Below are 55,779 nucleotides of genomic sequence, written 5' to 3' on the forward strand. Positions count from 1 at the left end.
GATGGTCGCGAAGGCGACGCTGCCGTGATCCCTCAGCAGCTCGGCGACCCGCCCCCCGGCCGCGTCCCACGCCGCCTCGCGCCGCCCCCGGTCGCTGCGCTCGTTCAGCGCGAACACGACCCGGACGACCTTCTCCTCGGGCACGTAGTGCAACACGGTCGCCTCGGCCCGACCGCGCTCCAGGGTGTCCATCACGGGCACGACGACCACGTCCGCCTCCCGCAGGGCGTTCACGCCCTTGACGGTCACCAGCTCCGGATCACCGGGGCCCACCCCGACTCCGACCAGCCTGCTGCTCATGACGTCCGGCACCTCTCCACGAACCGACGGGCGACACCGGGCTCGGACGCCCAGTGCGTGTGCAGATAGCTCGCGTGCACACCGCGCTGTACGAAACCTTCGACCCGCGGCCGGGGGCCGCGGACCCCCCAGGCGGGCTCCGTCCCCGAGCCGGGCTCCACCACGGTCCGGTGGAACTCGTGCCCCCGCATCCGGGTCCCGGCCGCCGCGAGCACACTGTCACCCACGGCCACGGCGTCCCGGTAGCCCAGGGTGAGCCGCTCGGTCATCCGCGCCTCGGCGTCCAGCACCCCGCACATCGGCAGCCCGTCCAGCTCCCGGCACAGGTACAGCAGCCCCGCGCACTCGGCGGCGACGGGAGCGCCGCTTCCCGCCAGCTCGCCTACGGCCTTGCGCAGGGGTTCGTTGGCGGACAGCTCCGAGGCGTACACCTCGGGGAACCCGCCCCCGATCACCAACCCTGCGGTCCCCTCGGGCAGTTCCTCGTCCCGCAGCGGATCGAAGACGACGACCTCCGCCCCGGCGGCGGTGAGCAGCTCGGTGTGCTCGGCGTAGGAGAAGGTGAACGCCGGACCGCCGGCAACGGCGACGACGGGCGCGCTCTGCTCGTCCGAGTGTGTCGGGCCGGCGTGGGCCGCTCGCCTTTCGTCCTCCCGCGTCGGGCCGGCGGGGGTCTCCGGCCTCACGTCCGACCGTGTCGGGTGGTGGGCGGGCGAGGCGGGCGAGGCGGGCGAGGCGGGGGTCCAGGGGGCGAAGCCCCCTGGTACGGCTCCGGCCGCACGTGCCAGGGCTTCCAACGCCCCCAGGTCACAACCGTCCACGACCTGCGCGGCCATCGCAGCAACGGCCTCGGCCGCCGCACCCTGCCGTTCGGCTACAGGGACCAGACCGAGATGCCGAGAAGGCGTGGACACCTGCGCAGCCCGCCGCAAGGCGCCCAGCACCGGCACCCCGGCCTGCTCCAGCGCCTCCCGCAGCAACTCCTCGTGCCGGTCCGAGGCGACCTTGTTCAGGATCACGCCCCCGACCCGCACCTCCGGGTCCCAGGACGCGAACCCGTGCACCAGCGCCGCCACCGACCGCGACTGCGACGACGCGTCGACGACCAGCACCACCGGCGCCCGCAACAGCTTGGCGACATGAGCCGTCGAGGCGAGCTCACCCTCTCCGGCGGCCCCGTCGTACAGCCCCATCACGCCCTCGACGACCGCGATGTCACACCCCCGCGCACCGTGCAGGAACAGCGGCCCGACCAGCTCGGGCCCGCACAGGTACGCGTCGAGGTTCCGTCCCACCCGCCCGGTCGCGAGCGCGTGGTACCCGGGGTCGATGTAGTCCGGCCCGACCTTGTGCGGGGACACGACGAGCCCCCGCGCGGCGAACGCGGCCATCAACCCCGTGGCGACGGTGGTCTTGCCGCTGCCCGAGGAGGGCGCGGCGATGACCAGCCGAGGGACGGAAGCACTCACCACTCGATGCCCCTCTGGCCCTTCTGGCCCGCGTCCATCGGATGCTTGACCTTGGACATGTCGGTCACGAGATCGGCGAAGTCCACGAGCTTGCCCGGCGCGTTCCGCCCGGTGATGACGACATGCTGCGTCCCCGGCCGGTCCCGCAGCACGGAGATCACCTCGTCCGTGTCCACCCAGCCCCAGTGCATCGGGTAGGCGAACTCGTCCAGCACGTACAGCCGGTACGTCTCGGCGGCCAGGTCACGCTTGACCTGCTCCCAGCCCTCCCGGGCCTTGTCCTCGTTGTCCATCTGGGCATCGCGCTGCACCCAGGACCAGCCCTCGCCCATCTTGTGCCAGTCGACGGACCCGCCCTCGCCGGAGGCGCCGAGCACCCGCAGCGCGTTCTCCTCGCCGACCTTCCACTTCGCCGACTTGACGAACTGGAACACCCCGATCGGCCACCCCTGGTTCCAGGCCCGCAGCGCGAGCCCGAAGGCGGCGGTGGACTTGCCCTTGCCGACGCCCGTATGCACGACGACCAGCGGACGGTTCCGGCGCTGCCGTGTCGTCAGCCCGTCGTCCGGCACCACACTCGGCTGTCCCTGCGGCATTACGCGGCCCTCCTCTGTACGTCCTTCACGAGCCCGGCGATGCTGTCCGCCCGCAGCTCGTCCAAGGTCACGGCCGTACCGCCCAGTTCACCCGCGAGCTGCCCGGCGAGTCCCAGCCGCACCGGCCCCGACTCGCAGTCCACGACCACCGAGGCGACCCCGTCGGCCGCGAACAGCCGGGCCGCGCGCCCGGCCAGGGCGACGGGCTCCGGGCCACCGGTGGCCCGCCCGTCCGTCACGACCACGACCAGCGGCCGCCGCGCGGGATCGCGCAGCCGCTCCACGCGCAGCACGTCGTGGGCGCGCAGCAGCCCGGCGGCGAGCGGTGTGCGCCCGCCGGTCGGCAGCGTCTCCAGGCGGGCCGCCGCGGCGTCCACCGACGAGGTCGGCGGCAGCGCGACGTCCGCGACCGAGCCGCGGAAGGTCACCAGGCCCACCTTGTCGCGCCGCTGGTAGGCGTCCAGCAGCAGCGACAGCACGGCGCCCTTCACCGCGCTCATCCGCTGGCGTGCCGCCATCGAACCGGAGGCGTCCACGACGAACAGCACGAGATTGCCCTCGCGCCCTTCGCGGGCGGCCTGCCGCAGATCGTCCCGGCGCACGACCAGGCCCGGTCCGGAGCGTCCGCGTGCCCGCTGGTGGGGTGCCGCGGCCTGCACGGTCGCCGCCAGGTGCAGCTTGGTGAGCGCGCCCCGCGGTCGCCGGGCACCCGTCGTCCGCCCCTGCTCGGTCCGCGCCCGCGAACGCCGCCCGGCGGCCCCCTCGCCGATCCCGGGCACGCTCAGCACCTTCGTCCGGAACGGTTCGGAAGCCCGTACGGCCGACTGCTCACCGCCCCCCGAGGGCTGCGGCTGCCCGTTCTCCCCGGCCTCGGGCCGGGCCCCGGTGTCGCCGTCGCCCTGCGGAGCGTCGTCGGGTTCCGGCTGTCCACCGCCCCCGCCCGGTCCGTCCGGCCCCGGGTCCGGGTCCGGGTCCGGATCGTCCTCGTCCGAGCCGCCGAACTCCTCCAGCGTCTCGTCCAGCTTGTCCTCGTCGAGCCCCGGCGCGTCGAAGGGGTTGCGCCGCCGCCGGTGCGGCAGTGCGAGCAGCGCCGCCTGCCGGACGTCCTCGGCGAGCACCTCCGTGCGCCCGGCCCAGGCCGCCAGCGCGGTGGCGGTGCGCGCCATCACGATGTCCGCGCGCATGCCGTCCACCTCGAAGGCCGCGCAGGTCGCCGCGATCTGCCGCAGCGCACCGTCGCCCAGCCGCACGGACGGCAGCAGCTCCCGCGCCGCGATGATCCGCGCCCGTACGGCGGCCTCCTCCTCGGCCCAGCGCGCGGCGAATCCGCCGGGGTCGTCGTCGTAGGCCAGGCGCCGCCGCACGACCTGCACCCGCTGGTCCGGCTCCCGCGAGGCCGCGACCTCCACGGTCAGCCCGAACCGGTCGAGCAACTGCGGCCGCAGCTCGCCCTCTTCGGGGTTCATGGTGCCCACGAGCAGGAAGCGGGCGGCGTGCCGCACGGAGACGCCCTCGCGCTCCACGTAGGAGGCGCCCATCGCGGCGGCGTCCAGCAGCAGGTCGACCAGGTGGTCGTGGAGGAGGTTGACCTCGTCGACGTAGAGGATCCCGCGGTGCGCGTCGGCGAGCAGGCCCGGCTCGAAGGCCTTCACACCCTCGGACAGGGCCCGCTCGATGTCCAGCGCGCCGACCAGCCGGTCCTCGGAGGCGCCGACGGGCAGCTCGACCATCCGGGCGGGCCGCTCGACGCCGGTGCCGGCCTCGTGCGGCCCGTCCGGGCACGCCGGGTCGGGGGAGGCGGGATCGCACGAGAAACGGCATCCCGGGACGACCGGGACCGCCGGCAGCAGCGCCGCCAGCGCCCGCACCGCGGTCGACTTGGCCGTGCCCTTCTCACCGCGCACCAGCACACCGCCGACCGCCGGTGAGACCGCGTTCAGCAGCAGCGCGAGCCGCAGGTCGTCCTGGCCCACGACGGCCGTGAACGGAAAGGGGGTGCTCACTTGTCGTCGCCCTCCAAGTCGCCTTCGAGTTCCAGGTAGGTGGCCCGCAGCCGCTCCAGCGTCTCCGCGTCCGGCTCGGCCCACAGTCCGCGCTCGGCCGCCTCCAGCAACCGCTCGGTGATGCCGCGCAGCGCCCACGGGTTGGACTTCTTCATGAAGTCCCGGTTCTCCGGGTCGAAGACGTACTCGGCGCTGAGCTTCTCGTACATCCAGTCGTCCACGACCCCGGCCGTGGCGTCGTACCCGAACAGGTAGTCCACGGTGGCCGCCATCTCGAAGGCGCCCTTGTAGCCGTGCCGCCGCATCGCCGCCATCCAGCGCGGGTTGACCACCCGGGCGCGGAAGACGCGGTGCGTCTCCTCACCGAGCGTGCGGGTCTTCACCTGGTCCGGGGTGGCCGAGTCACCGACGTACGCCTCGGGGCTCGTCCCCGTCAGGTGCCGCACCATGGCGACCATGCCGCCGTGGTACTGGAAGTAGTCGTCGGCGTCGACCAGGTCGTGCTCGCGGGTGTCGACGTTCTTCGCTGCCACGGCGATCCGCTTGAACGCCGTCTCCATGTCCCCGCGCGCGGCCCGGCCGTCGAGCCCTCGCCCGTAGGCGTAACCGCCCCACACCGCGTACACCTCGGCGAGGTCCGCGTCGGAGCGCCAGTTGCGGGCGTCGATCAGCGGCAGCAGACCGGCCCCGTACGCCCCCGGCTTGGAGCCGAAGATACGGGCGGTGGCCCGCCGGCGGTCCCCGTGCTCGGCGGTGTCCTGGTCGGCGTGCGCCCGGACGTGGTTGGACTCGGCCGGTTCGTCCAGGTCGGCGACCGTGCGCACGGCGTCGTCGATCAGCCCCACCACGTGCGGGAACGCATCCCGGAAGAAGCCCGAGATGCGGACCGTGACGTCGATGCGCGGCCGGCCGAGCTCGGCCAGGGGGATCACCTCGAACCCGGTCACGCGCCGCGAGGCGTCGTCCCACACCGGCCGGCAGCCCAGCAGCGCCAGGATCTCGGCGATGTCGTCGCCCTGGGTGCGCATGGCCGAGGTGCCCCACACCGTCAGACCGACGGACGTCGGGTACTCGCCGGTGTCCTGCAGATACCGCTGCACCAGCGAGTCCGCGAGCGACTGCCCGACCTCCCAGCTCAGCCGGGACGGAATGGCCTTGGGGTCGACGGAGTAGAAGTTCCGGCCCGTCGGCAGGACGTTGACGAGCCCGCGGGTCGGCGAACCGGACGGTCCGGCCGGCACGTAGCCGCCCTCCAGGGCCCGCAGGATGTGCCCGATCTCGTCGGTGGTCTTCTCCAGCCGCGGCACGACCTCGGCGCAGGCGAACTCCAGCACGGCGACGGCCTCGGGCAGTTCGGCGCCGAGGACCTCCCGGATCAGCGGCGCGCTCTCGGCGACGGCCCAGCCGCGCTCCTCCATGCCCTCCGCGATCCGCCGGCACAGCTGCTCCAGCAGGTCGATCGCGTCGGCGGCGCTGCGGGCCGGGCCGTCCACCAGGTCCGTCAGCTCCACGGGCGCCTTCACCGCAGCGCCCGGCTCGGCCAGCAGTTCCTTCTCCACCAGACCGAAGTGCCGCGCCAGCGAGGCCCTGAGCCCCGGCAGCGCGTTGGCCTGCCCACCCCACACCTGCGAGGCGCGCAGCACGGCCAGCACGAGGTTGACGCGCGGCTCACCGACCGGCCCGCCGCCCAGGATGTGCAGGCCGTCGCGGATCTGCACGTCCTTGATCTCGCACAGATAGCCGTCGATGTGCATGACGAACTCGTCGAACGCCTCGTCGTCCGGCTGCTCGTCGACGTGCAGGTCGTGGTGGAGTTCGGCCGCCTTGACCAGCGTCCAGATCTGGGCGCGTACGGTCGGGGCCTTCGTCGGGTCCAGGTCCGACACGAGCGCGTACTCGTCGAGGAGCTGCTCCAGCTTGGCCAGGTCGCCGTAGGTGTCGGCGCGGGCCATCGGCGGCACGAGGTGGTCCACGACCGTGGCGTGCCCGCGCCGCTTGGCCTGGGTGCCCTCGCCCGGGTCGTTGACGATGAACGGGTAGATCAGCGGCAGGTCTCCGAGGACCGCGTCCGGGGCACAGCCCCCGCCGAGCCCGAGGCCCTTGCCGGGCAGCCACTCCATGGTGCCGTGCTTGCCCATGTGGACGATGGCGTCGGCACCGAAACTGTTCTCCAGCCACCGGTAGGCCGCCAGGTAGTGGTGGGACGGCGGCATGTCCGGGTCGTGGTAGATCGCGATCGGGTTCTCGCCGAAACCGCGCGGCGGCTGGATCATCACGACGACGTTCCCGAACTGCAGGGACGCCAGCACGATGTCGTCCCCGTCGACGTAGAGACTGCCCGGCGGCTCACCCCAGGCCTCGGTCATGGCGTCCTTCAGCTCCGGGTCGAGCTTCTCGAACCACGTCCGGTAGTCGGCCAGCGGCACCCGCGCGGGCGCGGCGGCCAGCTGCTCCTCCGTCAGCCACTCCACGTCGTGGCCGCCGGCGTTGATGAGCCGGTGGATCAGCTCGTCACCCTCCGCCGGGTGCCCCTCGACGAGATACCCGGCGTCACGCAGCGCGTCCAGCACCCGCACCGCCGAGGCCGGGGTGTCGAGTCCGACCGCGTTGCCGACCCGGGAGTGCTTGGTCGGGTACGCGGTGAAGACCAGCGCCAGCTTCTTCTCGGCGTTCTCCCTGTGCCGCAGTCGCGCGTGCCGTACGGCGATGCCGGCGACGCGCGCGGCCCGCTCCGGGTCGGCGACGTACACGGGCACGTCGTCCGGGCCCTGCTCCTTGAAGGAGAACGGCACGGTGATCAGCCGCCCGTCGAACTCCGGGATCGCCACCTGCATCGCGGCGTCCATGGGGGAGAGGGCGGCGTCCGACTCCGCCCAGGCCTGCCGCGAGGACGTCAGACAGAGGCCCTGCAGCACGGGGATGTTCAGCTCGGCGAGGGCGCCGATGTCCCAGGCCTCCTCGTCACCGCCGGCCGAGGCCTGCGAGGCATGGGTGCCGCCGGCGGCGAGCACGGTCGCGACCAGGGTGTCCGCCCGCCCGAGGATCTCGTACAGCCCCGGGTCCGCGCCGCGCAGCGAACCGCAGTACACGGGCAGCGCGTTGGCGCCCCGCGCCTCGATCGCGTCGCACAGGGTGTCGACGAAGGCGGTGTTGCCGCTCAGGTGGTGCGCCCGGTAGAAGAGCACGCCGACGGTCGGCCGGCCCTCCACCCGGGAGCGCTCGCCGTGCACGCCGTACTCCGGCATCTTGCGCGGCTCGACGAACCCCTCGCCCGTCAGCAGCACGGTGTCCGAGAGGAACCGGGCGAGTTCGGTGAGGTTGTCCGGCCCGCCCTCCACGAGGTACTTCAGCGCCTCGGCCACGACACCGGCCGGGACGGACGACTCGGCCATCAACTCCGCGTCCGGCACGGCCTCCCCGCCCAGCAGCACGGTGGGGATGCCGGAGGCCTTCAGGGCGGCGAGCCCGTCCTCCCAGGCCCGCTTGCCGCCGAGCAGCCGGACGACGGCGATGCCGGCGCCGTCCAGCAGGGCCGGAAGCTCCTCCCGGACGTCCACGCGGGTGGGGTTGCCGATCCGGTAGTCGGCACCGGAGGCGGCCCGGGCCGCCAGCAGGTCCGTGTCGGCGGTCGACAACAACAACACTGTGCTCATGCGGGCGCTCCCGGTGGAATGAAGGGCAGTCCTTGTGGCGCGCCGGACTCGATGAGCCGCCACAGCGCGTCCGTGTCCGCGTGCTGTTCGATCAGGTCGCCGAGCCGGTCGAGCTGCTCCTCGCGCAGCGCGGCGAACGAGGTGTCCGGCGCGGGCACGAAGCGGCGGCCCGCGGCGGCCGCCACCTCCCGCAGAAAGGCCCGCCGGAAACCGTCCGACTCCAGTGAGCCGTGCCAGTGGGTGCCCCAGGTCTGGCCGACCCGGCAGCCGTCCAGGAAGGGGATTCCTCCGGTGACGTCGGCGACGCCGTGATGGATCTCGTAGCCCTCCACCCGCTCGCCGAGGGCCTCGCCCGCCGGCCGGGTGAGGGTCTTCTCGCGGGCGAACCGCACCCGCACGGGCAGGATCCCGAGCCCGTCGACATGCCCCCGTCGGCTCTCGACGTCGTCCTCGATGTGCTCGCCGAGGATCTGGAAACCGCCGCAGACGCCGAGGACGGGCCGCTGTTCGGCGGCCCTGCGGGCCAGCGCGTCGGCGAGGCCGCGCTCGCGCAGCCACTCCAGCGCGCGGACCGTCCCGCGGGTGCCGGGCACGATGACGAGGTCGGCGTCGGACAGTTCCTCCGGCCGGTCCACGAACCGCACCACGACGCCCGGTTCGGCCGCCAGCGCGTCCACGTCGGTGAAGTTGGACATGAGCGGCACGGCGCAGACCGCGACGCGCAGCACGTCCTCGCCGACCGGCGGGGCGACGACGGACTCCCGCACCGCTCCCCGCAGGGAGACGCGCAGCCCGTCCTCCTCGTCGATCCCGAGCCCGTGCCGGAACGGCAGCACGCCGTACGTACGCCGTCCGGTGAGGTCGCGCAGCATGTCCAGACCCGGCTCCAGCAGGGAGACGTCCCCGCGGAACTTGTTGACGAGGAACCCGGCGACACATGCCTGGTCCTCGGGCGACAGCAGCGCCACCGTCCCGAAGAACGAGGCGAACACCCCACCCCGGTCGATGTCGCCGACCACGAGCACGGGCAGCCCGGCGTTCCGGGCGATCCCCATGTTCACGATGTCCGTCCGCCGCAGGTTGATCTCGGCGGGAGAACCGGCACCCTCACAGATCACCGCGTCATACGTGCCCCGCAACTGCTCCAGGCAGTCCAGCACCGTCCCGAGCAGTCTCTGCTGCCGCCCGCCGTGGTACCCGCGCGCACTCATCTCCCCGACCGGCTTGCCCAGCAGCACGACCTGACTGCTCTGCTCACCCCCGGGCTTGAGCAGCACGGGATTCATCAGCGCGGTCGGCTCGACGCGGCAGGCCTGCGCCTGCATGGCCTGCGCCCGCCCGATCTCGGCCCCCTCCTTCGTCACGAAGGAGTTCAGGGACATGTTCTGCGCCTTGAAGGGCGCGACCTTGACGCCCTGCCGCACCAGCCACCGGCAGATCCCGGCGGTCACGACGCTCTTGCCCGCGTCGGAGGTGGTACCGGCGACGAGAAGACCACCGCTCACGTCATTTCCCCCTCTTGAGCAACCGCGCGCCGGCGCACACCCCGAGCGCGAGCCAGGTGACGCGCCGCGACAGCCGCACGGCCCGTTCGACATCGCGCGTGCCGACGGCACGCCCTTGCGTGTTCAGCACGGGCCGGTGCTCCACCCGCCCGCCGTACGAGAGCCTCCCGCCCAGCCGCACCCCGAGAGCCCCCGCGAAAGAGGCCTCCACGGGACCGGCGTTGGGGCTCGGATGCTTCGCCGCGTCGGCCCGCCAGGCCCGCACGGCGCCCCGGGGATCCGGCCCGGCCAGGGCCGCGAGGACCGCGGTCAGCCGCGCTCCCGGCCAGCCCGCGACATCGTCCAGCCGCGCGGAGGCCCACCCGTACCGCCGGTAGCGGGCCGACTTGTGTCCGACCATCGCGTCCAGGGTGTTGACGGCCCGGAACCCGAGCAGCCCCGGCACCCCGCCGACGGCTCCCCACACCAGGGCGCCCACCACCGCGTCGGAGGTGTTCTCGGCGACCGACTCGACCACGGCCCGGGCGATCCCGTCGGCATCGAGGGCCTGAGGGTCCCGCCCGCACAGATGCGGCAGCCGGGCCCGGGCCGTCTCGACGTCACCGGCCTCCAGGGCACGCCCGACGGCACGCGCCTCCCGGGCGAGCGAAGTCCCCCCGACGACGGCCCAGGTGGTGGCACCCGTCAGCGCGACGGAGGCGATGGAGGACGTCCGCACGGCACGCGCGGCGACGGAACCGAGCGCGACGGCCCCCGAGGTGCACACGGCGGTGTGCAGCGCGCCCCACCCGCGGTGGTCCCGCCACAACACCCGTTCCACGGCGCCCGCGGCCCGTCCGAACGCGGCGACCGGATGCCCCCGGCGAGGATCACCGAGCAGCAGGTCACCGATCAGACCGGCGGCGGCGCCGTACGCGAAGACGCGACCGGCACCCATGGGCTCAGCCGGCCGGAAGGGCGGGCGGAGGTGGCGTGTTGGAACGGGATCGGCAGCCGCGCATGGCGATACGTGTCCTCACTCAGGGTGTCCACGCCCTGGTTCGACGAGACCGGCGGCGAGAGTTCCTGGCTCCCGGGGATCGTCACCCCGGTGACAGTGGCGGGACCGCGCCGGAATCTCACCGGCTTCCTCTCCTGCCGCCGTACTGGCCCCGGCAGTCCACCACGGCCGGCAATCGCCGTCAACTTGCCGTTGACCTGCGAGGGGAGAGTGTGGAGAACCCCACACCGGCCCCTTCCCGCACACGACGACCGGGCGGCGCGGGACCGAAGTCCCGCACCGCCCGGCGGACACGATGTGCGGTCGGGCCGTCAGGCCACGATCAGGTAGATCCCGTAGCCCACGGCCGCCGCGCACGCCGCGAAGCACGTGTACGCTCCCGTGACCGCGAGCCCGGCGGACCCGCCCTGCGCCACCGCGCGCTCGCGGCGCGACAGGCCGGTGATGCCGAGGGTGAACAGGCCGACGAGGGCCACGGTGGCCACGAGGCTGACACCGAAGACGGAGCCGAGGGCCGCCCAGTCGATCTTCATATCGGAGACTCTTCCTTGTAACCGGTGGGCGGGGTCAGACCGTGGTGGTCGTGGTCGGCGTCCGTTCGGCGGTGGCCTGGGCCGGGAACGGGTGGACCGGCTCCTCGGCGACCGTGCCGCCCGCGGGCGGCGGCGTGACCGCGGCCATCGCCGCGGTCACCACACCGGCCGGCTCCGCCGCGTCGGTGTCGTTGACGTTCGTGTGGTCGACGACCTCACGCCGCGACAGCTTCCAGATCGCCGCGCTGGAGGCGATGAGGAAGACGGCCACCGCGGCGGTGCCCCAGCTGCCGAAGCCGGTGACGTACTCGGCGAGGGCGGCCACCAGGGCGGCCGCCGGCAGTGTCAGGCCCCAGGCGACGAACATCCGCGTCGCGGTGGACCAGCGGACCACTCCGCCCTTGCGGCCCAGCCCCGCGCCCATGACCGAACCGGACACGGAGTGCGTCGTGGAGAGGGAGAAGCCGAGGTGCGAGGAGGCCAGGATGACCGTGGCCGCGGAGGTCTGGGCGGCGAAGCCCTGCTGCGGCTGGAGGTCGGTCAGTCCCTTGCCCATGGTGCGGATGATGCGCCAGCCACCCAGGTACGTGCCGAGCGCGATGGCGAGACCCGCCGAGAGGATGACCCACATGGGCGGGTCGGAGTCGGGGGCGACGGCGCCGCCGGCGACCAGGGCGAGGGTGATGACACCCATCGTCTTCTGGGCGTCGTTGGTGCCGTGGGCCAGGGAGACCAGGCCCGCGGAGGCGATCTGGCCGGATCGGTAGCCCTTCTTGGACGCCTCGCCGTCGGCCTTGCGGCCGAGGGAGTAGGTCAGCCGTGTGGCGAGCATCGCCGCGACGCCCGCGACCAGCGGGGCGGCGATCGCCGGGATGAGCACCTTGGTGACCAGCACGTCGCCGTGCACCGCGCCGACGCCCGCCGAGGCGATCGTGGCGCCGATCAGACCGCCCATGAGTGCGTGGGAGGAGCTGGACGGCAGACCGACCAGCCAGGTCAGCAGGTTCCAGAGGATCGCGCCGACCAAGGCGGCGAAGATGACCTCGGGACGGATGCCGGCCTCGTCGACGAGGCCCTTGGAGATCGTGTTGGCGACTTCGACGGACAGGAAGGCGCCGACCAGGTTGAGAACCGCGGACATGGCCACCGCCGGCTTGGGCTTCATGGCGCCCGTGGAGATGGTCGTGGCCATGGCGTTCGCGGTGTCGTGGAAACCGTTCGTGAAATCGAACGCGAGTGCGGTTACGACCACAATCGCGAGGATCAGCGAGAAGCTTTCCATTTACCCAGGCAATCGTTCGAGGTCATTGACCGGATGAACGTAGGCAACCTGGATGAACGGAAGATGAACTGGGAAGGTCGTGGGGGTGACCGCAGAAGAGGGTCGCGACTCCGCCCCGGAACGGCGGCCCCGGCGCCCGTTGGTCACGAGCCTCGTGCGAACCGCTTCAGCCGATCGAGCGACCCGCTGAAGAGATTTCGGTCACCCGGCAGGGAGTGGCTGCCGCTGCCGGGGCGTGACCGGCCGCGGAGGGGCCGCTGTCGCCGGTGCCGGTGATCCACCCTCGGGCGGTCGCGCACATCACCGGTCGGCGGCCGGTCGGCCGCTCGGTCTCGTCACCGAACGACTTGGTCCGGCCGACCGTCCCCGCCCTGCCCGGGCAGGCCGCAGCAGCCGTGCCGGCTGTCCTGCGGGTTGTATGCGATGTCGCGCGCGGGCGGCGGTGGGTTCTGTCCGGTCCGGGACGGCGACGTGCACGGCGGAATCCCCCGGAGCGCACCGGAAGATCGGTGAATGTCCGTAGATCTCCCGCCGCGTAACATGCCCCGCCCGGCGGCGCGTTGAGCCTCCGCCTGGCAGGATCGCGGCATGGCTGAGCAGCGAGGCGACGAGCGGGGCACGGGAGACGCACGGCAGGCCGGACCGGGCGCGGGGGAGCGGCGCGGGAGTGTGCGCCCCGAGGAGGCGCGGGCCTGGGAGGACCTCGTCGCGACGGCCCGCCGGACGGTCGCGGACGGACTCGTCGTCGGCACGTCCGGCAACGTGTCGGTGCGCGTCGGCGACACGGTCCTGGTCACGCCGTCGGGTGTGCCCTACGACCGACTGGCGCCGGACGACGTGACCGGCGTCGACCTCGACGGCCGGCAGGTCCTCGGCACGCTCGTCCCGACCAGTGAGCTGCCCATGCACCTCGCCGTCTACCGCACGACCGGCGCCCTGGCCGTCGTCCACACCCACGCCGTGCACGCGACGGCCGTCTCGACGCTCGTGCGCGAGCTCCCGCTGATCCACTACATGGCCGCGGCGCTCGGCGGCCCCGTCCGGGTCGCCCCGTACGCCACGTACGGCACCGACGAGTTGGCCGAGAACATGCTCCGCGCCCTCGCCGGCCGCTCCGGCTGCCTCCTCCAGAACCACGGCACCGTCACCTACGGCGGCACCCTCGCCCAGGCCTACGACCGCACCGCCCAGCTGGAGTGGATGTGCCGCCTGTGGCTGACCGCCTCCTCTGTGCCGGGCCTGACCCCCGGCCTGCTGTCCCGGGAACAGCTCACCGAGGTGGAGGAGCGCCTGCGCGGCTACGGCCAGCGAGGCTGAGCCGTCCGGGCGGCCGCCGCGGACGTCACCCCGCCGTCGCCCCCCCACTGGTCGCCCACGGCATCCGCCAGGACACTGGAGCCGTGCGCACTGTCAGAGCGACGGCCGCTGCCGTCACCGCCGTGATCGGAGCCGGTGCCGCCGCGGTGGCCGCCGGCCGGCTCGCCAGCGACGCCGCGCTCAAGGCGCCCCCCGGCAGGCCCCTGCCCACCGAACCCCGGCTCACCGTGCACGGCACCGCCGCCGGGCGCATCAGCCTCACCCGGGACCTCGCCGCCCTGCGCCCCGGCCGTTACGGCCTGTCCGGGGACGGCTCCCACGCGGTCGTCGGCCCCGTCCTGGCCGGCGCCTCGCACTCCGCCGACACCGTCGTGCGCCGGCTGGAGAGCGTCACGCACGGCACACTGGCGTCCGGCGACAAGGTGTGGCTCACCCCGAACGTGTACGTCGGCAACCCGGGCGCCCTCGGGCTCGAACACGCCGACGTCGACATCCCCGGCGAACTCGGCGCCCTGCCCGCGTGGTTCGTGCCGGGCAAGCGGGACACCTGGGTGATCGCCGTGCACGGCCTGGGCACCACCCGGGAACTCGCCCTGAACGTCATGGGATTCCTGCACCGCAGCCAGTTCCCGGTGCTCGCCCTCGCCTACCGCGGCGACCTGGGCGCGCCCCGCCCGCCCGACGGCCTGAACCACCTCGGCGAGACCGAGTGGCGCGACCTCGACGCGGCCATCCGCCACGCCGTGCGCCACGGAGCCCGCCAGGTCGTCCTGCACGGCTGGTCCACCGGCGCCACCATGGCCCTGCGCGCCGCCGCGCGGTCCGGCATGCGCGAGCGGATCTCCGGGCTCGTCCTGGACTCCCCGGTGCTCAGCTGGGAGACCACCCTGCGCGCCCTCGCCTCGGCCCGCCGTACCCCGGGCGCGCTGCTGCCCCTCGCGGTCCGCGCCGCCCAGGGCCGCACCGGCCTGTCCGCCGACCGCGTCGCGGGCACCCTCCCGGCCGACGAGCTCCGGGTCCCGGTGCTCGTCCTCCACGGGCCGGACGACGCCGTCGCCCCCTGGCAGCTCTCGCGCCGTCTGGCCGACGCCCGCCCCGACATGGTCGCCTTCCACACCGTCCGCGGCGCCCCCCACGGAGCCATGTGGAACGCCGATCCCAAGGCCTACGAGGAAGCCCTCAGGCGCTTCCTGACCCCCCTCATGTGACCTCGTTCATATCCGCCGCTGGAGTGCGGCCCCTGTCGCGGCTTCTGGCGCACCCCCCCCGTTCACGCCCTCTTCGCCCCGTCGCAACCACGCCTCTTCCCCCTCCCCGCCGACCGGTCGCGACGATTCCGTTTAGCGTCGTACCACTGGCCGGTTCCCGGCCCTCGACCACTTCCGGCAACCGGTGCGTTGGCCATCCCCGTCGCCCGCCGTGACATTCCGTTTGGGTTTTCGGACCGTCAACCGGAAGACTGCACCCGTGACGTCCCGTATCCCGCGCGACTCCAGGCTTCGACTCGTCCGCCCGCGACCCCTGGCCGCCGCCCCTCCAGCGATGAACCAGCGGCGCTCGCGCCGACCCGCACCACGCCCCCCGGAGGGCACTCCGGCACCGGCGGAACTGGCCAGAATGGCACGCTCAGGTCTCGCCGACGCGGCCCGCGTCGCCCGCTGGGCCGACGCCGCGCTCGGCCCCGGCCGGGACAGCGCCACCGACGACGGCAAGGCCACCCTCTCCGACGCGACCGCGGAACGGGCCGCCCGTGAGCTGGGTCTGACCCCGGCTCAGGTCAGAGCCGACTGGGACACCGCCCGCCTCGCCGGTCTCGTCGAGGTGCACGGCGACAGCGCCCGCCCCGGCTGGCGGCTGCGCGCCTGGGACCGCGACGACAGTGCCGTGCTGCGCGGCTGGGTCGCACTCTTCGACGCCTGGTCGCTCGCCCATCCGGAGCCCGCGGAGCACGAGCCCGCCGCCGTCGCCGAGGTCGTCTCGGCCATGCCACAGGTGCTCTCCTTCCTCCAGCTGTCCGCCGGGCCCGTCCCCGTCGAGCAGCTCCTCGACCTCCTGGAGCAGCGCGTCACCGAGCTGCGCACCGCCCGCTGCGAGATCCCCTACGGCCCCCAGCCCGAGCCGCCGGCCGAACCGGAGCCCACCGACGCCCCCCTCGCCCCCCTGCTCGACTGGGCCCTGCGCGCCCTCGCCTCCGTCGGCGCCCTCACCTACGGCGACGGCCAGGCCACGCTCACCCCGCTCGGCAGCTGGGCCGTCTGGGTCAAGCTGGAGCAGATCTGCGTCGCCGCGCAGAGCCCCGCCGGGAACATCGAGCAGGCCGCCGAGGACATGCTCCGCGGCTGTGCCCAGCTACGCCCCAACGCGGCCCGTGCCGAGTACCGCGCCTGGCTCGCCGCCCGCCCCGTCGGCAGCGCCGTCACCGAGCTCCTCGGCGCCGCCCGCGGCGAGGACGCCCTGCTGCGCGGCCTCGCCTTCGAGGCCCTGCGCGTGGTCGGCGCCCCCGCCGAGCCGGACGTCCGCGCCGTGCTGACCGAGCCGACGCTCAGGCCGTACGCGCTGCTGTGGCTGGCCGAACACGACGGGACCGACCCGGAGGACGCCCACGAGGTCCTCACCCGCCAGGAGGCGACCTGGCTGTGGGTGGACACCGCCGCAGCCGTCGCCGACCACGGTGAGGCGCCGCTGCTCGTGCGCCACCTGGAGTCCGCGGTGCAGCCGACCGTCCCGATGCTCCTGGACGAGGTACGCGCCGTCGGCCACCCGCGCACCGTGCAGGTCCTGGTGGCCCTCGCCGCCGCGCACCCCGACCCGGCGCTGGCCAAGGCGGTGCGCCGGGCCGCCTTCCAGGTGCACACCGGCGGCAGCTGAGCCCCGCGGGGCGCCCCCGCGGCCCGCCCCGCGGCCGTCAGCCCGCTATCTCGGGCGCGTACGTCCCGAAGCTCCACACGTTGCCCTCGAGGTCCCGGGCCATGTAGTCCCGCGATCCGTAGTCCTGGTCCGTCGGGGGCATCAGGACCTCCACGCCGTGGTCCACGGCGTGCCGGTGGTGGCCGTCGACGTCGTCCACCACCACGTACACCCCCGTGGTGCCCGCGTTCTTCATGGCCGCGTCGAACACGCCGCCGTGGCCCTTGGTGCCGACCATCACCGCGCCGTTGCCCTGCGCCAGCTCGGCGTGTGTCACCGAGCCGTCCTCGCCCTCGTACACCGACAGCTCCGTGAAGCCGAAGGCCTCCGTGAGCTGCCGGATCGCCGCCTTCGCGTCGGCGTACAGCAGCGTGGGGTAGATGCTCGGGCGCCCGCCGGACGTGCCTGCCATGGCGATCACTTCCTCGTGTCTCGCTGCGTGTCCCCCCGCCGGGAGGAGCCGGAGTCCGGCCCACCGCTCAGTCTTCCACCGGGTACTGACAGCGGCCCCGCGTCCGGCCGCCGATGATCGAACACCCGCACACAGAAAAAGTGGTTGCACGTCCCCGTTAGACTGTCCTCATGGCCATTCTCCTCGCGCATTAGACGGCGGGAACGTCCTCAGCCGTCCATCCCGCCCCCGTATCCGCCCTGGAGTCTGTCCGTGATCTCCGCCTCCGGTATCGAGCTGCGCGCCGGTGCCCGCGTCCTCATCGAAAACGCCTCGTTCCGCATCGCCAAGGGCGACCGCATCGGCCTGGTCGGCCGCAACGGCGCGGGGAAGACCACCCTCACCAAGTGCCTGGCGGGCGAGGGCATCCCGGCCGGCGGCACCATCACCCGCTCCGGCGAGGTCGGTTACCTCCCGCAGGACCCCCGCACCGGCGACCTCGACATCCTGGCCCGCGACCGCATCCTGTCCGCCCGCGGCCTGGACGTGCTGATCCGCAAGATGCGCGACAACGAACAGCGCATCGCCAACGGCCAGGGCTCCACCCGCGAGAAGGCGCTCAAGCAGTACGAGCGCCAGGAGACGGAATTCCTCACCAAGGGCGGGTACGCCGCCGAGGCCGAGGCCGCCACCATCGCCGCCGCGCTCAACCTGCCCGACCGGGTGCTCGGCCAGCCGCTGCACACCCTCTCCGGCGGTCAGCGCCGCCGTATCGAGCTGGCGCGGATCCTCTTCTCCGACGCGGACACCCTGCTGCTCGACGAGCCCACCAACCACCTCGACGCCGACTCGATCGTCTGGCTGCGCGACTACCTGAAGACCTACCGCGGCGGCTTCATCGTGATCTCCCACGACGTCGACCTGGTCGAGACGGTCGTCAACAAGGTGTTCTACCTGGACGCCAACCGCGCCCAGATCGACGTCTACAACATGGGCTGGAAGCTCTACCAGCAGCAGCGCGAGGCCGACGAGAAGCGCCGCAAGCGCGAGCGGCAGAACGCCGAGAAGAAGGCGTCCGCGCTGCATTCGCAGGCCGACAAGATGCGGGCCAAGGCCACCAAGACCGTCGCCGCGCAGAACATGGCCCGCCGGGCGGACAAGCTGCTGGCCGGCCTGGAGGCCGAGCGCAAGTCCGACAAGGTCGCCAAGCTCCGCTTCCCCGAGCCCTCGCCGTGCGGCAAGACCCCGCTCATGGCCGAGGGCCTGTCGAAGTCCTACGGATCGCTGGAGATCTTCACCGACGTCGACCTGGCCATCGACAAGGGCTCGCGCGTCGTCATCCTCGGCCTCAACGGCGCGGGCAAGACGACTCTGCTGCGCCTGCTCGGCGGGGCGGAGAAGCCCGACACCGGCAGGGTCATCGAGGGCCACGGCCTCAAGCTCGGCTACTACGCGCAGGAGCACGAGACCCTCGACCCGGAGCGCACGGTCCTGGAGAACATGCGCTCGGCCGCCCCCGACCTGGACCTGGTGGAGGTCCGCAAGACGCTCGGCTCGTTCCTGTTCTCCGGCGACGACGTCGACAAGCCGGCCGGCGTCCTGTCCGGCGGTGAGAAGACCCGGCTCGCCCTGGCCACGCTGGTGGTGTCCTCAGCCAACGTGCTGCTCCTCGACGAGCCGACCAACAACCTCGACCCGGCCAGCCGCGAGGAGATCCTCGGCGCGCTGCGCACGTACAAGGGCGCGGTCGTCCTCGTCACCCACGACGAGGGTGCGGTCGAGGCGCTCCAGCCGGAGCGGATCATCCTGCTGCCGGACGGTGTCGAGGACCTGTGGGGCGCCGACTACGCGGATCTCGTCGCTCTCGCTTGATCGAATGCGTGATCAACGGCGTATGGATCATTCGGCCCAGCGGTGATCCATCATCTGTGTGAGATCTCCTCGTACCGAGGTGTGTCCTACATCGATTTCGCGGCCGAGCCCCCGATTCTCCGGGGCTCGGCCGCGCCGCCTTTCTGACCTGGCCTTTTCCTCCACCATCCGTTCGGTCGTACGGACAGCGCCCTCCGGAATTCCGCATTCCGGATGTGGGGGTGTGCTCCTGTCGTCACAACCTTGTCTCACGGACCTTGCCGAATGGGTGGCCATGACGGCCCGGAGGGGTGATCATGAGGAGACCAGAGCGCACTTCCCATGAGGAGGCACGGGTGGCCGAGACTCTGAAGAAGGGCAGCCGGGTGACCGGCGCCGCGCGCGACAAGCTCGCGGCAGACCTGAAGAAGAAGTACGACGCCGGTGCGAGCATCCGGGCGTTGGCCGAGGAGACCGGCCGCTCGTATGGCTTTGTGCACCGCATGCTCAGTGAGTCGGGTGTCACGCTCCGAGGGCGTGGCGGGGCGACCCGGGGCAAAAAGGCCACGGCCTGACCCCGGGTGGCCCCTCGGCTTCGATGGTGGCCACCCGGTCGGTCGTCTGATCGGCCGGGTGGTTACTGTGCAGTCACTTAAGCGTGGCCTGCTACGGCGGTGAAGCCGTCGTACGGCACGAAGGCGACCGCACACATCGGAGGCGTCCCATGGCTTCGCCCGACCAGGACCTCGTTCCCGTACTCGACAAGGACGGCGTACGGCTCACCGTCGACGACGCGATCGCCACGGTGACGCTGACCAACCCGGCCAAGCGCAACGCGCAGAGCCCCGCTCTGTGGCGCGCGCTGACCGAGGCCGGGCGGCGGCTGCCGGGCACCGTCCGCGTCGTGGTGCTGCGGGGCGAGGGCACGTCCTTCTCGGCCGGGCTCGACCGGCAGGCGTTCACGCCCGAGGGCTTCGACGGCGAACCGTCGTTCATCGACCTCGCGCGCGGCGCGGACGCCGAGTTGGACGCGACCATCGCCGAATACCAGGAGGCGTTCACCTGGTGGCGGCGCAGCGACATCGTCTCCGTCGCCGCTGTCCAGGGGCATGCCATCGGGGCGGGCTTCCAGCTCGCCCTCGCCTGCGACCTGCGCGTCGTCGCCGACGACGTGCAGTTCGCCATGCGCGAGACCAGCCTCGGGCTCGTGCCCGACCTGACGGGCACGCACCCGCTGGTGGGACTCGTCGGATACGCCCGCGCGCTGGAGATCTGTGTGACCGGGCGCTTCGTCATGGCCGAGGAGGCCGTGAACACCGGTCTCGCGAACCTCGCCGTGCCCGCCGACCAGCTCGACGCCACCGTCCGCGACCTCGTCTCGGCCGTGCTCGCCGCGCCCCGTGACGCGGTCGTCGAGACCAAGGCCCTGCTGCGCGGCGCCCAGGACCGCACCTACGAGGAGCAGCGCGCGGCGGAGCGTCAGTCCCAGGCCCGCCGGCTGCGGGACCTCGCGGGCATCGGGGACTGAGAGCGGCCTCACCGGACGGGAGCGCGGTCAGCCGATCGCGCTCACCACGACCGCCACCGTCGGGTGATCCGGCAGCACCCTCCTGACCGCCGTCCGGACCTCGCGGGCCACGTCCCTGGCCCGCTGGTCCGCACCCACCGCCAGCTCCAGCCGGACATGGCGGTGCGGTAGCGCGGCCTCCTCGCCGGGGCGTTCCTCGATGTGCACGGGGTGGCCCAGCGTGCCGGTCAGATGGAGCACGCCCTGGACTCCGAGCGCGGCGGCGGCCACCCGGGCCTCGTCGCCGCCCTCGGCCCGCGCGGCACCCGCCGGTTCGGGAAGCGGCGCGGCGGGCCCCGCCCCAGCCGGCTCCTGATCGCCCAGCAGCCCCGTCACCCGCAGATCCACCTCCGTCACCGCCAGCCCGAGCCGGGTCGCTGCGGTCGCCAGCGTCGCCCGCAGCAGGGAGGCCGTCGCCGGCAACGGCTGCGCGGCCGTCGCCGCGAACTCCGCCGTCACCCGCAGCGGCCCCGGCGGCAGGGCGCTCGGCGGAGCGGGTACGGCCGGCTCCGCGGTGTCCTCCGTGTCGCAGAGCGCGACACGGAGCGCGGCCAGGCGTACGCCCGGCGCGTCCCACGCCGCGCTCCGCAGCACCGCCTCGGCTGCCCCCTCCGCGATCCACGCGCCGTCCCGCGCGTCACCCAGCGGCAGCAGCCTGCCGATTCCCAGCTGATGTCTCACTGCCTGCGTCCATCGATCGGCCGTCATTCCTCCAGCCTGCCGCATCAGAGGCGCGCTTCCGCGTAACCGTGCTTACGGTGGTGCCAGGACGACGACCGAAAGGGACGTACGGCGATGACTGACATGACCGACAACCGGGGCGGGGAATCCGAGACGCCGACGGCGCGCAGGAGCCCGCTGGTCAAGCGCGGTGGTGGTGACCCGGCTTCCCGGGGCCGGACGACCATCGCGGACGGCGTGGTGGAGAAGATCGCCGGGATGGCCGCCCGTGACGTCGACGGCGTACACGCCATGGGCAGCGGCCTGTCCCGCACCTTCGGCGCCGTGCGCGACCGCGTACCCGGCGGCCAGAAGTCGGTGACGCGCGGTGTGAAGGCCGAGGTCGGCGAGGTGCAGGCGGCCCTCGACCTGGAGATCGTCGTCGAGTACGGCGTGTCGATCGCCGATCTGGCCCGCGACGTACGGGAGAACGTCATCACCGCCGTGGAGCGGATGACCGGCCTGGAGGTCGTCGAGGTCAACATCGCGGTGAGCGACGTGAAGCTGCCGGACGAGGAGGAAGAGGAACCGGAGCGCCGGATCCAGTGAGGTACGGGCATCGGACGGCACAACGGCTGAGGAGCTGAGGAGCGCATGAGTATGGCCGTGGTCGGCATGATCGCCGGCATGGCGCTGGCCTTCGCCGGATATTTCGGTGGATTCGGTGCCTTTCTGCTGGTGGCGGCACTGGGCGCCGTCGGCTTCGTCGTCGGGCGGTTCCTGGACGGGGACATGGACCTCGGCGACTTCTTCCGTCCCCGTGAACGGCGGCGGTGACGCCGGTGAGCACGGGGACCGGTGAGCTCGACAGACCTCGCACCGTCGTCCCGCCGGGCGAGCGCGGGGCGACCCGGATCGCCGACCGGGTGGTCGCGAAGATCGCCTCGCAGGCGGCCCACGAGGCCGTGGGCACGCTGCCGCCCGACGCCGACCGGCCGTCCGCGTCGGTCGTCGTCCACCACGAGGTCGCCCACGTCCGGGTCCACATCGAACTCGACTACCCGTGCGACATCGGCGCCCGCTGCCGCGAGGTGCGTCACCAAGTCGTCGAGCGGGTGGGTTCCTTGGCGGGCATGCAGGTGCCGGAGGTCGTCGTCCACGTGGAGCGGCTGCATCTGGCCGCGGCGCCCGGCGCGGTGGAGGGGAGGACGCGATGAGCGAACCCGAGGGCACACAGCCCCCCGAGGGCACCACACAGCGTCTGCCCGTCCTCGGCCGGCAGGAGACGGAGAACGGCGACGGACCCGGCCGTTCCCCGACGCCGGCCGCCGAGGGACGACCGTCGGCGGCCCGGGACGAGGACGGCCGCGCGGGCCGCTTCTGGTCGGCACGCCGTGTCGCCGCGGGCATCGTCGCCCTGCTGCTCCTGGGCCTTGCCGGGCTGTTCCTCTACGACGTCGTCTCCGTGCGCGCCGGCAGGCCCGGCATGTACTGGCGCCGGGAACTGGCCCGGCAGCTCGCCGAACGGCCCCTCGACGACACCTGGGTGCGCGTCGGCGCAGGGGTGGCCGCCGCCCTCGGTCTGTGGCTGCTGATCCTGGCCGTCACACCCGGCCTGCGGGCCGTGCTCCCGATGCGGCGCACACACGCCGACGTACGCGCCGGACTGCACCGGGCCGCCGCCGAGACCGCGCTGCGGGACCGGGCCGTGGAGGTGGCCGGTGTGCAGTCCGCGGAGGCCCGGGTGCGCCGCCGGAGGGCGAAAGTCCGCGCCGTGTCGCACTTCCGGGCACTGGACGACGTACGAACCGATCTGGACGCCGTGCTCGGCGACGCGGTGAACGGCCTGGGGCTGTCCAAGCCGCCCTCGCTGTCGGTACGCGTCCGACGGCCCGGCCGGAAGGGGTGAGAGCGGTGCTCAGGAGCGTCAACCGCGTGTTCCTCGGGCTGATCGGCCTGATCCTGCTGGTGCTGGGCGGCTCCGTCCTCGCCGTCGGCCTCGGCGCCCCGGTGCCCTCGTGGTGGATCCACGACAGCGAGCACGACGTGCTGCTGAGCGACGCCGAGCGCACCCGCTGGCGTGACGACGGCTGGTGGTGGCCGGTCGTCATCGCCGCCCTCGCGGCCCTGCTGCTGCTCGCCCTGTGGTGGCTCGTCGCCGTGCTGCGCCGACGCCGCCTGGCCGAGGTCCTCGTCGACACCGGCGACGGTGAGGGAGCGCTGCTGCGGGGCCGGGCCCTGGAGGACGTCCTCACCGGGGAGGCGACCCGCGTCGACGGTGTGGACGGGGCCCATGCTCATCTCAAGGGCCGCCGCAGCGCCCCCGAGGCCCATGTACGCCTCGCACTGGAACCGCACGTGGACCCGGGGGCGGTCCTGAACGACTTCACGACCGGTGCCCTGACCCATGCCAGGGCGTCGGCGGGCCTTGCGTCACTTCCGGTGGAAGTGCGGCTGAAGGGCGTCAAGCGCGGTACGGAACGGGTGAGTTGAGCGCGGCGTCAGAATCCGTGCCGCGCGCCGCCGTCGACCGGCACCATGACCCCGGTCAGATACGACGCCGCCGGTGACATCAGGAACGCCGCCACCCGCCCGAACTCCTCCGGCGCCCCGTACCGCCGCAGCGGAATGCGGGACTCCGAAGCCGCCCGGGTCGCCTCGGGGTCCGCCGACAGCGCGTCCAACTGCCGTACCCGGTCGGTGTCGATCCGGCCGGGCAGGACACCGACCACCCGGATACCGCGCGGCCCCAGCTCGTCGGAGAGCGACTTGGCGAAGCCCGCCAGCCCCGGCCGCAGCCCGTTCGAGATGGTCAGCCCCGGAATCGGCTCGTACACCGACCCCGACAGCACGAACCCGATGACACCCCCGGCCTCCATCTCGGTGGCCGCGGCGCGAGCCAGCCGTACCGCGCCGAGGAACACCGACTCGAACGCCGTCTGCCACTGCTCGTCCGTGTTGTCGGCGACGAACCCGGCCGGCGGCCCGCCCACGCTGACGAGGACGCCGTTGAAACGGCCGAAGTGCTCCCGCGCGGCCCCGATCAGCCGGGCCGCCGCCTCCGGGTCGGCGTTGTCGACGGCGACCCCGACCGCGTTCGGTCCCAGTTCGGCCGCCGCCTCGGCCACGCTCTTCTCGTCCCGCCCCGAGACGACCACCTTCGCCCCGTCCGCGACGAGCTCGCGCGCGGTGGCGTTGCCGAGGCCGCGGGTGGCCCCGGTGACGACGTACACCCGGTCCTTCAGTCCAAGATCCATGGCCCCTATCCTGCCCCGTCCTCACCGAACAGGGCGAGGGCGGTGTTCACCAGGCCGATGTGGCTGAACGCCTGGGGGAAGTTGCCGAGCTGCCGGCCGGTCACCGGGTCGAACTCCTCGGACAGCAGCCCGACGTCGTTGGCGTGCCCCACCAGCCGCTCGAACAGCTCGCGGGCCTCCTTCGTACGGCCCGTCATGTGCAGCGCGTCCGCGAGCCAGAACGAGCACACCAGGAAGGCGCCCTCGCCGCCGGGCAGCCCGTCGACCTCGCCGTCGTCCGTGCTGTAGCGGCGCAGGAAGCCGCCGTGGCTCAGCTCTTCGCGGACCGCTTCGATCGTGCCGATCACCCGCGGATCGTCCGGCGGCAGGAAGCCGACACGCGGGATGAGCAGCAGCGCGGCGTCCAGTTCGCGCGAGCCGTAGGACTGCGTGAAGGTGTTGCGTTCCGCGTCGTAGCCCTTTTCACACACCTCCTGGTGCACCTCGTCGCGCAGGGCGCGCCAGCCGTCGGGGTCGCCGCTCAGTTCCGGATGGCGCTCCAGGGTGCGTACGGCGCGGTCGGCGGCCACCCACACCATCACCTTCGAGTGCACGAACTGGCGACGGCCGCCGCGTACCTCCCACAGCCCCTCGTCCGGCTGCCGCCAGTGGGTCCGCAGGAAGTCCAGCAGGGCCGTCTGCAGCGCCCACACGTCCGGCTGGGGCGACAGGCCCGACTCACGGGCCAGGGACAGGGAGTCCATGACCTCGCCGTAGACGTCCAGCTGGAGCTGGTTCACGGCGTCGTTGCCGATGCGCACGGGGGCCGACCCGTCGAAACCGGAGAGCCACGGCAGCTCGAACTCGGGCAGCCGTCGTTCACCCGCCAGGCCGTACATGATCTGCAGATCGGCGGGATCGCCCGCGACGGCGCGCAGCAGCCAGTTCCGCCAGGCCTCGGCCTCCTCCTGGTAGCCCGCCGCGAGCAGCGCGTTCAGGGTGAGGGTGGAGTCGCGCAGCCAGCAGTAGCGGTAGTCCCAGTTGCGTACCCCGCCCGGCTCCTCCGGCAGCGAGGTCGTGGGGGCGGCGACGATGCCGCCGGTGGGGGAGTAGGTGAGCGCCTTGAGCGTGATCAGGGAGCGGACGACGGCGTCCCGGTGGGGGCCGTGGTAGCGGCAGCGCGAGACCCAGGCCCGCCAGTCCTCCACGCTGTGGCGCAACGCGTCGTACGGGTCGACGAGCGGGGGGCGCTCCTCGTGGGAGGGGTGCCACGTCAGGACGAAAGCGACCTTTTCTCCCTTCTTGACGGTGAACTCCGCGTGCGTGGCGAAGTCCTCGCCCCAGCTGTGCACCTCCGGCTCGCTGCGCAGCCAGGTCGAGTCCGGGCCGGCCACGGCGACGCGGTGGCCGTCGGACCGGCGCATCCAGGGGACGATCGAGCCGTAGTCGAAGCGCAGTTTGAGGACGCTGTGAAGCGTCACCTCGCCGTCGATGCCCTCGACGACGCGGACGAGGTCGGGGGCGCGGTCGCGTTGGGGCATCAGATCGGTGACCCGGACCGCCCCGTGCTCGGTCTCCCACTCGGTGTCCAGGACGAGGGTGTCGCGGCGATAGGCGCGCCGGGTGCAGCGGTCCGCCCCCACGGGGGCGATGCGCCAGTGGCCGTTGTCCTCGTCGCCGAGCATTCTCGCGAAGCAGGCGGCCGAGTCGAAGCGGGGCAGACACAGCCAGTCGACGGATCCGTCCATGCCGACCAGGGCGGCGGTCTGTTCGTCGCCGATGAGCGCGTAGTCCTCGATATGGGGGTGCACGGAGTGCGGGTTCCCGGCAAGGCGGTCCGGCAATCAGGGCGGGGGCCGGGGGAATGACATGTTCTCGGCGGCCGGGGCGCCGGTGCCCGAGAAGATCACACCCGGGTCGGACGGGGCCTGGTTGAGCACCCACAGGCCGATCAGGGTGGCCAGCGTGAAGACGACGCTGACGAGCACGGCGAGCACGAGCCGCCGCCGGCGCTCGCGCCGCAGCCACTCGCCGCGTGCCGTGCGGTACGCGTCGGGGTCGGGAAGCACCCCGCCCGCCAGTACCCGGAGCGCCTCGCGGAGCTCCGCCTCGGTGTGGCCGTGGCCGGACCGGTCCGGACCGGTGCCACGCGACCCAGTCGCATCTCGATGCGTCATCGCCGGGCCTCCATCGCCTGGGTCAGGGCGGCGATGCCGCGCGCCGTGTGCGTCTTGACGGAACCTCCGGATATGCCCATCGCGGCGGCTATCTCACTCTCCTTGAGACCGAGCCAGTGCCGCAGTACCAGGGCCTCGCGCTGCCGGGGCGGCAACTGCTGGAGCGCGTCGATCAGCACGCGCTGGTCGTCCCGCAGCAGCGCGGCGTGCTCGGCGGAGGCGACCGTGTCGTCCGGCGGGTTCTCCTCGTGCCTGCGGGCGACCTGGAGGTGCCGTATCCGCATCCGCGTCAGATTGCAGACGGTGGAGCGCAGATAGGCCTCCGCCGCGGCCGCGTCCCGCAGCCGCCGCCACTTGCGGTAGATCTGGTAGTACGCCTCGGCCACCACGTTCTCCGGATCGTCGGCGCCGAGCAGGACGGCGAGGCGCAGCATCGAGGAGTAGTGCAGCTCGAAGAGGTGGGCGACACCGGCCTCGCGTTCCGGGTCGGCGGGGTCGCCGGCCGGGGGAGCGAGGGGCTCGGCCGGGGGCGGTACCGGTGCCGGCACCGGTGGCAGCGTGGGGTTCTGTCTGCGTCTCACGGGTTGTTCGCTCCCGTCTCCGGGCAGCGCCGGACGGTCAGGCGGGACGGCAGGTCGGTCGCGTCGGCGCCGCGCGGGACGCCGAGGCGGGTCAGCACCGCGGTGCCGGTCACCGCGACGGTCAGATTGAGCAGCAGGGCGGCGAGCCCGGCGTAGATCTCCAGGGGCCCGGCGCCGGTGCCGAGCGGCACGATAGAGGAGAATCCCTCGCGCACCACCAGGTACGTCCCCGACGCCATGCCCACGGCCCACCCGGCGAGCAGCGCCCGCGGGTGCAGCCGCCCGGTGAACAGCCCGACGGCGACGGCCGGGAAGATCTGCAGGATCCACACGCCGCCGAGCAGCTGGAGGTTGACGGCGTCCTGGTCGCGCAGCCCGAACACGAACGCCACGGCCCCCACCTTCGCGGTGAGCGACACCGCCTTGGCGATGCGCACCTGTCGCTTGGGCGTGGCCGTCGGATGGACGTACTCGACGTACACGTTGCGGACGAAACTCGTGGCCGCGGCGATCGACATCACCGCCGCCGGGACGAGCGCCCCCACGGCGATCGCGGCGAACACCAGCCCGGCCAGCGGCGCCGGCATCAGCCGGTCGACCAGCATGGGCACCGCCGCCTCGGCACCGCCGCGCGGCGCCCGCACCCCCGCCGCGAGGGCGGCGATGCCGAGGAACCCGAACAGCGCGAGCAGTCCGGTCCAGGCGGGCAGCGCCACCGAGACCTTGCGCAGGGTGTGGGGCCCGTCGGCGGCGAAACCGGCGGTGAGCACGTGCGGGTACATCAGCAGGGCGAGGGCGGAGCCGAGTGCGAGCGTGGCGTAGGCCGGCTGCTGCGCGGGGGACAGGAGCAGCGCCGGGCCGCCCAGCCGCTGCGCCGCGCCCTCGAAGACGGGGCCCGGGCCGCCCAGCCGTGCGAGGACCAGCCAGGTCACCGCGGTGAGGGAGACGAACACCGCCACCGCCTTCAGCGCCGAGATGACCGCCGGGGCCCGCAGCCCGTGCCGGTACGTCGCCACCGCGAGCCCCGCGAACAGCGCGACCAGCACCAGGTCCCCGGCAGCGCCCCGCGGGTACATGCCCCCGGCCGTCAGGACCGCCCTGATGCCCAGCAGTTGCAGCGCCAGGTACGGCATCGTGGCGAGGATCCCGGTCAGCGCCACCACCAGGGCCAGCGGCGGCGACCCGTACCGGCCGCGCACGAAGTCGGCGGCGGTGATGTAGCCGTGCCGCCGGGCCACGCTCCACAGCCGGCTCAGCAGCACGAAGGCGAGCGGACAGACGATCACCGTGTACGGCACGGCGAAGAAGGCGGGCGCGCCGATGCCGTAGGCCAGTCCGGGTACGGCGGTGAAGGTGTACGCGGTGAAGATCGTGCCGCCCAGCAGCAGCCAGGTCCAGCCCGGGCCCAGGGAGCGGTCGGCCAGGGCCCAGCCCTCCAGGGAGGGCAGCCGGTCGACCGGGCGCAGGCGCCGCGCGGTCACGGCGAGCAGGGACGCCCCGCCGATCACGGCGAGGAACGTCGCGGTCATGGCGCCGTCAGCCATGGGTCACCGTCCTTGGTGTGCCTGTGCCCTCGCGGGAGAGTTGCGCGGACGGCCCGTCCGGAGGACAGAAGAAGAAGGAAAACCGGCGGGAAATCTTCTTGAAATCCGCTGTCAACCGTTCTCGGCGGAAGCGCAACTCTTGCACAGACCGACAGCGAACGGGAGAGGAGCACAGGTCATGGCACGGACCGGCCATCCACGGCTACGACGCGTAGCCGTCGCCCTCCTGCTGCTCGCTCCCGCCGCGGGACTGCTGTGGGTCCCCTGGTACGCCGGTGCGAGCCCAGGGCTGGCGGAAGCGCCGTTCTTCTACTGGTACCAGCTCGCGTGGGTACCGGGATGCGGCCTTTGCCTGCTCGGGGCCTACGCGCTGACACGGCACGACGACCGTCACGGTCCCTGATCGCGCCGCCACCGCCCGTACCACTTCGTAGCGCTTCGCCGTCACCCCGTACCGCTCCGCAACGCTCTTGGAATCTCGCAGTACCACCCAACGCACCGCTCCAGGTGAGGAGTCGCCATGTCCACGTCAGCCATGCCCGGATCCGCTCTGCCGGCGCCGGAAGGGCCACCGCCCCGGCGGTCCCCCATGACCCCCCGGTCGATCCTCGTATGGACCGCCGTCGCCCTCGTCGGCGCGGTCGGCTGGGGTGTCCTCGCGCTCTCCCGCGGCGAGGAGATCTCGGCCGTGTGGCTGGTGATGGCGGCCCTCGGCTCGTACGCCATCGCCTACCGCTTCTACTCGCGGTTCATCGCCCGGAGGGTCCTGGAGGTCGACGACACCCGCGCCACCCCGGCCGAGCGGCTGGAGGACGGTGTCGACTACCACCCGACCGACCGCCGGGTGCTCTTCGGTCACCACTTCGCGGCCATCGCCGGCGCCGGTCCGCTGGTGGGGCCGGTGCTGGCCGCACAGATGGGCTATCTGCCGGGCACGATCTGGATCATCGTGGGCGTGATCTTCGCCGGCGCGGTCCAGGACATGATCGTCCTCTTCCTCTCCATGCGGCGGGACGGCAAGAGCCTCGGTCAGATGGCCAGGGACGAGATCGGCAGGGTGGGCGGTGCGGCGGCACTGATCGGTGTCTTCGCCATCATGATCATCCTGCTCGCGGTGCTGGCCATGGTCGTCGTCAACGCGCTGGCCGAGTCCGCCTGGGGCACCTTCTCGGTCACCATGACCATCCCCATAGCCCTCTTCATGGGCTTCTACCTGCGCTACCTGCGGCCGGGCCAGGTCGTGGAGACCAGTGTCATCGGCGTGGGACTGCTGCTGCTCGCCATCCTCGGCGGCGGCTGGATCCAGGACTCGTCGATGGCGGAGTACTTCGTCTGGAGCCCCGAGACCCTCGTCTTCTGCCTGATCGGCTACGGCTTCGTCGCCTCCGTGCTCCCGGTGTGGATGCTGCTGGCTCCCCGTGACTACCTGTCCACCTTCATGAAGGTCGGCACCATCGCCCTGATGGCCGTCGGCGTGGTGATCGCCGCCCCGACGCTCAAGGCCGAACCGGTGACGGAGTTCGCCTCGACCGGCGCGGGACCGGTGTTCGCCGGGGGGCTCTTCCCGTTCCTCTTCATCACCATCGCCTGCGGTGCCCTGTCCGGCTTCCACGCCCTGGTCTCCTCCGGCACCACGCCGAAGCTGATCCAGAAGGAGTCCCAGGTCCGAATGATCGGGTACGGCTCCATGCTCACGGAGTCCTTCGTCGCCGTCATGGCGCTGATCGCCGCCTGCGTCCTGGAACCGGGCCTGTTCTACGCGATGAACTCCCCGGCCGCGCTGCTCGGCCCGACGGTGGAGACCGCGTCGGACGCGGTGAAGAACCTCGGCTTCAGCATCACGCCGGACCAGCTCACCGCGGCGGCCAAGGCCGTCGAGGAGCACACTCTCGTCGGCCGCTCCGGCGGCGCGCCCACCCTGGCCGTCGGCATGTCGGAGATCTTCGCCGGGGTGTTCGGCGGTGCCGGGATGAAGGCGTTCTGGTACCACTTCGCCATCATGTTCGAGGCCCTGTTCATCCTGACCACGGTGGACGCGGGTACCCGCGTGGGCCGCTTCATGCTCCAGGACATGCTGGGCAACGTCTGGAAGCCGATCGGCCGGGTCACCTGGAAGCCGGGCATCTGGGTCACCAGCGCCCTGGTCGTCGGTGCCTGGGGTTACTTCCTGTACGCCGGTGTCACCGACCCGCTCGGTGGCATCAAGCAGCTCTTCCCGCTGTTCGGCATCGCCAACCAGTTGCTGGCCGCGGTCGCCCTGGCCGTCACCACGACCATGCTCATCAAGACGGGCAAACTGCGCTGGGCGTGGGTGACCGGCATCCCGCTCGCCTGGGACGTGGCCGTCACCTTCACCGCCGGCTGGCAGAAGATCTTCTCGGACGACCCGAAGATCGGCTTCTTCGCCCAGCGGGACGTCTACGCGGACGCCATCGACGCCGGCAAGCTGCTGCCGGGCGCCACGAACATGGACGACATGCACACCATCGTCCTCAACAACACCGTCGACGGCGTGATCATGGCGATCTTCCTGCTGCTGGTCCTCATCGTCCTGGTCAACTGCGCGGTGGTGTGCTTCCGCGCACTGCGCGCCACCGAGCCCCTGCCGACGACCGAGGTCCCGTACGTCGCCTCCCGCATCGATGTCCCCGAGCAGCGGAACACCGAGCCGCTGGTGGGGGCAGGCCCGTGAGCACCGCACGGAAGGTGCTGGACACCGTCCTCTGGTACGCGCGCGAGCTGACCGGCGAGACCGAGTACGACCGCTACTGCGAGCGGCACCGGCGCCACCACCCGCACGCTCCGGTGCCGACCCGGCGCGAGTACCAGCGGATGCGCACCACGCAGCGCGAGTGCGAGGCGCCCGGCCGCTGCTGCTGACCCCGCGCGGCGGCATCCCCCGCGCGGTACCCGGGCCGCGACGGCATCCGCCGCGTGGTTCCCCGGCCGCGCGGCGGGCGTGCCCCTCCCCAGCCCTGACGGCACGCCCGCCGCGCGACCGACCTCGTCCCGCTCCGCTCCACCTTCGCCGAGGCCGAGATGCTCAGACGCCGCCCTTCCCTGCTGATCCGCCCCGAACTCGACGACGACCTCCTGCACGCGACCCTCGCCGAACTACGGCCGGCCCCCCAACTGCACGGGCTCGGCGCGGGCAGCAGCCGTTCCGTCTGGGAGCCCGCCGCCCGGCTGCTGCGCGCCACAGGACGGGACTGGGACCGCAGAGCACACCGGGTGTCGGTCCTCGCCCGGAACATGCCGGCCGCGATCCCCGAGCGCTGGGTCGCCGACCGGCCCGGCCACGGCGACGCCCTGCTGCTGTCCGCCTGCGCCGCGGTGGCCCGGGTCCCGGTCGGTGACCCTGCCGCCGTACGCCGGGCCGAACAGGCGTGTCTGCGTGCCGCCGACGCCTGCTCCGGTGATCCGACGCCCTGGCTGGCCCTGTTCTCGCTGATGCACGCCTGTGCCGTACCGGTCCGTGACGCCGTGCCCGCGTGGACCGAGGCCGTCAACCGCGCACCGTGGCACCGTGGCGCCTACCACCAGATGCTGGGCTATCTGTCGCCGCGCGGCCACGGCACGCTCCCCGACATGCTGGACTTCGCCTGGCAGAGCGCGGTCCAGGCCCCGCACGGCTCGCCGCTCGCCGTGCTGCCGGTGGCGGCCCGCGTGGAGCTCGGCGCCCACCGCCAGGGCCTGACGGGCCTCGCCGCCATCGGCGCGAGCGGTCACTGGAACGAGCTCCGGGCGGCCGAGGAGCTCGACCGGGCTCTGTCCGGCTGGTTCCACACCGCCGTCGCGCCCCATGCCGAAGCGATGGCCGACCTCAACCTGCTCGCCTTCGCCCTGACCCGCGCCCACCGCCCGGCCGAGGCCGCACTCGTCCTGCGGCGCGTCGGCCGCCATATGACACGCCATCCGTGGGACCTGCTGCCCGAGCCGGAACGGGCCTTCCGCTACTGGCGGGACGGCCCGGCCGGCTGACAACAGCCCAGGCCGGCACCGGCGGCGTCACGCCGTGGCCGGCTGCGACTTTCTGTCCTGCGCCGTCGCGGCGGCCGCCGCTTGCGCCCGCTCCCGGGCCTCGCGGCGGGCCAGGACGACCCAGCCGACCGGAACGGCAGCGGCGAACAGCCACCACTGGACGGCGTAGGCGTAGTTCAGCGCGGCGTCCTCCTTGCCGGGATCGCCCAGCAGTTCGGGGATGTCGCCCTTGGGCTCGGGAGCCGTCTGGGCGATGTAGCCGCCGAGCACCCGGGCGTCCAGGCGGCGGGCCTGCTGCTCGCTGTTGATCAGCATGATCTGCCGGTCGGGCAGACCCTGGAGGTTCTTGATGCCGCTCGCCGCGGTCGTCTCGTCGGGCATCAGCCGCCCCTCGACGGTCACCTCGCCGCTCGGCGGTGCGGGGACCTTCGGGAACGTGGTCTGGCTCGGGCCCTCGGAGGGGATCCAGCCCCGGTTGACCAGCAGCACCTTGCCGTCGTCGAGGACGAAGGGGGTCAGGACGTGGTAGCCGACCGCGTCGTCGGAGTTGGTGCGGCGCCGGACCACGACCTCGCCCTCCGTGTCGAAGCGGCCCTTCGCCGTCACGGTGCGGTAGCGCTCCGCGCTGGTGACGGTGTGCCCGGGCCCGGTCAGCCTCTCCACGGGCACCGGCTCGGCCGCCAGCGCGTCGGAGACCAGCTCGTTCCGGGCGGTGCGCTCCTCGTAGCGGTGCATCTGCCAGATGCCCAGCCTGATCATCGTGGGGATGAGGAGCAGGGCGATCAACGTGAGGATCACCCACTGCCGGGACATCAGGAAGCGGTACACCCCACGACCGTACAACTCGGTCGTGGGGTGCGTTCGGGTGGGTACGGGTTCATACCTTGTCGACAATTCCTGCCTTTCCCTCCGCGCGGGCGCAGTGGGCGCCGCAGTACCAGTGGCCCTCGACCTCGACGCCCTGGCCGATGATCTGCACCCGGCAGTGCTCGCAGATGGGGGCCATGCGGTGGATCGCGCAGGAGAAGCAGTCGAAGACGTGCACCGCACCCTGCGCGTGCACCTCGAAGGTCATTCCGTACTGATTGCCACATACCTCACAGGTCGCCATGCGCCACAGGGTGGGCCGTCGCCCCCGCGCGGGCGAGCGGTCGCCGGGCGAGTCGCCCGGTTATCACCCGTCCGTACGGTCATCCCTCCGACGCCGGCTCCACATCCGCGAGGAGTTGCCCGAACGCCGCCTCGTCCACCACCGGCGTACCGAACTGCCGGGCCTTGACGACCTTGGACGTGCCCGAGTCCGGGTCGTTGGTGACGAGCAGGCTGGTCAGCCGGGACAGACTCGTGGCCACGTGCAGCCCGGCCTCGCTCGCGCGGTCCTCCAGCAGGTCCCGCTCGACGGAGGTGTCACCCGAGAAGGCGACGCGCATGCCCTGCTTGAGCCGCCCGCCCGGCTCGTAGCGGCCGGGGTTGGGGTAGGGGCAGGCGGGGCGTTTGCGGGCCGGGCGCCAACTGCTCGGCCGGTAGGTGCCGTATCCCCCCGGGCCCGCCTGCTGTCCGATGCGGGGCGCGGCGGGGCGGTCCCTCCACTCGGTCAGCGGCCGGCACTCGTGCAGCGGCAGCCGTACGTTGTTCGCCGCCGCGGCCCGCAGGCTCGGCCGGAACGCCTCCGCCAGCACGCGGGCGTCGTCCAGCGCGTGGTGGGCCCGCTGCTGGACGACGCCGAAGTGCGCGGCGAGGGACTCCAGCTTGTGGTTGGGCAGCGGCAGCCCGAGCTCCTTGGAGAGCGCGATGGTGCACAGCCGCTGCCGCACCGGCGCCTCGCGCTCGGCGCGCGCGTACTCCCGGGCGATCATCTGCCAGTCGAAGACGGCGTTGTGGGCGACGAGCACGCGTCCCGCCAGCCGGGCCGTGAACTCCTCGGCGATGTCCGGGAAGAGGGGTGCGCCTTCGAGCGCCTCACTCGTCAGCCCGTGGATCCACACGGGGCCCGGGTCGCGCTCGGGGTTGACCGTCGTGTACCAGTGGTCCTCGACCTCGCCGCGCTCGTCCAGCCGGTAGACCGCCGCGGAGATGATGCGGTCGTCCCGGGCCAGGCCCGTGGTCTCCACGTCAACGACCGCGTACCCCTTGGGATACGCGGTCGGCCACGGTGTGGCTGAGAACACTGCGGTCGTCAGGTCTTCCAGCATGGTTCCTGAGGATACGGGCCACGACTGACACCGCGGGCCGCCAGGGGCGATCGTCCGTTCTTCCGATACTCCCTCAGGCGTCTTGTCCGGTCTGTCCGTTCGTGGGGCGTACGTCTGATCGACCCTCAGTCGATCAGCGGGGCCTCTCGTACGCCGTCGTCCGTCGTCGCCCCGTACCGGACCGGCGGATACCGGCCGCCCCGGCCCGGCCGGCCGACGGCGCGCTCGGAGCGCGGGGACCCGGCCGCGACGAGAGCTGCGGGCCGTCCCAGAGGCAGCGGCGTCACCAGCGGATGGGCACCGGAAGCACCGTCAGCAGCCCGGACGCCGCGACGACCAGGCCCAGGGCGACGACCTCCGCCCGGGCCGGGGCGCAGGCGGTCCAGGGGTCGGCCGCCCGGCGCAACCGCCGCCGGGCCCACAGGGCGAGGGCGGCGACGGCGGCCACGAGAACCACCTTGGCGAGCAGCGCCCGCCCGTACGCCGTCCCGGTCAGCTGCTCCAGGATGGTCTCCGGCGGCATCCGGCGCAGGGAACTGCACACACCCGTCGCGGTGATGACGGCGAGCAGCACGACCGCCACGCGCGCGTAGAGCCCCAGCAGCGCCACGCCCGCCGCCGTGCCGTCGCGGACGTGCCGGAGCCGCAGGACGCGCAGCGCGTGCAGCAGTCCGCCCGCCCACAGCGCAGCACAGAGCAGATGGACGAGCGTCAGCCCGGAGCCGATGAGGGGACTGTGCTCGCTCGTGGGGTGTGCGCGCAGGGCCTCGGCCACGACCACGGCGGCCAGCGGCCACACCTGGGTGACCGGCCGGCGCGACACGGCGCACAACCCCGCCACCAGGAACGCGTTGACCTCCAGCAGAGCGAGCTTGCCGTCCCGGGAGGCGTAGAGGCCCCCGACGTCGATGTCCGCCAGGTCGTCCGGCACGAGATTGCCGGTGGCCACGACCGAGGCGAGCCCGAGGGCGGCGAGGCAACCGGCGGTGGCCGCGAGGGGGGACCAACTGCGGGGCATACCCAGGGGATCGTTCTCCGGTCCGGGCAGCGATCGCGCCAGCCGGTTCACGAATATCTCCCCGATGGGTATGCACAGCGCCGCGAACAGCACCGTGCGCAGCAGGCCCATGCCGCCGGCGCCGGGCGCCTGTGCCTCCCCGGTGCCGTGCAGCGCGGCGGAGGGGCCGAGCAGCGGGATCAGCGCGGCCAGCGTCACCAGCGCCAGGACCGCCGACGCCCGGCCCGCACCGAGCCTCGGGGCGGGCTCACACGGATCGGCCGGCCCGGGGGTGGGTCTTGTCAAGGTCACCCCAGGATCTTCACCAACCTCCACACGGCCGGGCAAGTCGGCGGAACGCGATCGACCTGGCATTCGGTCGGCCGACGCAGCCGCACATCCCTGGGCACGTCCGTCGGCCGTGGACACGAAACGGGCCGGGCGGGTGTCCCCGCCCGGCCCGGGTCGCCCTTACACGGGCTCTACTTGGTGACCGCGTCCAGCGCGTCCGCGATGCCCCAGCCGTAGAAGCCGTTGCGGTTCTTCGAGCCCTCGCACACCGCGTCGATCTTGCCGTCGGCGTCGATGTCGTACGGGTCCGTGCACGGGGTGGCGTCGGCCTCCGCGTACAGCAGGGCCTTCACCAGGGCCGGAGAGGCGTACGGGTGCGTCGACTTGATGAGGGCGGCGACGCCCGCGACGTGCGGGGACGCCATCGACGTACCGGCCATGTAGCCCCACTTGCCGCCCGGCAACGTGCCCAGGATGAGGCCGCTCGTGGCCGGCGCGTCCGGCTTCTGGTAGGCGGTCGAGTCACCGCCCGGGGCGGCAATGTCGACGACGCCCAGACCGTGGTTGGAGAAGGACGACTTGATGCCCTTCGCGCCCGTCGAGGCGACCGTGACGACCCCCGGCAGCTGGGTCGGGATGTCGAGGCACTTCGAGGGGTCGACGACCCGGTCGCCCGGGGTGGTGTCGTTCGGGGACGACGGGTCGGTGATCTCGTCGGAGGCCAGGTCGTAGTTCTCGTTGCCGGCCGCGGCGACGTTGACCGCGCCCTTCCTCTCCGCGTACCGCGAGGCCCGCGTGACGGCCTCCACGAGCGCCTTCTGGTCCGGGTCGTTCTTGCAGTTGAAGTACCAGGGGTCCGTGTAATAGCTGTTGTTCGTCACGTCGACCCCGTGCTCGGCCGCCCACACGAAGCCGCACACCACGGCCTCGGTGTAGAAGAAGCCGGCCGTGGTGGACACCTTGATGCCGGAGACCTTCACGCCGGGCGCGACACCGGTCATGCCGACGCCGTTCTTGGCGGCGGCGATCTCACCGGCGACGTGGGTGCCGTGCGGGCTCTCCGCCGCGCTCGGCCGCCAGGCCCCGTCGGACGTGTCGGGCTTGCCCGTCACGCAGTTGACCGACGCCTCGCGGTCGAAGTTGGGCGCGATGTCGGGGTGGGTGTCGTCCACACCGGTGTCGATCACGGCGACCGTGACCTTCTTGCTGCCCAGCGTCTTCTCGTGCGCCTTGTCCGCCTTGATGGCGGGCAGGTCCCACTGCAGGGACTCCAGCGGGTCCTGCCCGGCGGCACCCTCGGCCTTCGCGACCTCGGTCGCGCTCAGCACCTTCGGCGCGCCCAGGTCGCCCGTCGACGCCGAGGGCAGCGGCGCGGTGCGGGTGGCACCCGCCGACTGCACACCGCGCACCGTGCGCATGGTCTTGGCGAAGTCGGCGTTCGAGGAGTGGACGACGATGACGCCGATCTGGTCGTACGACGTCACGATCGTGCCGCCGGCCTTGGCGACGGCCTTCTTCACGTGCGCCGAAGTGCCGTACCCCGGCTTGACGTTGACGACGTAGCTGAGCGGGGTCGCGTCGGCCGGGGCCGCTGCGGGAGCAGGGGCGTCCTCGGCGGCCGTGGCCATCGTGTTCGGCAGGAACGCGAGGGCCGTGGCCATGGCCATCCCGGCCGGGATCGCGACGGCGCGACGGTAGCGCGTGTACGGCGCAGTCATGGTGTCTCCAGTTCGTTCACGGTACGAGCTGATCTTGCGGAAGGTCTCGGTGGCGGGTCGGGTCACTTGACCGCGCGCAGCGCGTTGACGATGCCGTGGCCGTAGAAGCCGTTGACGCGCTTGCCGCCCTCGCAGACCGCGTCCTGGGTGCCGTCGCCGTCCTGGTCGTAGGAGGCGGGGCAGGCGGTCTTGTCGGCCTGGGCCTTCAACAGGGCCTGGAGCTGGGCCGGAGACGCCCAGGGGTACTTGGACTTCAGCAGCGCGGCGACGCCGGAGGCGTGCGGCGAGGCCATCGAGGTGCCCTGCAGGAAGCCCCACGCGCCGTTCGGCATGGTGGACAGGATGCGGCCGTTCTTCGAGGGCGTGTCGGGTATCTGGTAGCGCGCGTCGCCACCCGGCGCGGCGACGTCGACGACGCCCTTGCCGTAGGTCGAGAAGTACGACTTCTCGTTCTCGACGCCCGTCGAGCTCACCGTGACGACACCCGGCAGCTGGTTCGGCACGTCGAAGCACTCGTGCGGGTCGATGGTGCGCTCGACCGGGGTGGAGTCGTCGGGGCTGGAGTCGTCGACGATGGCGTCCGCGTCCAGGTCGTGGTTGGAGTTGCCCGCCGCGGCGACGTTGAGCGTGCCCTTCTTCTGGGCGTACAGCTGCGCCCGGTTGACCGCGTCGACGATGGCCCGCTGGTCCGGGTCGTCCATGCAGTTGTACAGCCACGGGTCGACGTAGTAGCTGTTGTTGGTGATCTCGACGCCGTGGTCGGCGGCGAACACGAACGCGCACACGACGCTCTCCGGGTAGAAGAGGCCGTTCGCCCGGTCGGTCACATTGATGCTGGACACCTTCACACCGGGAGCGACGCCCGCGACGCCGACGCCGTTGCGGGCGGCGGCTATCTCACCCGCGACATGCGTGCCGTGGTAGTCCTCGGGGGTGTAGGGCCGCCAGGCGCCCTCGCTGGTGTCGGGCTTGCCGCCGGCGCAGTTGGCGGACTGGGACGCGGAGAAGTTCGGGGCGATGTCGGGGTGGGTGTCGTCCACGCCGGTGTCGATCACGGCCACGGTCACCTTGCGGCTGCCCGGGTTGATCTGTGCGGCCTTGTCGGCGCCGATCGCGCGCAGGTCCCACTGGTCCGCCTCGAGGGGCTCGCTCTCGGGCGTCTTCGCCGAGGCGGCCTCGGTGCGCTTCGCCTGGGCGGCCGTCAGGTACTCGACCGCGCCCTCCTCCTTCGTCCCCGCGGCCGTCAGGGGCGCCGTCCGCGTCGCACCCGCCGACTGGACCCCGCGCGCCTTGCGGATCGTCTTGGCGAAGTCGGGGTTCGAGGAGTGGACGACGATCACGCCGATCCGCCCGTACGTGGTCACGACCGATCCGTCGGCCTTTCCGATCGCCTTCTTCACCGACGCGATCGTGTGGCGGTCCAGCTTGGTGTTGACGACGTACGCCAGCGTGGGCGCGTCCGCCGTCCGGGTGGCCGACTCCGTGTGCGGGGCCGCCGACGCGGCGGCCGGCAGGAAGCCCAGCGAGGCCGTCAGGGACAGCACGACGGGCACGGCGAGGGCGAGCCGGCGTCTGGAACGCAAGTGAGACATGGGGTCTCCACATCCTCCGGAAACGAAACCGGCCCGAGGCACAGGTGGTGCTCGGGCAGGTACATGACGTGTGGTGCAGGGCGAAGCTATCCCGGCCCCTCGCTGGCCAGCAACGCTTTGTCGAAACGACTTCGGAAAGAACGCCGGGCCGTTGAACCGGTTCTCGCGTGCCGCCGTGACGTTGAGCAGGGAGCGCGAGGACACTCGCCCCCGTCCCCGTTCACAACCGCTTCCTTCATTGCGAGGAGACTCCGTGGCCACCGACGCACCGCCCCCCTCGAAAGAGCAACACAAACTCCCCTCACCCGAGGAGTTCACCGAGGTGCACGAGAGCGCGGAGTTCGGTGAACTGCGCCGCGCCTACCGCTCGTTCGCCTTCCCGCTGACCGTCGGCTTCATCGCCTGGTACCTGCTCTACGTCCTGCTCTCGAACTACGCGGGCGGCTTCATGGGCACCAAGCTGTTCGGCAACATCAACGTCGCCTTCGTCCTCGGCGTCGCCCAGTTCGTCACCACGTTCCTCATCGCCTGGTGGTACTCGCGGCACGCCGCCGCGAAGCTCGACCCCAAGGCCGAGGCCATCAAGACCCGGATGGAGAGCGGCGCATGAGCCCCGTACAGCAGACCTTTCTCGCCGCGAACGAGGCCAGTGAGCACCGCCCGCTGATCATCACCCTGTTCGCGCTGTTCGTCCTCGCGACCCTCGGCATCACCGTCTGGGCGGGCCGCCAGACCAAGGACGCCGCCGACTTCTACGCCGGCGGACGCCAGTTCAGCGCCTTCCAGAACGGCCTCGCCGTCTCCGGCGACTACATGTCGGCCGCGTCGTTCCTCGGCATCGCCGGCGCCATCGCCCTCTTCGGCTACGACGGCTTCCTCTACTCCATCGGCTTCCTGGTCGCCTGGCTGGTCGCCCTGCTCCTGGTGGCCGAGCCGCTGCGCAACTCCGGCCGCTACACCATGGGCGACGTCCTCGCGTACCGCATGCGCCAGCGCCCGGTCCGCACCGCGGCCGGGACGTCCACGATCGTGGTGTCGATCTTCTACCTGCTGGCGCAGATGGCCGGCGCGGGCGTCCTCGTCTCGCTGCTGCTCGGCATCACCTCCGACGCCGGCAAGATCCTCATCGTCGCCCTCGTCGGCCTGCTGATGATCGTCTACGTCTCCATCGGCGGTATGAAGGGCACCACCTGGGTCCAGATGGTCAAGGCCGTGCTGCTCATCGGTGGCACCCTCCTGATCACCTTCCTGGTGCTGCTGAAGTTCAACTTCAACATCTCCGACCTGCTCGGCACGGCCGCCGAGAACAGCGGCAAGGGCGCCGCCTTCCTGGAGCCCGGCCTCCAGTTCGGCGCGACCGGCACCTCCAAGCTGGACTTCGTCTCCCTCGGCATCGCCCTGGTGCTCGGCACCGCCGGTCTGCCGCACATCCTGATCCGCTTCTACACGGTGCCCGACGCCAAGGCCGCCCGTAAGTCCGTGAACTGGGCGATCGGCATCATCGGCGGCTTCTACCTGATGACGATCGCGCTCGGCTTCGGCGCCGCAGCGCTCATCTCGCAGGAAGAGATCATCGCCTCCAACCCGTCCGGCAACACGGCGGCACCCCTGCTCGCCCTGCACCTGGGCGGCGTCGACTCGACCTGGGGCGCGATCCTGCTCGCGACGATCTCCGCGGTGGCCTTCGCGACGATCCTCGCCGTCGTCGCCGGCCTCACCCTGGCCTCGTCGTCCTCCTTCGCGCACGACATCTACGCCAACGTCATCCGCAAGGGGCAGGCCTCCGGTGCCGAGGAAGTGCGCGCGGCCCGCTGGGCGACCGTCTTCATCGGTGTCGTCTCCATCGGTCTGGGCGCCCTCGCCCGCGACCTGAACGTGGCCGGCCTGGTCGCCCTCGCCTTCGCGGTCGCCGCCTCCGCGAACCTCCCGACGATCCTCTACAGCCTGTTCTGGAAGCGCTTCACCACCCAGGGCGCGCTGTGGTCGATCTACGGCGGTCTGATCGTCGCCGTCGGCCTGGTGCTGTTCTCGCCCGTCGTCTCCGGCGACCCCAAGGCGATGTTCCCCGAGGTCGACTTCGCCTGGTTCCCGCTCAAGAACCCGGGCATCATCTCGATCCCGTTCGGCTTCCTCATGGGCTGGCTCGGCACGGTCCTGTCCAAGGAGGAGCCCGACGCCAAGAAGTACGCGGAGCTGGAGGTCCGGTCCCTGACCGGCACCGGAGCCCACTGAGCACGACCCGTCCCGCGCGGCCGTGTCGTAGGAACCTCCAGGTTCCCGCGGCGCGGCCGCGTTCCGCGTCGTGGGATCGGGTCTGTGGCGTTGTCGGTGCGGTCACGTAGGCTCGCAGGTGTCGGAGAAACAGTGCCGCACGCACGATCCGCGACGAGGGAGGGGGCCCACGTGCTCATCGACACCTACGGCCGGGTGGCCACCGACCTGAGGGTCTCACTGACCGACCGGTGCAACCTGCGCTGCACGTACTGCATGCCCGAGGAGGGCCTGCAGTGGCTGGCCAAGCCGGACCTGCTCGACGACGACGAGATCGTCCGTCTGATCGACATCGCGGTCACTTCCCTCGGGATCGAGGAGGTGCGCTTCACCGGCGGGGAGCCCCTGCTGCGTCCGGGCCTGGTCGGCATCGTCGAGCGCGTCGCGGCCCTGGAGCCGCGCCCCCAGATGTCCCTCACCACCAACGGCATCGGCCTCAGGCGCACGGCCGCCGCCCTGAAGGAGGCGGGCCTGGACCGGGTCAACGTCTCCCTGGACACCCTGCGCCCGGACGTCTTCAAGACCCTCACCCGCCGCGACCGCCACAAGGACGTCATCGAGGGCCTGCACGCCGCCCGCGACGCCGGCCTCACCCCGGTCAAGGTCAACTCGGTCCTGATGCCCGGGCTCAACGACGACGAGGCCCCCGACCTGCTGGCCTGGGCCGTGGAACACGACTACGAGCTGCGCTTCATCGAGCAGATGCCCCTGGACGCCCAGCACGGCTGGAAGCGCGACGGCATGATCACCGCCGGGGACATCCTGACCTCCCTGCGCACCCGCTTCGAACTGACCGCCGAGGGCGAGGAGAAGCGCGGTTCGGCCCCCGCGGAACGCTGGCTGGTCGACGGCGGACCGCATGTGGTCGGTGTGATCGCCTCTGTCACCCGCCCCTTCTGCGCGGCCTGCGACCGCACCCGCCTCACCGCCGACGGCCAGGTCCGCACCTGCCTGTTCGCCCAGGAGGAGACGGACCTGCGCGCCGCCCTGCGCTCGGGCGCCCCGGACGAGGAGATCGCCCGCCTCTGGCGTCTGGCGATGTGGGGCAAGAAGGCGGGAGCGGGCCTGGACGACCCGACGTTCGTCCAGCCCGACCGGCCGATGTCGGCCATCGGAGGCTAGTGCCGCGGCGGGCAACGTTTGCCCATTGAGGAGCGGCGTCCGGTGCGTGCTCTCGGCGTGCCGGCCGGAAGCCCTCGTACTGGACGTACTTGGGCTTTCGGCCGGTGCGGCGGTGGGGGCCCCTCCCGTTCGAGCGAAGCCGAGAACGGGGGAGCGTGCCGGGCGTCGCGACGGGGCAAACGTTGCCTGCCGCGGCACTAAACATCGGAGCCGGGAGTTCCGGGACCTGTCAGTCCTGGGACTCCCACTCCTTCAGCAGGACCACGTCCTTCAGAAAACCCCGCACCCCGAGGAACTGCGACAGATGCTCGCGATGCTCCTCACAGGCCAGCCACGTCTTGCGCCGCTCCGGCGTATGGATCTTCGGGTTGTTCCACGCCAGCACCCATACGGCGTCGGTACGGCAGCCCTTCGCGGAACAGATGGGCGTCTCGTCACTCACAGCTTCGTCTCACAGAAAAGGCGACGCCGAGCAGCCACGGGGGGAGCTGCCCGGCGTCGGTCCGTCGCTCCGACGGGGGATGCGGAGCGCGTACGAAGTATGTCACGGGTGACCCCGAGCCCGGCACTGGAACAGCATGATAGATCTGAGCTTTTCTTGAGCTTGGCGGGAAGTTGGCTTCCCTTCCTGATCTCCCGTGATCTCTCCCCGGGAGACCTCTATCGCTCGTGCGACTCGCTCCGCGCACCCGGCACCGTCCCGGACACGGCATCTTCCGCGACGGGGTCCGCCGGACCGTCGTCCGGCTCCGACGGCGCGATCATCGGACGCGCAGGCGGCGCCACGAACGTCGACGGCAGAGACGGCGCGTTCTCGCGCCCGGCGTTCGCGATCACCACCGCGATGTACGGCAGCACCAGCCCGAGCACCAACGCCACGACGGCGACATGCCGTTCGACGTTCCACAGGGTGGCCGCGAGGATCACGGAGATCGTGCGGACCGTCATCGAGATCACGTAGCGACGCTGCCGCCCGCGTACGTCTTCCTGGAGTCCCGTCCGGGCACCGGTGATCCGGAAAACCTGGACGTTGCCGTCGCCACGCTGCTTCCGCATCGCATTCCACCATCCGCCCGTATCGGAGTCTTCCCGCCCCGTAGCCGCCCACGGCTGGTCGGGGAACCTGGCCGGGACACCTTCAACGGTACGCCGCGCCCGCGTCGGCCACGAGGCGGGGTGGCGCCTCACCGGGGCGGACGGCCTGCGCCGTAGCGCGTACGGCCCTCTCGGCATGCGGCGTAGGACACCTGGGCCGACACTGACGGTAGTGCTCACGTCGAGCCGTACGAGGAGGCAGCGATGGGCTGGTTGTGGGCGATCATCGTAGGACTGGTGCTCGGTCTGCTCGCCAAGGCGATCATTCCGGGCAAGCAGCATATTCCGCTGTGGCTGACCGTCATCCTGGGCATGATCGGCGGCATCGCCGGCAATGCCATCGCCCGGGCGGCCGGTGTCGACGCCACGGCGGGCATCGACTGGTGGCGGCACGTCTTCCAACTGGTGGCCGCGGTCATCCTCGTCGGTCTCGGTGACCGGGCCTGGACGGCGGCCCGGGGGGACAGACGCAGGGCCTGACGGGGCAAGGGAGCGGCTTCCGGCACCGCCGGAGGCCGCCCCCTTCACCGTGCTCTCACGCGCCCGCGACCTCGACCGCCGCCAGGTTCTTCTTGCCCCGGCGCAGCACCAGCCAGCGGCCGTGCAGCAGGTCCTCCTTGGCGGGGACGGCGTCCTCGCCGGCGACCTTGACGTTGTTCACGTAGGCGCCGCCCTCCTTGACCGTGCGGCGCGCGGCCGACTTGCTGGCCACCAGGCCGACGTCGGCGAAGAGGTCGACGGCCGGGCCGAGCTCGGCGACCTGGATGTGCGGCACCTCGGAGAGGGCCGCGGCCAGCGTCCTCTCGTCGAGTTCCGCCAGCTCGCCCTGCCCGAAGAGGGCCTTGGACGCGGCGATCACGGCGGCCGTCTGGTCGGCGCCGTGCACCAGCGTCGTCAGCTCCTCGGCGAGGGCCCGTTGCGCGGCGCGGGCCTGCGGACGCTCCTCCGTCTGCCGCTCCAGCTCCTCCAGCTCCGCACGGGAGCGGAAGGACAGGATGCGCAGGTACCGGCAGATGTCCCGGTCGTCCACGTTCAGCCAGAACTGGTAGAACGCGTACGGCGTCGTCATCTCCGGGTCGAGCCAGACGGCGCCGCCCTCGGTCTTGCCGAACTTGGTGCCGTCCGCCTTGGTCATCAGCGGCGTCGCCAGCGCGTGCACCGTCGCGTCGGGCTCCAGACGGTGGATCAGGTCCAGGCCCGCAGTGAGGTTGCCCCACTGGTCGCTGCCGCCCTGCTGCAGCGTGCAGCCGTGGCGCCGGTAGAGCTGGAGGAAGTCCATGCCCTGCAGGAGCTGGTAGCTGAACTCCGTGTAGCTGATGCCCTCGGAGGACTCCAGGCGGCGGGCCACGGAGTCCTTCGTCAGCATCTTGTTGACGCGGAAGTGCTTGCCGATGTCCCGGAGGAACTCGATCGCGGAGAGCCCCTCCGTCCAGTCGAGGTTGTTGACCATGACGGCCGCGTTCTCGCCCTCGAAGTCCAGGAAGGGCTCGATCTGGGCGCGCAGTTTGGCGACCCAGCCGGTGACCGTCTCCGGGTCGTTCAGCGTGCGCTCCGCGGTCGGGCGCGGGTCGCCGATCAGGCCCGTGGCCCCGCCGACCAGCGCCAGCGGCCGGTGACCGGCCTGCTGGAGCCGGCGCACGGTGAGCACCTGCACCAGGTGCCCCACGTGCAACGACGGCGCCGTCGGGTCGAAACCGCAATAGAACGTGACGGGACCGTCCGCGAGCGCCTTGCGCAAAGCGTCCTCGTCAGTGGACAGGGCGAACAGCCCGCGCCACTTCAGCTCGTCGACGATGTCCGTCACGGTTCTCGTGTCTCCTCGATGATCTTCGGGCAGTCGGGTGACAGCCGACTACGAGGTTATACGCCCTGGCTGACCGAGCTCATATTGAAATCGGGAACGCGCAGCGCGGGCATCGCCGCCCTGGTGAACCAGTCGCTCCACTCCCTCGGCAGGGTCTTCTCGGTCCGCCCCGCCTCCGAGGCGCGGCCCAGCACCCCGACCGGTGACTCGTTGAACCGGAAGTTGTTCACCTCGCCCGTCACCTCGCCGTTCTCGACGAGGTAGACGCCGTCCCGGGTCAGGCCCGTCAGCAGCAGCGTCGCCGGGTCGACCTCCCGGATGTACCACAGGCAGGTCAGCAGCAACCCGCGCTCGGTGTTCGCGACCATCTCGTCCAGGGAACGGTCCTCGCCGCCGTCCAGGACGATGTTGTCGATGCCCGGCGCGACCGGCAGCCCGGTCAGGCCCGCGCTGTGCCTGCTGGTCGTCAGGTGCCGCAGCTCGCCCTCGCGCATCCACTCGGTGGCCGCGAGCGGCAGCCCGTTGTCGAACACCGACTGATCGCCCCCCGAGGAGTGCGCGATCACGAAGGGCGCCGACTCCAGGCCCGGCTCGTTCGGGTCGCTGCGCAGCGTCAGCGGCAGGTCGGTGAGCTTCTCGCCGACCCGCGTGCCGCCGCCCGGCTTGGAGAACACCGTGCGGCCCTCCACCGCGTCCCGGCCGGACGCCGACCACATCTGGTAGATCAGCAGGTCCGCCACGGCCGTCGGCGGCAGCAGCGTCTCGTAGCGCCCCGCCGGCAGCTCCACACGCCGCTCGGCCCACCCCAGGCGCACGGCCAGCTCCGCGTCCAGCGCCGCCGGGTCGACGTCCTTGAAGTCCCGGGTGGAGCGCCCGGCCCACGCGGACCGGGTGCGGTCCGGGGACTTGGCGTTCAGCTCCAGCGTCCCGTTCGGCTGGTCGTGCCGCAGCCGCAGCCCGGTGGACGTGCCGACGTACGACGACACCAGCTCGTGGTTGGCGAAGCCGTACAGCTCACGGCCGCCGGCCCGCGCGCGTGCGAAGGCCTCGCCGAGCGCCGGGGCGAAGTCGGCGAACACGGCCGAGGAGGTCTCGGCGGGAGCCTCCGTGAACTCCGGCGACCGCTCCACGCCCGTGACCAGTGGCTGCGCGTCCTCGGCGGGTGCGGCGCCGCGCGCCGCGGCCTCGGCGGCCCGCACCAGGGGCTCCAGCTCGTCGGCGATCACGGCCGACCGGGACACGACCCCGGAGGCCGTGCCCTCCTTGCCGTCGACCGTGGCGACGACGGTGAGCGTGCGCCCGCGCGTGACGCCGTTCGTGGTCAGCGCGTTGCCCGCCCAGCGCAGGTTGGCGGTGGACTGCTCGTCGGCGATGACGACACAGCCGTCCGCCCGGGACAGTTCGAGGGCGCGCTCGACGACCTCGTGCGGCTTGCTGGAACGCGCGCTCATCGACCGGCCTCCTGGGTCGTGTTGAGGATGCTGACGCCCTTGAAGAGGGCCGACGGGCAGCCGTGCGAGACGGCGGCGACCTGGCCCGGCTGGGCCTTGCCGCAGTTGAAGGCGCCGCCGAGCACATAGGTCTGCGGCCCGCCGACCGCCGCCATCGAGCCCCAGAAGTCGGTGGTGGTCGCCTGGTAGGCGACATCGCGCAGCTGCCCGGCCAGCCGCCCGTTCTCGATGCGGTAGAAGCGCTGACCGGTGAACTGGAAGTTGTAGCGCTGCATGTCGATCGACCAGGACCGGTCGCCGACGACGTAGATGCCGCGCTCGACGCCGCCGATGAGGTCCTCGGTGGACATTCCGGCCGGGTCCGGCCGCAACGACACGTTGGCCATGCGCTGCACCGGCACGTGTCCGGGGGAGTCCGCGTAGGCGCAGCCGTTGGACCGCTCGAAGCCGGTCAGCTTCGCGATGCGCCGGTCCAGCTGGTAGCCGACGAGCGTGCCGTCCTTGACCAGGTCCCAGGACTGGCCCGCGACGCCCTCGTCGTCGTACCCGATGGTGGCCAGGCCGTGCTCGGCGGTGCGGTCGCCGGTGACGTTCATCAGCTCCGAGCCGTAGCGCAGCCTGTTCAGCTGATCGAAGGTGGCGAAGGAGGTGCCCGCGTAGGCGGCCTCGTAGCCGAGGGCCCGGTCGAGCTCGGTGGCGTGCCCGATGGACTCGTGGATGGTCAGCCACAGGTTGGACGGGTCGACGACCAGGTCGTACAGGCCCGGCTCGACGCTCGGCGCGCGCATCTTCTCGGCGAGCAGCTCCGGGATCCGCTCCAGCTCGCCCTCCCAGTCCCAGCCGGTGCCCCGCAGGTACTCCCAGCCGCGTCCCACCGGCGGCGCGAGGGTGCGCATCGAGTCGAACTCGCCGCTCGACTCGTCGACCGAGACCGCGTTGAAGACCGGGTGCAGCCGCACCCGTTGCTGCGTGGTCACGGTCCCGGCGGTATCGGCGTAGAACTTGTTCTCGTGGACCGTGAGCAGCGAGGAATCGACATGGTCGACCCCGTCGGCCGCCAGCAGCCGCGCGCTCCACTCCGCGATCAGCCCGGCCTTTTCCTCGTCGGGCACGGAGAAGGGGTCCATCTCGTACGACGAGATCCACGTCTTGTCCGCGTGCACCGGCTCGTCGGCCAGCTCGACGTGCTCGTCGGACCCGGCCGCCTTGATCACCTGGGCGGACAGCCTGGCCATCGCCACCGCCTGCCCGGCGACCCTGGCGGCGGCGTCCATGGTGAGGTCGACGCCGGAGGCGAAGCCCCACGTACCGCCGTGCACCACCCGCACCGCGTACCCGAGGTCGGTGGTGTCCGACGACCCGGCGGGCTTGGCGTCCCGGAACCGCCAGGATGCGCCCCGCACCCGTTCGAAGCGGAAGTCCGCGTGCTCGGCGCCCAGCGCACGCGCGCGTGCGAGGGCCGCGTCGGCGAGGGCGCGTAGGGGGAGGGCCGTGAAGGCCTCGTCGATGGTATGAGGCACCGCCGTCTCTTTCTGTCGTGGTGACCGTGGTTGCCGTGCGTCTGACTGCTCCGATCATGTCGTCCATCCCGCGCGCGGGCCATGAGTTTGATGGGTCGGACAAGAGGCTTTCTGTAGGGATCCGACAGCGAGTCCCCTACGCCACTGTCGGTGCCCGATTGTCCGCGGGGCTGCCCGGACCGATAGGTTTTCGAGGAAGCCGCCTGTCGTCACCGCCTGTCGTCCAGGCGCCGGGCGGGGTATCAGACCGCTATGGAAAGGGTGATCCGTTGAGCCGCTCGGTTCTCGTCACCGGAGGCAACCGGGGCATCGGCCTCGCCATCGCCCGCGCTTTCGCCGATGCCGGCGACAAGGTCGCCATCACATACCGCTCGGGTGAGCCGCCCACCGGCTTCCTGGCGGTCAGGTGCGACATCACCGATGCCGAGCAGGTGGAGCAGGCCTACAAGGAGATCGAGGAGGCCCACGGCCCCGTCGAGATCCTCATCGCCAACGCCGGCATCACCAAGGACCAGCTCCTGATGCGCATGTCCGAGGAGGACTTCACCTCGGTCATCGACACCAACCTCACCGGCACCTTCCGCGTGGTCAAGCGCGCCAACCGCGGCATGCTGCGCGCCAAGAAGGGCCGGGTGGTGCTCATCTCGTCGGTCGTCGGACTGTACGGCGGTCCCGGCCAGGCGAACTACGCCGCCTCCAAGGCCGCGCTGGTCGGCTTCGCGCGTTCCCTCGCCCGTGAGCTGGGCTCGCGCAACATCACCTTCAACGTCGTCGCGCCCGGCTTCGTCGACACCGACATGACCAAGGCGCTCACCGACGAGCAGCGCGAGAACATCGTGAAGCAGGTTCCGCTCGGCCGGTACGCCCAGCCGGAGGAGATCGCCGCGACGGTGCGGTTCCTCGCCTCGGACGACGCCTCGTACATCACTGGAGCCGTCATCCCGGTTGACGGCGGACTGGGAATGGGTCACTGATCACCATGAGCGGAATTCTCGAGGGCAAGCGCGTCCTGATCACCGGTGTGCTGACGGAGGCCTCCATCGCCTTCCACACCGCCAAGCTGGCCCAGGAGCAGGGCGCCGAGGTCATCCTCACGGCGTTCCCGCGGCCCACGCTGACCGAACGCATCGCCAAGAAGCTGCCCAAGCCCACCAAGGTCATCGAGCTCGACGTGACGAACGACGAGCACCTCGGCCGCCTGGCCGACATCGTCGGCGAGGAGCTCGGCGGCCTCGACGGGGTCGTCCACTCCATCGGCTTCGCCCCGCAGGACGCCCTCGGCGGCAACTTCCTCAACACGCCGTTCGAGTCGGTGGCCACCGCCATGCACGTCTCGGCGTACTCCCTGAAGTCGCTGACCATGGCCTGCCTGCCGCTGATGCAGAACGGCGGCTCCGTCGTCGGTCTGACGTTCGACGCGCAGTTCGCCTGGCCGCAGTACGACTGGATGGGCCCGGCCAAGGCCGCCCTGGAGGCCACCAGCCGCTACATGGCCCGTGACCTGGGCAAGCAGAACATCCGCTGCAACCTGGTCTCGGCCGGTCCGCTCGGTTCCATGGCCGCCAAGTCCATCCCGGGCTTCGGTGAGCTGGCGTCCGTGTGGGACTCCCGCTCCCCGCTGGAGTGGGACCTGAAGGACCCGGAGCCGGCCGGCCGCGGTGTCGTGGCACTGCTGAGCGACTGGTTCCCGAAGACCACGGGCGAGATCATCCACGTGGACGGTGGTCTGCACGCCATCGGAGCCTGATCCCCCCCCGCGTCCGGCGACGCCCCGTTTCCCGCAGCGCGTGGGGAGCGGGGCGTCACCCGTTCGGCTCAGCAGGCCGGGCGGGCAAGGCCCGCAACTGGGCACTCTGGAGTACGCGTTCACCACGCGAGCCCCTCCCCAGCACGGCCGAGGAGGTCCCCTTGTGCGCTTCTCCCGCCGAATGGCCTCACTGTCCGTCGTCGCCGCGCTCGTGCTGACCGTGGCGTACGAGGCGGTGCCCCGCGCGCGTGTGCCGGCCGACGAGCGTGAGTCCGCCGAGCCCTTCGGCGCGGCCTGCCGGATCCGTGTGACCGGCTCCAGGGTGACCGTGTACTGCCACAACCCGTACCCGGAGACCGACCGCGTGAGCCTGCACGTGGAGTGCGCACGCTGGTGGGACATCGACACCGACAGCTCGCCGGTCGCGGCCGGGCCCGCGCAGACCGTGCGGCTGACCGGACGGTGCTGGAAAGAGGTCGGCGACGTGTGGATCAGTCACCGGAGGGAGAGCTGACCCCGCCCAGCCGGCACAGGAAGGGATAGCGCGCGGCCTCCGCCGCCGCCGTGTCCGCCTCGCCCGCGCGGATCGCCTCCAGCAGCCGCCCGTGGTCCATGTGCGTCTCCGGGGTCAGCCTCTCGCCGACGTCCTCGCGCAGCCAGTCCCGCAGCACCTCGCCCAGATCCGCGTACATGGCCGTCATCACGTCGTTGTGGGAGGCGGACACCACGGCCAGGTGAAAGGTCGCGTCCGCCGTCACGAACGCCTCCTTGTCGCCCGACTCCCAGGCCTGTTCGCGCCGCAGGAGCAGTGCGTCGAGCTGCTTGAGGTCCCTCTCCGTGCGCCGCTCGGCGGCGAGCCGGGCGGCGGCCGACTCCAGCGTGGAGCGCAGCTCGGCGATGTGCCGGGGGTCGGCCTCGGCGAACCGCCGCTGCATCACCCCCGCCAGCTCGCTCGTCGCCACGACGTACGTGCCGGAACCCTGGCGAATGTCCAGCAGCCCGTTGTGCGACAGGGCGCGAACGGCCTCACGGACCGTGTTGCGCGCGACGCCCAGCTGCTCGACCAGTTCGGGCTCGGTCGGGATCCGGGAGCCGACGGGCCACTCGCCCGAGGTGATCTGCGCCCGCAACGCGGCGATGACCTGCTCGGACAGGGCCGAACGACGGGGATGGCTCAGGGGCATGGCACACCTTCCCACGCGCGGGGTGCCGGAGGGCAGCCGGCCACTGGACAGTCAATCATCCTATGATTCTATGATGGGGCTCATGCCTCGTGAGGAAACCCGGACGACGACGCCCCCGCCCGTACGCGGCTCGGCCGCGCACGACGCCGGGAAACCGGGCGGCGCGTCCACACGCGTGTGGACGATGCGGCTGCTCGTCCTCGGCATCGTGCTGTCCGCGCTGAACCTCCGCCCCGCCATCACCAGCCTCGGCGCCCTCCTGGAGGAGGTCCGCGACGGACTCGGCATGAGCGGCAGCGTGGCCGGACTGCTCACCTCCGTGCCGCCGCTGTGCTTCGCCGCCTTCGGCGTCATGGCCCCGCGGCTGGCCCGCCGCTTCACCGCGGGCGCCGTGGTGTGCGCCGGCATGGCCGCCATCGCCACCGGCCTGATCGTCCGCCCCTACGTCGGCGGCACGGCCGGCTTCCTGGTCGGCAGTGCCCTGGCCTTGATGGGCATCGCGGTCAGCAACGTCCTGATGCCGGTCATCGTCAAGCACTGGTTCCCCGACCGCGTGGGTTCCATGACCGGCCTGTACTCGATGGCCCTCGCCCTCGGCACCGCCCTCGCGGCCGCCGTGACGGTGCCCTTGACCGACGCCCTCGGCGGCAGCTGGCAGACGGGCCTGGCCCTGTGGGCGGGGCTCGCCGTGGCGGCGGTCCTGCCCTGGCTGCCCTTCGTCCGAGGGCGCGTCACACCGCCCGGGGCGGGGGAGGAGGTCGAGGCCGCCCGGGCCGGCGGCGACGGGCCCGCCCAGGGTGGGGAACCGCAGGTCCCCGACACGGCCGGGCACGCGCGCGAGGAGGCGCCCCGGCTGCGGATGATCCGCAGCCGTACCGCCTGGGCCCTGGCCGTCTTCTTCGGGCTCCAGGCCACCGCCGCCTACATCACCATGGGCTGGATGGCGCAGATCTTCCGGGACGCCGGTGTGCCCGCCGGCACCGCCGGCCTGCTGCTGGCCGTCACCATGGTCATGGGCGTGCCCCTGGCCTTCGTCATACCCCGCCTGGCCACCCGGCTGCCCCACCAGGGCCCGATCGTGCTCGCCCTGGGCGTCTGCGGCCTCGCCGGCTACGCGGGGCTGTACCTCGCGCCCGCCGCCGGAGCCTGGGCCTGGGCCGTGCTGCTGGGCATCGCCAACTGCGCCTTCCCGCTCGCCCTGACCATGGTCGGCATGCGGGCCAGGACCGGCCCCGGCGTGGCCCGGCTGTCGGCGTTCGCGCAGAGCACCGGCTACCTGATCTCCATCCCCGGACCGCTGCTGGTGGGCGTCCTCTACCAGCACAGCGGCGGCTGGGGCCTGCCGATCGCGCTGATGAGCGCCCTGATGATCCCGCAGATGGCCGTCGGCTTCCTGGCCGGCCGCGACCGCACGGTGGAGGACGAGGCCGCCCGCTGAATCCCGCCCGGGACCCGGGGACACCCCGGGGCACCCGGCGGGCATCCCGGGTGGGAGACTGGCCCCATGCCAGTGCTCGACCCGAACCCCCAGCACGGTCAGAAGAAGATGCTGCTCGTCTTCGGGGCCTTCTTCGCGATCTTCATCATCATCGCCGTCATCGCGACCATCGCCTCACCATGACCGGCGCACACCCGGCCCATGGCGCCCATGGTGGGGTTAGCCCCCCTGTCCCCTAGGGGGTGAGGGTCAGGGTCAAGTGGGTGGATCACCGGATGGGTCGGCAGCCGCGGATTCCGTAGCTTCGAGGGTGTGACCGCGAGACGGTCACCGACCACTCGGAGAGCGGAGGCACCCATGTCGGCCCCTACGCACACCCGGCCCTGCCCGGCGACCCGGGCCGGTGCCGCCGACCGGCTGCCGTGGTGGGCCCTCGCCCTGCCCGTCCTCGCCTTCACCGCGCTGCTCGCCCTGATCCTGAACCCGTCCGACGCGCACGCGGCCACCGGCGGGCCCGCCATCGCCCACCTCCTGGAGCGAGTGCAGCAGCTGACAACCCGCTGATCACAGCCGAAGCCGGTGGTCAACTCCCTGCGCCACATGGCGTGTTTCATGCGAAGCTGGATCTCATGAGCGTCGCAGAACCCCGCAGGATTGTCCTCTTCCGCCATGCGAAAGCCGACTGGCCGCAGGTGACCGATCACGAGCGTCCGCTCGCCGACCGGGGCCGTATGGACGCGGCGGAGGCCGGGCGTAGGCTGACCGACACCGGTCTCGCCTTCGACCTGGCCCTGTGCTCCACCGCGGTCCGGACCCGGGAGACATGGAAGCTCGCCGTCCAGGAGTTCCCGCAGCGGCCGAAAACCGTCTACGAGGAGCGGATCTATGATGCCTCGCCGGGCGAGCTGATCGCTCTGCTCAACGAGACCCCCGACGACGCGCAGACCATCCTCATGGTCGGGCACAACCCGGGCATCCAGGGCCTCGCCGAAGTCCTGGCGGGCTCAGGCGAGGACGAGGCCCGGGAGCGGATGGCCCGCCGCGGGTTCCCGGCCGCCGCCTTCGCCGTGCTGTCGTTCACCGGCGCGTGGAAGAGCCTGGAGCCGGGCGTGGCCACGCTGCGGGACTACTGGGCGCCGGCCGAGTGACCGTCCTCGAGTGACAGGGGCCCGGCGCCGGTGCGGTGCCGGGCCCTTTCCGCACGGTTCAGCCGATGTCGAGGATGTCCGCCGCCTCGACCTCTTCGCGTGTGATGCCCAGCAGGTACAGGACCGTGTCCAGGAACGGGAAGTTCACCGCGGCGTGCGCGGCCTCGCGCACCACCGGCTTGGCGTTGAAGGCGACCCCGAGACCGGCCGCGTTCAGCATGTCCAGGTCGTTGGCGCCGTCACCGATCGCCACCGTCTGCGACAGCGGCACACCCGCCTCCGCGGCGAACCGGCGCAGCAGCCGGGCCTTGCCCGCCCGGTCGACGATCTCGCCGGTGACCCGGCCCGTCAGCCGGCCGTCGACGATCTCCAGGGTGTTGGCGTGGGCGAAGTCCAGCCCGAGCCGCTCCTTCAGATCGTCGGTGACCTGGGTGAAGCCGCCCGAGACGACACCGACCTGGTAGCCGAGCCGCTTCAGCGTACGGATCAGGGTGCGGGCGCCGGGCGTCAGCCGTACCTCGCTGCGCACCTTGTCCACGACCGAGGCGTCCAGCCCCTCCAGCAGCGCCACGCGCGCGTGCAAGGACTGCTCGAAGTCCAGTTCCCCGCGCATCGCGGCCGCCGTCACCTCGGCGACCTTGTCCTCGCACCCGGCGTGCGCGGCGAACAGCTCGATGACCTCGTCCTGGATCAGCGTCGAGTCGACGTCCATCACGACCAGGCGCTGGGCGCGCCGGTACAGGCCGGCGGCGACGACCGCCACATCGATGCCGAGCCTGGCCGCGTCGGTCACCAGGGCGGTGCGCAGCGGCTCGGTCTCCACGCCGGAGACGGCGAACTCGACGGCGGTCACGGGGTACTTGGCGAGCCGGAAGATACGGTCGATGTTGCCGCCGGTCTTCGTGATCCGCGCGGCGATCGCCGCCGTCGCCTCGGCGGTGAGCGGGTGCCCGAGCACGGTGACCAGGGAGCGGCCCAGCCCGCGCGGGCGGTTGTCGCCGAGGCCGGAGATGATCTCCGCCTGCATCTTCATCGACTCGGCCCAGCTGTGGACGGTCGCCCGCAGGTCCCCTTCGAGTCCGGGCGGCGGCTCGGTCACGAGCGCGCACAGCACCATCCGGCCACGGGTGACGACCTGCTCGATGTCGACGACGTCGACGGAGTAGGCGGCGAGGGTGTCGAAGAGACCGGCGGTGATGCCCGGCCTGTCCTTGCCGAAGATCTTCACGAGGAGGGTGGGGACGTCGGCAGGGACGTCGGAAGACGAGGTCTGCGAAGCGCTCATGGTGGTTCCACCGTATCCGGCGGGCGGGGCATACCGCCCTTGAGGTCCGTCTGGCGGACAGCGAACACTGCATGTCGCCTCGGTGGCGTGAACCTTACGCACTGGAAGGGCGTCCTGTATCCCCTCGCCGGTCACCTCCCGCCCCGCGGCTTCCGCGGAGGAGGAGGCGGCGGAGGCGGCGGCCCGTCGTCGGGCCGTGCGGGCGGCCCGTTCCCGGTCCTCGGCCCCGGCGCCTGCCGGGGCCCACGCGGCGGCGGGCCGACGGGCCGCACGACGGTGGGAGCGCCGTGCACGTCGCCGGCGGCGGGGGGCTCCTCGTCCGCCGACGTGCCGTGATCGGGCCCGGGCCCGGACCCGGCAGCGAGGGGTCG

Annotated in this window: 57 protein-coding genes and 1 riboswitch (2 of these 58 only partly in view); of the genes, 26 read left to right on the forward strand and 31 right to left on the reverse strand. The window is 72.1% G+C overall.

What is annotated here, in order from left to right:
- From cobI to QNO09_RS22945, 9 genes are all read right to left on the reverse strand, one after another.
- Window positions 1–300: the start of a precorrin-2 C(20)-methyltransferase gene (gene cobI / locus QNO09_RS22905; protein WP_283972115.1), read on the reverse strand. Its footprint begins 432 nt before the window's first position; 300 of the gene's 732 nt are visible here — the first part of the coding sequence; its start codon is at window positions 298–300; the stop codon falls past the left edge of the window.
- Window positions 297–1,769: a cobyrinic acid a,c-diamide synthase CobB gene (locus QNO09_RS22910; protein WP_283972116.1), complete on the reverse strand. Its 1,473-nt coding sequence runs from the start codon at window positions 1,767–1,769 to the stop codon at window positions 297–299. The genes cobI and QNO09_RS22910 overlap by 4 nt, the downstream gene beginning before the upstream one ends.
- Window positions 1,766–2,365, reverse strand: coding sequence for a cob(I)yrinic acid a,c-diamide adenosyltransferase (gene cobO, locus QNO09_RS22915; RefSeq protein WP_283972117.1), 600 nt, complete (start codon window positions 2,363–2,365; stop codon window positions 1,766–1,768). The genes QNO09_RS22910 and cobO overlap by 4 nt, the downstream gene beginning before the upstream one ends.
- The gene (locus tag QNO09_RS22920) at window positions 2,365–4,368 is read right to left on the reverse strand and encodes a putative cobaltochelatase (protein WP_283972118.1); all 2,004 of its coding nucleotides are present in this window, start codon (window positions 4,366–4,368) and stop codon (window positions 2,365–2,367) included. Before QNO09_RS22920 ends, cobO begins: the two co-directional genes overlap by 1 nt.
- Entirely contained in the window at window positions 4,365–8,021 is a 3,657-nt protein-coding gene (gene cobN / locus QNO09_RS22925; protein WP_283972119.1) for a cobaltochelatase subunit CobN, read from the reverse strand. Before cobN ends, QNO09_RS22920 begins: the two co-directional genes overlap by 4 nt.
- Window positions 8,018–9,526: a cobyric acid synthase gene (locus QNO09_RS22930; RefSeq protein ID WP_283972120.1), complete on the reverse strand. Its 1,509-nt coding sequence runs from the start codon at window positions 9,524–9,526 to the stop codon at window positions 8,018–8,020. The genes cobN and QNO09_RS22930 overlap by 4 nt, the downstream gene beginning before the upstream one ends.
- A 1-nt stretch (window position 9,527) precedes the next feature.
- Complete coding sequence (locus QNO09_RS22935) at window positions 9,528–10,463, reverse strand: cobalamin biosynthesis protein (RefSeq protein WP_283972121.1); 936 nt, start codon at window positions 10,461–10,463, stop codon at window positions 9,528–9,530.
- 100 nt (window positions 10,464–10,563) lie between these two features.
- A riboswitch (cobalamin riboswitch) is annotated at window positions 10,564–10,683 on the reverse strand.
- A gap of 154 nt (window positions 10,684–10,837) precedes the next feature.
- Entirely contained in the window at window positions 10,838–11,059 is a 222-nt protein-coding gene (locus QNO09_RS22940) for a hypothetical protein (RefSeq protein WP_283972122.1), read from the reverse strand.
- A 34-nt stretch (window positions 11,060–11,093) separates the two neighbouring features.
- The gene (locus QNO09_RS22945) at window positions 11,094–12,341 is read right to left on the reverse strand and encodes an inorganic phosphate transporter (protein WP_283972123.1); all 1,248 of its coding nucleotides are present in this window, start codon (window positions 12,339–12,341) and stop codon (window positions 11,094–11,096) included.
- 588 nt (window positions 12,342–12,929) lie between these two features.
- Between QNO09_RS22945 and QNO09_RS22950 the strand changes: the two genes are divergently transcribed.
- From QNO09_RS22950 to QNO09_RS22960, 3 genes are all read left to right on the forward strand, one after another.
- Entirely contained in the window at window positions 12,930–13,658 is a 729-nt protein-coding gene (locus QNO09_RS22950) for a class II aldolase/adducin family protein (protein WP_283972124.1), read from the forward strand.
- 83 nt (window positions 13,659–13,741) lie between these two features.
- On the forward strand, window positions 13,742–14,866 hold the full coding sequence (locus tag QNO09_RS22955; RefSeq protein WP_283972125.1) for an alpha/beta hydrolase family protein: 1,125 nt from the start codon (window positions 13,742–13,744) through the stop codon (window positions 14,864–14,866).
- A 259-nt stretch (window positions 14,867–15,125) separates the two neighbouring features.
- Window positions 15,126–16,526, forward strand: coding sequence for a hypothetical protein (locus tag QNO09_RS22960; RefSeq protein WP_283972126.1), 1,401 nt, complete (start codon window positions 15,126–15,128; stop codon window positions 16,524–16,526).
- A gap of 37 nt (window positions 16,527–16,563) precedes the next feature.
- Here the strand turns inward: QNO09_RS22960 and QNO09_RS22965 are convergent, their stop codons facing one another.
- Window positions 16,564–16,977, reverse strand: a complete 414-nt coding sequence (locus QNO09_RS22965; protein WP_283972127.1) for a VOC family protein — start codon at window positions 16,975–16,977, stop codon at window positions 16,564–16,566.
- 252 nt (window positions 16,978–17,229) lie between these two features.
- On the opposite strand from QNO09_RS22965, the gene QNO09_RS22970 reads away from it, so the two are divergent.
- The 3 genes from QNO09_RS22970 (at window position 17,230) to QNO09_RS22980 (ending at window position 20,335) form a co-directional block, all read left to right on the forward strand.
- Window positions 17,230–18,828: an ABC-F family ATP-binding cassette domain-containing protein gene (locus QNO09_RS22970; protein WP_283972128.1), complete on the forward strand. Its 1,599-nt coding sequence runs from the start codon at window positions 17,230–17,232 to the stop codon at window positions 18,826–18,828.
- Between the two features lie 335 nt (window positions 18,829–19,163).
- Window positions 19,164–19,382 (forward strand): helix-turn-helix domain-containing protein, encoded by a 219-nt coding sequence (locus QNO09_RS22975; RefSeq protein ID WP_010037790.1) that lies wholly within the window; start codon window positions 19,164–19,166, stop codon window positions 19,380–19,382.
- Window positions 19,383–19,531: 149 nt separating this feature from the next.
- Complete coding sequence (locus tag QNO09_RS22980) at window positions 19,532–20,335, forward strand: enoyl-CoA hydratase/isomerase family protein (protein WP_283972129.1); 804 nt, start codon at window positions 19,532–19,534, stop codon at window positions 20,333–20,335.
- Window positions 20,336–20,362: 27 nt separating this feature from the next.
- Here QNO09_RS22980 and QNO09_RS22985 read toward each other — a convergent pair whose 3' ends face one another.
- Window positions 20,363–21,082: a nucleopolyhedrovirus P10 family protein gene (locus QNO09_RS22985; protein ID WP_283972130.1), complete on the reverse strand. Its 720-nt coding sequence runs from the start codon at window positions 21,080–21,082 to the stop codon at window positions 20,363–20,365.
- A gap of 87 nt (window positions 21,083–21,169) precedes the next feature.
- Here QNO09_RS22985 and QNO09_RS22990 point away from each other — a divergent pair, with 87 nt between their 5' ends.
- From QNO09_RS22990 to amaP, 5 genes are read left to right on the forward strand one after another with little or no spacing between them, the layout of a single operon-like run.
- Window positions 21,170–21,643, forward strand: coding sequence for an Asp23/Gls24 family envelope stress response protein (locus tag QNO09_RS22990; protein ID WP_283972131.1), 474 nt, complete (start codon window positions 21,170–21,172; stop codon window positions 21,641–21,643).
- Window positions 21,644–21,688: 45 nt separating this feature from the next.
- Window positions 21,689–21,871 carry a hypothetical protein gene (locus QNO09_RS22995; RefSeq protein ID WP_283972132.1) on the forward strand — a complete coding sequence of 61 codons (183 nt, stop codon included), beginning with the start codon at window positions 21,689–21,691 and terminating at the stop codon, window positions 21,869–21,871.
- Window positions 21,868–22,251 carry an Asp23/Gls24 family envelope stress response protein gene (locus QNO09_RS23000; RefSeq protein WP_283972133.1) on the forward strand — a complete coding sequence of 128 codons (384 nt, stop codon included), beginning with the start codon at window positions 21,868–21,870 and terminating at the stop codon, window positions 22,249–22,251. Before QNO09_RS22995 ends, QNO09_RS23000 begins: the two co-directional genes overlap by 4 nt.
- A complete protein-coding gene (locus tag QNO09_RS23005) occupies window positions 22,248–22,943 on the forward strand; it encodes a DUF6286 domain-containing protein (RefSeq protein WP_283972134.1) in 696 nt (231 codons plus the stop codon). Before QNO09_RS23000 ends, QNO09_RS23005 begins: the two co-directional genes overlap by 4 nt.
- On the forward strand, window positions 22,940–23,527 hold the full coding sequence (gene amaP / locus QNO09_RS23010) for an alkaline shock response membrane anchor protein AmaP (protein WP_283972135.1): 588 nt from the start codon (window positions 22,940–22,942) through the stop codon (window positions 23,525–23,527). Before QNO09_RS23005 ends, amaP begins: the two co-directional genes overlap by 4 nt.
- 8 nt (window positions 23,528–23,535) lie before the next feature.
- Here amaP and QNO09_RS23015 read toward each other — a convergent pair whose 3' ends face one another.
- Genes QNO09_RS23015 through QNO09_RS23035 form a run of 5 tightly spaced genes read right to left on the reverse strand, consistent with a single transcriptional unit; the run spans window position 23,536 to window position 28,572 of the window.
- Window positions 23,536–24,291, reverse strand: a complete 756-nt coding sequence (locus QNO09_RS23015; protein ID WP_283972136.1) for an SDR family oxidoreductase — start codon at window positions 24,289–24,291, stop codon at window positions 23,536–23,538.
- A gap of 5 nt (window positions 24,292–24,296) precedes the next feature.
- The gene (locus QNO09_RS23020) at window positions 24,297–26,081 is read right to left on the reverse strand and encodes a glycoside hydrolase family 15 protein (protein ID WP_283972137.1); all 1,785 of its coding nucleotides are present in this window, start codon (window positions 26,079–26,081) and stop codon (window positions 24,297–24,299) included.
- Window positions 26,082–26,114: 33 nt separating this feature from the next.
- On the reverse strand, window positions 26,115–26,447 hold the full coding sequence (locus QNO09_RS23025; RefSeq protein WP_283972138.1) for a hypothetical protein: 333 nt from the start codon (window positions 26,445–26,447) through the stop codon (window positions 26,115–26,117).
- Window positions 26,444–27,028 (reverse strand): SigE family RNA polymerase sigma factor, encoded by a 585-nt coding sequence (locus QNO09_RS23030; RefSeq protein WP_283972139.1) that lies wholly within the window; start codon window positions 27,026–27,028, stop codon window positions 26,444–26,446. Before QNO09_RS23030 ends, QNO09_RS23025 begins: the two co-directional genes overlap by 4 nt.
- Window positions 27,025–28,572, reverse strand: coding sequence for a sodium:solute symporter family protein (locus tag QNO09_RS23035; protein ID WP_283972140.1), 1,548 nt, complete (start codon window positions 28,570–28,572; stop codon window positions 27,025–27,027). Before QNO09_RS23035 ends, QNO09_RS23030 begins: the two co-directional genes overlap by 4 nt.
- A 178-nt stretch (window positions 28,573–28,750) precedes the next feature.
- Between QNO09_RS23035 and QNO09_RS23040 the strand changes: the two genes are divergently transcribed.
- The 4 genes from QNO09_RS23040 (at window position 28,751) to QNO09_RS23055 (ending at window position 32,553) form a co-directional block, all read left to right on the forward strand.
- The gene (locus tag QNO09_RS23040) at window positions 28,751–28,975 is read left to right on the forward strand and encodes a DUF3311 domain-containing protein (RefSeq protein ID WP_283972141.1); all 225 of its coding nucleotides are present in this window, start codon (window positions 28,751–28,753) and stop codon (window positions 28,973–28,975) included.
- Between the two features lie 132 nt (window positions 28,976–29,107).
- On the forward strand, window positions 29,108–31,264 hold the full coding sequence (locus tag QNO09_RS23045) for a carbon starvation CstA family protein (protein ID WP_283972186.1): 2,157 nt from the start codon (window positions 29,108–29,110) through the stop codon (window positions 31,262–31,264).
- A complete protein-coding gene (locus QNO09_RS23050; protein ID WP_283972142.1) occupies window positions 31,261–31,452 on the forward strand; it encodes a YbdD/YjiX family protein in 192 nt (63 codons plus the stop codon). Before QNO09_RS23045 ends, QNO09_RS23050 begins: the two co-directional genes overlap by 4 nt.
- Before the next feature lie 159 nt (window positions 31,453–31,611).
- Window positions 31,612–32,553, forward strand: a complete 942-nt coding sequence (locus QNO09_RS23055) for a hypothetical protein (RefSeq protein WP_283972143.1) — start codon at window positions 31,612–31,614, stop codon at window positions 32,551–32,553.
- A gap of 27 nt (window positions 32,554–32,580) precedes the next feature.
- Here the strand turns inward: QNO09_RS23055 and QNO09_RS23060 are convergent, their stop codons facing one another.
- The 7 genes from QNO09_RS23060 to QNO09_RS23090 all read right to left on the reverse strand — a co-directional run bounded on the left by QNO09_RS23060 (window position 32,581) and on the right by QNO09_RS23090 (window position 39,343).
- The gene (locus QNO09_RS23060; protein WP_283972144.1) at window positions 32,581–33,381 is read right to left on the reverse strand and encodes an SURF1 family cytochrome oxidase biogenesis protein; all 801 of its coding nucleotides are present in this window, start codon (window positions 33,379–33,381) and stop codon (window positions 32,581–32,583) included.
- A gap of 49 nt (window positions 33,382–33,430) precedes the next feature.
- Window positions 33,431–33,664 (reverse strand): metallothionein, encoded by a 234-nt coding sequence (locus tag QNO09_RS23065; RefSeq protein ID WP_078615365.1) that lies wholly within the window; start codon window positions 33,662–33,664, stop codon window positions 33,431–33,433.
- A gap of 79 nt (window positions 33,665–33,743) precedes the next feature.
- Window positions 33,744–34,745 (reverse strand): DEDDh family exonuclease, encoded by a 1,002-nt coding sequence (locus QNO09_RS23070; RefSeq protein WP_283972145.1) that lies wholly within the window; start codon window positions 34,743–34,745, stop codon window positions 33,744–33,746.
- Window positions 34,746–34,870: 125 nt separating this feature from the next.
- The gene (locus QNO09_RS23075; protein ID WP_283972146.1) at window positions 34,871–35,032 is read right to left on the reverse strand and encodes a hypothetical protein; all 162 of its coding nucleotides are present in this window, start codon (window positions 35,030–35,032) and stop codon (window positions 34,871–34,873) included.
- Window positions 35,029–36,054: a CopD family protein gene (locus QNO09_RS23080; RefSeq protein ID WP_283972147.1), complete on the reverse strand. Its 1,026-nt coding sequence runs from the start codon at window positions 36,052–36,054 to the stop codon at window positions 35,029–35,031. The genes QNO09_RS23075 and QNO09_RS23080 overlap by 4 nt, the downstream gene beginning before the upstream one ends.
- Before the next feature lie 170 nt (window positions 36,055–36,224).
- A complete protein-coding gene (locus QNO09_RS23085; protein WP_283972148.1) occupies window positions 36,225–37,751 on the reverse strand; it encodes a S8 family peptidase in 1,527 nt (508 codons plus the stop codon).
- Between the two features lie 62 nt (window positions 37,752–37,813).
- Window positions 37,814–39,343, reverse strand: coding sequence for a S8 family peptidase (locus QNO09_RS23090; protein WP_283972149.1), 1,530 nt, complete (start codon window positions 39,341–39,343; stop codon window positions 37,814–37,816).
- 253 nt (window positions 39,344–39,596) lie between these two features.
- On the opposite strand from QNO09_RS23090, the gene QNO09_RS23095 reads away from it, so the two are divergent.
- The 3 genes from QNO09_RS23095 to moaA all read left to right on the forward strand — a co-directional run bounded on the left by QNO09_RS23095 (window position 39,597) and on the right by moaA (window position 42,736).
- Window positions 39,597–39,953: a DUF485 domain-containing protein gene (locus QNO09_RS23095; protein WP_283972150.1), complete on the forward strand. Its 357-nt coding sequence runs from the start codon at window positions 39,597–39,599 to the stop codon at window positions 39,951–39,953.
- A complete protein-coding gene (locus QNO09_RS23100) occupies window positions 39,950–41,575 on the forward strand; it encodes a monocarboxylic acid transporter (RefSeq protein ID WP_283972151.1) in 1,626 nt (541 codons plus the stop codon). Before QNO09_RS23095 ends, QNO09_RS23100 begins: the two co-directional genes overlap by 4 nt.
- Window positions 41,576–41,746: 171 nt before the next feature.
- A complete protein-coding gene (gene moaA / locus QNO09_RS23105) occupies window positions 41,747–42,736 on the forward strand; it encodes a GTP 3',8-cyclase MoaA (protein WP_283972152.1) in 990 nt (329 codons plus the stop codon).
- A 229-nt stretch (window positions 42,737–42,965) separates the two neighbouring features.
- On the opposite strand, the gene QNO09_RS23110 is transcribed toward moaA, so the two are convergent.
- Both QNO09_RS23110 and QNO09_RS23115 read right to left on the reverse strand, forming a co-directional pair.
- Complete coding sequence (locus QNO09_RS23110) at window positions 42,966–43,178, reverse strand: hypothetical protein (RefSeq protein ID WP_283972153.1); 213 nt, start codon at window positions 43,176–43,178, stop codon at window positions 42,966–42,968.
- 218 nt (window positions 43,179–43,396) lie between these two features.
- The gene (locus tag QNO09_RS23115) at window positions 43,397–43,792 is read right to left on the reverse strand and encodes a DUF3099 domain-containing protein (protein WP_283972154.1); all 396 of its coding nucleotides are present in this window, start codon (window positions 43,790–43,792) and stop codon (window positions 43,397–43,399) included.
- 243 nt (window positions 43,793–44,035) lie between these two features.
- Here QNO09_RS23115 and QNO09_RS23120 point away from each other — a divergent pair, with 243 nt between their 5' ends.
- Window positions 44,036–44,311 (forward strand): GlsB/YeaQ/YmgE family stress response membrane protein, encoded by a 276-nt coding sequence (locus QNO09_RS23120; protein ID WP_283972155.1) that lies wholly within the window; start codon window positions 44,036–44,038, stop codon window positions 44,309–44,311.
- Window positions 44,312–44,366: 55 nt separating this feature from the next.
- Here QNO09_RS23120 and tyrS read toward each other — a convergent pair whose 3' ends face one another.
- Genes tyrS through QNO09_RS23135 form a run of 3 tightly spaced genes read right to left on the reverse strand, consistent with a single transcriptional unit; the run spans window position 44,367 to window position 48,606 of the window.
- Window positions 44,367–45,635 carry a tyrosine--tRNA ligase gene (tyrS, locus tag QNO09_RS23125; RefSeq protein ID WP_283972156.1) on the reverse strand — a complete coding sequence of 423 codons (1,269 nt, stop codon included), beginning with the start codon at window positions 45,633–45,635 and terminating at the stop codon, window positions 44,367–44,369.
- Window positions 45,636–45,691: 56 nt separating this feature from the next.
- On the reverse strand, window positions 45,692–47,086 hold the full coding sequence (locus QNO09_RS23130) for a metallopeptidase TldD-related protein (protein WP_283972157.1): 1,395 nt from the start codon (window positions 47,084–47,086) through the stop codon (window positions 45,692–45,694).
- Window positions 47,083–48,606, reverse strand: a complete 1,524-nt coding sequence (locus tag QNO09_RS23135) for a TldD/PmbA family protein (RefSeq protein WP_283972158.1) — start codon at window positions 48,604–48,606, stop codon at window positions 47,083–47,085. The genes QNO09_RS23130 and QNO09_RS23135 overlap by 4 nt, the downstream gene beginning before the upstream one ends.
- Window positions 48,607–48,875: 269 nt before the next feature.
- On the opposite strand from QNO09_RS23135, the gene fabG reads away from it, so the two are divergent.
- The 3 genes from fabG to QNO09_RS23150 all read left to right on the forward strand — a co-directional run bounded on the left by fabG (window position 48,876) and on the right by QNO09_RS23150 (window position 50,867).
- The gene (gene fabG / locus QNO09_RS23140) at window positions 48,876–49,580 is read left to right on the forward strand and encodes a 3-oxoacyl-[acyl-carrier-protein] reductase (protein ID WP_283972159.1); all 705 of its coding nucleotides are present in this window, start codon (window positions 48,876–48,878) and stop codon (window positions 49,578–49,580) included.
- 5 nt (window positions 49,581–49,585) lie between these two features.
- A complete protein-coding gene (gene fabI, locus QNO09_RS23145; RefSeq protein ID WP_283972160.1) occupies window positions 49,586–50,353 on the forward strand; it encodes an enoyl-ACP reductase FabI in 768 nt (255 codons plus the stop codon).
- A gap of 163 nt (window positions 50,354–50,516) precedes the next feature.
- Window positions 50,517–50,867 carry a hypothetical protein gene (locus QNO09_RS23150; RefSeq protein WP_283972161.1) on the forward strand — a complete coding sequence of 117 codons (351 nt, stop codon included), beginning with the start codon at window positions 50,517–50,519 and terminating at the stop codon, window positions 50,865–50,867.
- On the opposite strand, the gene QNO09_RS23155 is transcribed toward QNO09_RS23150, so the two are convergent.
- Window positions 50,845–51,537, reverse strand: a complete 693-nt coding sequence (locus QNO09_RS23155) for a FadR/GntR family transcriptional regulator (protein WP_283972162.1) — start codon at window positions 51,535–51,537, stop codon at window positions 50,845–50,847. The two genes, QNO09_RS23150 and QNO09_RS23155, sit on opposite strands and share 23 nt — an antisense overlap.
- Window positions 51,538–51,607: 70 nt before the next feature.
- On the opposite strand from QNO09_RS23155, the gene QNO09_RS23160 reads away from it, so the two are divergent.
- The 4 genes from QNO09_RS23160 (at window position 51,608) to QNO09_RS23175 (ending at window position 54,123) form a co-directional block, all read left to right on the forward strand.
- Window positions 51,608–52,975, forward strand: coding sequence for a CynX/NimT family MFS transporter (locus QNO09_RS23160; protein ID WP_283972163.1), 1,368 nt, complete (start codon window positions 51,608–51,610; stop codon window positions 52,973–52,975).
- A gap of 66 nt (window positions 52,976–53,041) precedes the next feature.
- A complete protein-coding gene (locus tag QNO09_RS23165) occupies window positions 53,042–53,158 on the forward strand; it encodes an SGM_5486 family transporter-associated protein (protein WP_099054755.1) in 117 nt (38 codons plus the stop codon).
- 174 nt (window positions 53,159–53,332) lie between these two features.
- A complete protein-coding gene (locus QNO09_RS23170; protein ID WP_283972164.1) occupies window positions 53,333–53,539 on the forward strand; it encodes a hypothetical protein in 207 nt (68 codons plus the stop codon).
- Between the two features lie 65 nt (window positions 53,540–53,604).
- Window positions 53,605–54,123: a SixA phosphatase family protein gene (locus QNO09_RS23175; RefSeq protein WP_283972165.1), complete on the forward strand. Its 519-nt coding sequence runs from the start codon at window positions 53,605–53,607 to the stop codon at window positions 54,121–54,123.
- Window positions 54,124–54,181: 58 nt separating this feature from the next.
- Here QNO09_RS23175 and serB read toward each other — a convergent pair whose 3' ends face one another.
- Both serB and QNO09_RS23185 read right to left on the reverse strand, forming a co-directional pair.
- The gene (gene serB / locus QNO09_RS23180) at window positions 54,182–55,408 is read right to left on the reverse strand and encodes a phosphoserine phosphatase SerB (protein WP_283972166.1); all 1,227 of its coding nucleotides are present in this window, start codon (window positions 55,406–55,408) and stop codon (window positions 54,182–54,184) included.
- 131 nt (window positions 55,409–55,539) lie between these two features.
- Window positions 55,540–55,779, reverse strand: the 3' end of a protein-coding gene (locus tag QNO09_RS23185; RefSeq protein WP_283972167.1) for a streptophobe family protein. 1,980 nt of this gene lie beyond the right edge of the window; only the last 240 of its 2,220 coding nucleotides appear in the window; the start codon falls outside the window, past its right edge; its stop codon occupies window positions 55,540–55,542.

Origin of the sequence: Streptomyces sp. 378 (genome assembly GCF_030124145.1) — a bacterium.
In the GTDB taxonomy this organism is placed as follows: Bacteria; Actinomycetota; Actinomycetes; order Streptomycetales; family Streptomycetaceae; genus Streptomyces.

Coding starts and splice junctions, on each gene's coding strand:
- QNO09_RS22985 (WP_283972130.1), bottom strand. CDS start 21,082: ATGACGGCCGATCGATGGACGCAGGCAGTGAGACATCAGCTGGGAATC.
- QNO09_RS23165 (WP_099054755.1), top strand. CDS start 53,042: ATGCCAGTGCTCGACCCGAACCCCCAGCACGGTCAGAAGAAGATGCTG.
- QNO09_RS23055 (WP_283972143.1), top strand. CDS start 31,612: ATGCTCAGACGCCGCCCTTCCCTGCTGATCCGCCCCGAACTCGACGAC.
- QNO09_RS22945 (WP_283972123.1), bottom strand. CDS start 12,341: ATGGAAAGCTTCTCGCTGATCCTCGCGATTGTGGTCGTAACCGCACTC.
- QNO09_RS23130 (WP_283972157.1), bottom strand. CDS start 47,086: ATGAGCGCGCGTTCCAGCAAGCCGCACGAGGTCGTCGAGCGCGCCCTC.
- fabI (WP_283972160.1), top strand. CDS start 49,586: ATGAGCGGAATTCTCGAGGGCAAGCGCGTCCTGATCACCGGTGTGCTG.
- QNO09_RS22990 (WP_283972131.1), top strand. CDS start 21,170: ATGACTGACATGACCGACAACCGGGGCGGGGAATCCGAGACGCCGACG.
- QNO09_RS22965 (WP_283972127.1), bottom strand. CDS start 16,977: ATGGCAGGCACGTCCGGCGGGCGCCCGAGCATCTACCCCACGCTGCTG.
- QNO09_RS23085 (WP_283972148.1), bottom strand. CDS start 37,751: ATGACTGCGCCGTACACGCGCTACCGTCGCGCCGTCGCGATCCCGGCC.
- QNO09_RS23035 (WP_283972140.1), bottom strand. CDS start 28,572: ATGGCTGACGGCGCCATGACCGCGACGTTCCTCGCCGTGATCGGCGGG.
- QNO09_RS23065 (WP_078615365.1), bottom strand. CDS start 33,664: ATGGCGACCTGTGAGGTATGTGGCAATCAGTACGGAATGACCTTCGAG.
- QNO09_RS23005 (WP_283972134.1), top strand. CDS start 22,248: ATGAGCGAACCCGAGGGCACACAGCCCCCCGAGGGCACCACACAGCGT.
- QNO09_RS23025 (WP_283972138.1), bottom strand. CDS start 26,447: ATGACGCATCGAGATGCGACTGGGTCGCGTGGCACCGGTCCGGACCGG.
- QNO09_RS23015 (WP_283972136.1), bottom strand. CDS start 24,291: ATGGATCTTGGACTGAAGGACCGGGTGTACGTCGTCACCGGGGCCACC.
- QNO09_RS23120 (WP_283972155.1), top strand. CDS start 44,036: ATGGGCTGGTTGTGGGCGATCATCGTAGGACTGGTGCTCGGTCTGCTC.
- QNO09_RS23160 (WP_283972163.1), top strand. CDS start 51,608: ATGATGGGGCTCATGCCTCGTGAGGAAACCCGGACGACGACGCCCCCG.
- QNO09_RS23170 (WP_283972164.1), top strand. CDS start 53,333: ATGTCGGCCCCTACGCACACCCGGCCCTGCCCGGCGACCCGGGCCGGT.
- QNO09_RS22940 (WP_283972122.1), bottom strand. CDS start 11,059: ATGAAGATCGACTGGGCGGCCCTCGGCTCCGTCTTCGGTGTCAGCCTC.
- QNO09_RS22950 (WP_283972124.1), top strand. CDS start 12,930: ATGGCTGAGCAGCGAGGCGACGAGCGGGGCACGGGAGACGCACGGCAG.
- cobN (WP_283972119.1), bottom strand. CDS start 8,021: ATGAGCACAGTGTTGTTGTTGTCGACCGCCGACACGGACCTGCTGGCG.
- QNO09_RS23115 (WP_283972154.1), bottom strand. CDS start 43,792: ATGCGGAAGCAGCGTGGCGACGGCAACGTCCAGGTTTTCCGGATCACC.
- QNO09_RS23040 (WP_283972141.1), top strand. CDS start 28,751: ATGGCACGGACCGGCCATCCACGGCTACGACGCGTAGCCGTCGCCCTC.
- QNO09_RS23175 (WP_283972165.1), top strand. CDS start 53,605: ATGAGCGTCGCAGAACCCCGCAGGATTGTCCTCTTCCGCCATGCGAAA.
- QNO09_RS23155 (WP_283972162.1), bottom strand. CDS start 51,537: ATGCCCCTGAGCCATCCCCGTCGTTCGGCCCTGTCCGAGCAGGTCATC.
- QNO09_RS23100 (WP_283972151.1), top strand. CDS start 39,950: ATGAGCCCCGTACAGCAGACCTTTCTCGCCGCGAACGAGGCCAGTGAG.
- QNO09_RS23090 (WP_283972149.1), bottom strand. CDS start 39,343: ATGTCTCACTTGCGTTCCAGACGCCGGCTCGCCCTCGCCGTGCCCGTC.
- QNO09_RS22980 (WP_283972129.1), top strand. CDS start 19,532: ATGGCTTCGCCCGACCAGGACCTCGTTCCCGTACTCGACAAGGACGGC.
- QNO09_RS22935 (WP_283972121.1), bottom strand. CDS start 10,463: ATGGGTGCCGGTCGCGTCTTCGCGTACGGCGCCGCCGCCGGTCTGATC.
- QNO09_RS23070 (WP_283972145.1), bottom strand. CDS start 34,745: ATGCTGGAAGACCTGACGACCGCAGTGTTCTCAGCCACACCGTGGCCG.
- QNO09_RS22995 (WP_283972132.1), top strand. CDS start 21,689: ATGAGTATGGCCGTGGTCGGCATGATCGCCGGCATGGCGCTGGCCTTC.
- cobO (WP_283972117.1), bottom strand. CDS start 2,365: ATGCCGCAGGGACAGCCGAGTGTGGTGCCGGACGACGGGCTGACGACA.
- serB (WP_283972166.1), bottom strand. CDS start 55,408: ATGAGCGCTTCGCAGACCTCGTCTTCCGACGTCCCTGCCGACGTCCCC.
- QNO09_RS23045 (WP_283972186.1), top strand. CDS start 29,108: ATGCCCGGATCCGCTCTGCCGGCGCCGGAAGGGCCACCGCCCCGGCGG.